Annotated in this window: 47 protein-coding genes and 4 pseudogenes; 28 read left to right on the top strand and 23 right to left on the bottom strand. The window is 58.8% G+C overall.

What is annotated here, in order from left to right:
- Positions 1 to 272: pseudogene (locus KGA89_RS18350) on the top strand (hypothetical protein); the annotation flags it as partial.
- Between the two features lie 141 nt (positions 273 to 413).
- Positions 414 to 902 (top strand): hypothetical protein, encoded by a 489-nt coding sequence (locus tag KGA89_RS18345; protein ID WP_223472218.1) that lies wholly within the window; start codon positions 414 to 416, stop codon positions 900 to 902.
- Positions 903 to 977: 75 nt separating this feature from the next.
- On the opposite strand, the gene KGA89_RS18340 is transcribed toward KGA89_RS18345, so the two are convergent.
- Together KGA89_RS18340 and KGA89_RS18335 are read right to left on the bottom strand one after the other, a co-directional pair.
- The gene (locus tag KGA89_RS18340) at positions 978 to 3,122 is read right to left on the bottom strand and encodes an AAA family ATPase (protein ID WP_223472217.1); all 2,145 of its coding nucleotides are present in this window, start codon (positions 3,120 to 3,122) and stop codon (positions 978 to 980) included.
- A 91-nt stretch (positions 3,123 to 3,213) separates the two neighbouring features.
- A complete protein-coding gene (locus KGA89_RS18335) occupies positions 3,214 to 3,633 on the bottom strand; it encodes a phage major tail tube protein (protein WP_317846364.1) in 420 nt (139 codons plus the stop codon).
- Between the two features lie 116 nt (positions 3,634 to 3,749).
- On the opposite strand from KGA89_RS18335, the pseudogene KGA89_RS18330 reads away from it, so the two are divergent.
- Positions 3,750 to 3,917, top strand: a pseudogene (locus KGA89_RS18330) (lysis protein); the annotation flags it as partial.
- A 111-nt stretch (positions 3,918 to 4,028) separates the two neighbouring features.
- Here KGA89_RS18330 and KGA89_RS18325 read toward each other — a convergent pair.
- From KGA89_RS18325 to KGA89_RS18315, 3 genes and pseudogenes are all read right to left on the bottom strand, one after another.
- Positions 4,029 to 5,072, bottom strand: coding sequence for a P63C domain-containing protein (locus KGA89_RS18325; RefSeq protein WP_223472216.1), 1,044 nt, complete (start codon positions 5,070 to 5,072; stop codon positions 4,029 to 4,031).
- 324 nt (positions 5,073 to 5,396) lie between these two features.
- Positions 5,397 to 5,604, bottom strand: a pseudogene (locus KGA89_RS18320) (hypothetical protein).
- Between the two features lie 276 nt (positions 5,605 to 5,880).
- The gene (locus KGA89_RS18315; protein ID WP_223472215.1) at positions 5,881 to 6,126 is read right to left on the bottom strand and encodes a hypothetical protein; all 246 of its coding nucleotides are present in this window, start codon (positions 6,124 to 6,126) and stop codon (positions 5,881 to 5,883) included.
- 320 nt (positions 6,127 to 6,446) lie between these two features.
- Between KGA89_RS18315 and KGA89_RS18310 the strand changes: the two genes are divergently transcribed.
- A protein-coding gene (locus KGA89_RS18310) for an IS5 family transposase (RefSeq protein WP_223472214.1) occupies positions 6,447 to 7,300 on the top strand; the annotation gives its coding sequence in 2 pieces (ribosomal slippage) (positions 6,447 to 6,788 and positions 6,791 to 7,300; 852 coding nt in all).
- A gap of 165 nt (positions 7,301 to 7,465) precedes the next feature.
- On the opposite strand, the gene KGA89_RS18305 is transcribed toward KGA89_RS18310, so the two are convergent.
- Entirely contained in the window at positions 7,466 to 8,158 is a 693-nt protein-coding gene (locus KGA89_RS18305; protein WP_053162973.1) for a response regulator, read from the bottom strand.
- Complete coding sequence (locus KGA89_RS18300; RefSeq protein ID WP_223472213.1) at positions 8,133 to 11,528, bottom strand: ATP-binding protein; 3,396 nt, start codon at positions 11,526 to 11,528, stop codon at positions 8,133 to 8,135. The genes KGA89_RS18305 and KGA89_RS18300 overlap by 26 nt, the downstream gene beginning before the upstream one ends.
- A 319-nt stretch (positions 11,529 to 11,847) precedes the next feature.
- Between KGA89_RS18300 and urtA the strand changes: the two genes are divergently transcribed.
- The 9 genes from urtA to KGA89_RS18255 all read left to right on the top strand — a co-directional run bounded on the left by urtA (position 11,848) and on the right by KGA89_RS18255 (position 20,646).
- Positions 11,848 to 13,092: an urea ABC transporter substrate-binding protein gene (urtA, locus tag KGA89_RS18295; RefSeq protein ID WP_223472212.1), complete on the top strand. Its 1,245-nt coding sequence runs from the start codon at positions 11,848 to 11,850 to the stop codon at positions 13,090 to 13,092.
- 111 nt (positions 13,093 to 13,203) lie between these two features.
- Positions 13,204 to 14,121, top strand: a complete 918-nt coding sequence (urtB, locus tag KGA89_RS18290; protein ID WP_057448796.1) for an urea ABC transporter permease subunit UrtB — start codon at positions 13,204 to 13,206, stop codon at positions 14,119 to 14,121.
- 10 nt (positions 14,122 to 14,131) lie between these two features.
- Positions 14,132 to 15,319, top strand: a complete 1,188-nt coding sequence (urtC, locus tag KGA89_RS18285) for an urea ABC transporter permease subunit UrtC (protein WP_003203584.1) — start codon at positions 14,132 to 14,134, stop codon at positions 15,317 to 15,319.
- Entirely contained in the window at positions 15,316 to 16,074 is a 759-nt protein-coding gene (urtD, locus tag KGA89_RS18280) for an urea ABC transporter ATP-binding protein UrtD (protein ID WP_003203582.1), read from the top strand. Before urtC ends, urtD begins: the two co-directional genes overlap by 4 nt.
- A 10-nt stretch (positions 16,075 to 16,084) precedes the next feature.
- On the top strand, positions 16,085 to 16,774 hold the full coding sequence (urtE, locus tag KGA89_RS18275) for an urea ABC transporter ATP-binding subunit UrtE (RefSeq protein WP_013693772.1): 690 nt from the start codon (positions 16,085 to 16,087) through the stop codon (positions 16,772 to 16,774).
- Positions 16,775 to 16,927: 153 nt separating this feature from the next.
- A complete protein-coding gene (gene fmdA / locus KGA89_RS18270) occupies positions 16,928 to 18,157 on the top strand; it encodes a formamidase (RefSeq protein WP_223472211.1) in 1,230 nt (409 codons plus the stop codon).
- A 36-nt stretch (positions 18,158 to 18,193) separates the two neighbouring features.
- Positions 18,194 to 18,541, top strand: a complete 348-nt coding sequence (locus KGA89_RS18265; protein WP_003203576.1) for an FmdB family zinc ribbon protein — start codon at positions 18,194 to 18,196, stop codon at positions 18,539 to 18,541.
- Between the two features lie 14 nt (positions 18,542 to 18,555).
- On the top strand, positions 18,556 to 19,599 hold the full coding sequence (locus tag KGA89_RS18260) for an aliphatic amidase (protein WP_003203574.1): 1,044 nt from the start codon (positions 18,556 to 18,558) through the stop codon (positions 19,597 to 19,599).
- 3 nt (positions 19,600 to 19,602) lie between these two features.
- Positions 19,603 to 20,646, top strand: a complete 1,044-nt coding sequence (locus tag KGA89_RS18255) for an AAA family ATPase (protein ID WP_223472210.1) — start codon at positions 19,603 to 19,605, stop codon at positions 20,644 to 20,646.
- Positions 20,647 to 20,740: 94 nt separating this feature from the next.
- On the opposite strand, the gene KGA89_RS18250 is transcribed toward KGA89_RS18255, so the two are convergent.
- The 3 genes from KGA89_RS18250 to KGA89_RS18240 all read right to left on the bottom strand — a co-directional run bounded on the left by KGA89_RS18250 (position 20,741) and on the right by KGA89_RS18240 (position 24,898).
- Positions 20,741 to 22,072 carry an OprD family porin gene (locus KGA89_RS18250; protein WP_043042298.1) on the bottom strand — a complete coding sequence of 444 codons (1,332 nt, stop codon included), beginning with the start codon at positions 22,070 to 22,072 and terminating at the stop codon, positions 20,741 to 20,743.
- A gap of 63 nt (positions 22,073 to 22,135) precedes the next feature.
- Positions 22,136 to 23,680: an MFS transporter gene (locus tag KGA89_RS18245; RefSeq protein ID WP_223472209.1), complete on the bottom strand. Its 1,545-nt coding sequence runs from the start codon at positions 23,678 to 23,680 to the stop codon at positions 22,136 to 22,138.
- A 9-nt stretch (positions 23,681 to 23,689) separates the two neighbouring features.
- Positions 23,690 to 24,898 (bottom strand): aspartate transaminase, encoded by a 1,209-nt coding sequence (locus KGA89_RS18240; protein ID WP_223472208.1) that lies wholly within the window; start codon positions 24,896 to 24,898, stop codon positions 23,690 to 23,692.
- Positions 24,899 to 25,209: 311 nt separating this feature from the next.
- Here KGA89_RS18240 and nac point away from each other — a divergent pair, with 311 nt between their 5' ends.
- From nac to KGA89_RS18180, 12 genes are all read left to right on the top strand, one after another.
- A complete protein-coding gene (gene nac / locus KGA89_RS18235) occupies positions 25,210 to 26,115 on the top strand; it encodes a nitrogen assimilation transcriptional regulator NAC (RefSeq protein ID WP_018609099.1) in 906 nt (301 codons plus the stop codon).
- A 115-nt stretch (positions 26,116 to 26,230) separates the two neighbouring features.
- Positions 26,231 to 26,659 (top strand): acetyl-CoA carboxylase biotin carboxyl carrier protein, encoded by a 429-nt coding sequence (locus KGA89_RS18230; RefSeq protein WP_223472207.1) that lies wholly within the window; start codon positions 26,231 to 26,233, stop codon positions 26,657 to 26,659.
- A gap of 31 nt (positions 26,660 to 26,690) precedes the next feature.
- Complete coding sequence (gene accC, locus KGA89_RS18225; protein ID WP_223472206.1) at positions 26,691 to 28,043, top strand: acetyl-CoA carboxylase biotin carboxylase subunit; 1,353 nt, start codon at positions 26,691 to 26,693, stop codon at positions 28,041 to 28,043.
- Entirely contained in the window at positions 28,040 to 28,711 is a 672-nt protein-coding gene (pxpB, locus tag KGA89_RS18220) for a 5-oxoprolinase subunit PxpB (protein WP_223472205.1), read from the top strand. Before accC ends, pxpB begins: the two co-directional genes overlap by 4 nt.
- Positions 28,708 to 29,679, top strand: a complete 972-nt coding sequence (locus tag KGA89_RS18215) for a biotin-dependent carboxyltransferase family protein (protein WP_214510663.1) — start codon at positions 28,708 to 28,710, stop codon at positions 29,677 to 29,679. Before pxpB ends, KGA89_RS18215 begins: the two co-directional genes overlap by 4 nt.
- Positions 29,680 to 29,691: 12 nt before the next feature.
- Positions 29,692 to 30,096 carry a biotin/lipoyl-containing protein gene (locus KGA89_RS18210; protein ID WP_223472204.1) on the top strand — a complete coding sequence of 135 codons (405 nt, stop codon included), beginning with the start codon at positions 29,692 to 29,694 and terminating at the stop codon, positions 30,094 to 30,096.
- Positions 30,097 to 30,112: 16 nt separating this feature from the next.
- The gene (locus KGA89_RS18205) at positions 30,113 to 30,880 is read left to right on the top strand and encodes a LamB/YcsF family protein (RefSeq protein ID WP_223472203.1); all 768 of its coding nucleotides are present in this window, start codon (positions 30,113 to 30,115) and stop codon (positions 30,878 to 30,880) included.
- A 131-nt stretch (positions 30,881 to 31,011) separates the two neighbouring features.
- A complete protein-coding gene (locus KGA89_RS18200; protein ID WP_018609113.1) occupies positions 31,012 to 31,764 on the top strand; it encodes an SDR family oxidoreductase in 753 nt (250 codons plus the stop codon).
- 119 nt (positions 31,765 to 31,883) lie between these two features.
- Positions 31,884 to 32,585, top strand: a complete 702-nt coding sequence (locus tag KGA89_RS18195) for an amino acid ABC transporter permease (RefSeq protein ID WP_223472202.1) — start codon at positions 31,884 to 31,886, stop codon at positions 32,583 to 32,585.
- Positions 32,586 to 32,591: 6 nt separating this feature from the next.
- The gene (locus KGA89_RS18190) at positions 32,592 to 33,335 is read left to right on the top strand and encodes an amino acid ABC transporter permease (RefSeq protein WP_043042323.1); all 744 of its coding nucleotides are present in this window, start codon (positions 32,592 to 32,594) and stop codon (positions 33,333 to 33,335) included.
- Between the two features lie 23 nt (positions 33,336 to 33,358).
- Positions 33,359 to 34,087: an amino acid ABC transporter ATP-binding protein gene (locus tag KGA89_RS18185; protein ID WP_172831559.1), complete on the top strand. Its 729-nt coding sequence runs from the start codon at positions 33,359 to 33,361 to the stop codon at positions 34,085 to 34,087.
- 56 nt (positions 34,088 to 34,143) lie between these two features.
- The gene (locus tag KGA89_RS18180; RefSeq protein ID WP_223472201.1) at positions 34,144 to 34,977 is read left to right on the top strand and encodes an ABC transporter substrate-binding protein; all 834 of its coding nucleotides are present in this window, start codon (positions 34,144 to 34,146) and stop codon (positions 34,975 to 34,977) included.
- Between the two features lie 107 nt (positions 34,978 to 35,084).
- Here the strand turns inward: KGA89_RS18180 and KGA89_RS18175 are convergent.
- Positions 35,085 to 35,435 (bottom strand): annotated as a pseudogene (locus KGA89_RS18175) (helix-turn-helix domain-containing protein); the annotation flags it as partial.
- Positions 35,436 to 35,442: 7 nt separating this feature from the next.
- On the opposite strand from KGA89_RS18175, the gene KGA89_RS18170 reads away from it, so the two are divergent.
- On the top strand, positions 35,443 to 35,631 hold the full coding sequence (locus KGA89_RS18170) for a YceK/YidQ family lipoprotein (protein WP_223472200.1): 189 nt from the start codon (positions 35,443 to 35,445) through the stop codon (positions 35,629 to 35,631).
- Between the two features lie 118 nt (positions 35,632 to 35,749).
- Positions 35,750 to 36,790: a zinc-dependent alcohol dehydrogenase family protein gene (locus KGA89_RS18165; RefSeq protein ID WP_223472199.1), complete on the top strand. Its 1,041-nt coding sequence runs from the start codon at positions 35,750 to 35,752 to the stop codon at positions 36,788 to 36,790.
- On the opposite strand, the gene KGA89_RS18160 is transcribed toward KGA89_RS18165, so the two are convergent.
- From KGA89_RS18160 to KGA89_RS18105, 12 genes are all read right to left on the bottom strand, one after another.
- Positions 36,787 to 38,811: a DKNYY domain-containing protein gene (locus KGA89_RS18160; protein ID WP_223472198.1), complete on the bottom strand. Its 2,025-nt coding sequence runs from the start codon at positions 38,809 to 38,811 to the stop codon at positions 36,787 to 36,789. The genes KGA89_RS18165 and KGA89_RS18160 overlap by 4 nt on opposite strands.
- Positions 38,812 to 39,040: 229 nt before the next feature.
- Positions 39,041 to 39,304, bottom strand: a complete 264-nt coding sequence (locus KGA89_RS18155) for a hypothetical protein (RefSeq protein WP_223472197.1) — start codon at positions 39,302 to 39,304, stop codon at positions 39,041 to 39,043.
- Between the two features lie 60 nt (positions 39,305 to 39,364).
- On the bottom strand, positions 39,365 to 40,471 hold the full coding sequence (locus KGA89_RS18150; RefSeq protein WP_223472196.1) for a glycosyl transferase: 1,107 nt from the start codon (positions 40,469 to 40,471) through the stop codon (positions 39,365 to 39,367).
- On the bottom strand, positions 40,462 to 41,571 hold the full coding sequence (wecB, locus tag KGA89_RS18145; protein WP_003203533.1) for a non-hydrolyzing UDP-N-acetylglucosamine 2-epimerase: 1,110 nt from the start codon (positions 41,569 to 41,571) through the stop codon (positions 40,462 to 40,464). The genes KGA89_RS18150 and wecB overlap by 10 nt, the downstream gene beginning before the upstream one ends.
- Positions 41,568 to 43,154 carry an FAD-dependent oxidoreductase gene (locus KGA89_RS18140; RefSeq protein ID WP_223472195.1) on the bottom strand — a complete coding sequence of 529 codons (1,587 nt, stop codon included), beginning with the start codon at positions 43,152 to 43,154 and terminating at the stop codon, positions 41,568 to 41,570. Before KGA89_RS18140 ends, wecB begins: the two co-directional genes overlap by 4 nt.
- A complete protein-coding gene (locus KGA89_RS18135) occupies positions 43,144 to 44,427 on the bottom strand; it encodes an NAD-dependent epimerase/dehydratase family protein (protein ID WP_223472194.1) in 1,284 nt (427 codons plus the stop codon). The genes KGA89_RS18140 and KGA89_RS18135 overlap by 11 nt, the downstream gene beginning before the upstream one ends.
- Before the next feature lie 2 nt (positions 44,428 to 44,429).
- Positions 44,430 to 44,837: a GtrA family protein gene (locus KGA89_RS18130; protein ID WP_223472193.1), complete on the bottom strand. Its 408-nt coding sequence runs from the start codon at positions 44,835 to 44,837 to the stop codon at positions 44,430 to 44,432.
- Positions 44,834 to 45,502: a class I SAM-dependent methyltransferase gene (locus KGA89_RS18125; protein WP_223472192.1), complete on the bottom strand. Its 669-nt coding sequence runs from the start codon at positions 45,500 to 45,502 to the stop codon at positions 44,834 to 44,836. The genes KGA89_RS18130 and KGA89_RS18125 overlap by 4 nt, the downstream gene beginning before the upstream one ends.
- 110 nt (positions 45,503 to 45,612) lie before the next feature.
- Positions 45,613 to 46,635: a glycosyltransferase family 2 protein gene (locus tag KGA89_RS18120; protein WP_003203521.1), complete on the bottom strand. Its 1,023-nt coding sequence runs from the start codon at positions 46,633 to 46,635 to the stop codon at positions 45,613 to 45,615.
- A 12-nt stretch (positions 46,636 to 46,647) separates the two neighbouring features.
- Positions 46,648 to 49,056: a phospholipid carrier-dependent glycosyltransferase gene (locus KGA89_RS18115; RefSeq protein ID WP_223472191.1), complete on the bottom strand. Its 2,409-nt coding sequence runs from the start codon at positions 49,054 to 49,056 to the stop codon at positions 46,648 to 46,650.
- A 47-nt stretch (positions 49,057 to 49,103) separates the two neighbouring features.
- The gene (locus tag KGA89_RS18110; protein WP_223472190.1) at positions 49,104 to 51,398 is read right to left on the bottom strand and encodes a glycosyltransferase; all 2,295 of its coding nucleotides are present in this window, start codon (positions 51,396 to 51,398) and stop codon (positions 49,104 to 49,106) included.
- 303 nt (positions 51,399 to 51,701) lie between these two features.
- Positions 51,702 to 52,520, bottom strand: coding sequence for an ABC transporter permease (locus KGA89_RS18105; RefSeq protein WP_223472189.1), 819 nt, complete (start codon positions 52,518 to 52,520; stop codon positions 51,702 to 51,704).
- Between the two features lie 183 nt (positions 52,521 to 52,703).
- On the opposite strand from KGA89_RS18105, the gene KGA89_RS18100 reads away from it, so the two are divergent.
- A partial coding sequence (locus KGA89_RS18100) for an ABC transporter ATP-binding protein (RefSeq protein WP_223472188.1) occupies positions 52,704 to 53,491 on the top strand: 788 nt, incomplete at its 3' end.

Here is a 53,491-nt window from a genome sequence, read left to right as displayed (position 1 = left end):
GCTCAGGGGGGAGCGGCAATCTCAATAGTTTTATTCGCTTTCTGAAAACGAGCTGTGGCAACCGCACCCTGAAAGCTTACAACTACGACGAAACCGAGATGAATACGCAGCAAGGCGCCCATCATCCTCTGTATTACCTACGCTTAGCTAGCCAAGCTGATTGGTTGGACAAGCTATTCAGTGGGGTAGACCCTGATAATTGGCTGGCCGGATATTCGAATCTGTGGAGGGGCATGAATGAATTGTCGTTTGGCAATGGCGAGGCTGAGTGAGGTCAGGTGGTAGCAACCCAATCTGACGTATCGCCTTGGCACTGCATACGCGATCGCCCTTAATGTGTTGTCCCGCGGGCGCAAACCCTGAGACACCCTGCTGACCATCAAAGAGGCTCAGATTTGGCTAGGCTCCCACATGTGATTGATATCCAAGCCAGTGTCGATTCTATCAATGCTGAGATATTTGAAGTTTTACGTGATGCGAAGGTGCTCGCCCGGCGTTACTACCGGTTAACGGGCAAGCCGTTGGGCATCACTGGTGAGGTGGCTGAATTCGAAGCGGCGACAAAGCTTGGCTTGGATCTGCATTGCGCCAGAAAGGCTGGCTACGACGCTACCGAAATCAGAAATGGCTGCCCTGTGCATATCCAGATCAAAGGTCGGTGCGTGGTGAACCCGGCCAGGATAGTCGGCCGATTGGGCTCTATTGATTTGGGGCAACCCTTCGACGCTGTGCTGTTAGTGTTGCTTGACTCTGATTTCAATGCTTTTGCTATGTACGAGGTCAGTCGTGATGCGGTGGTTACTGCCCTGACTAAGCCGGGGTCAAGAGCTCGCAATGAACGGGGTTCGTTAGGGATTCGACAGTTTATCGCAATAAGCTCGCAGCGTTGGCTGCGTCAATAGACGCATCCTACGAAAGGAGTTGTTGTAGGCACCACATGGCGCAATATGATGATGCTTCTATAAGATTGGTGACTTTTAGCTCATCATTTTTTCGTAGTGCCCTCCAAAGCCGGTCTTTACAAAAACCTGCTTGAAGCGCGCTATATAATTCTCTGGAGATACTTCCCCGAAATCAGTTAGGTTGATTGCGTCGGAGTGAGACTCTCTATTTACGTATCGATAGAGGGCACGAAATTCAGTGTCTTCTTCCTCCAGTGCCAGCAAGGTTTGTTGCAACTCATCTTGCCGATGAACAAAGGCAAAGTAATACTCAAGAATGTTACGCATCATGTTTGGGATCACGTTTACGGATGTACGCCCTTCCTGTGCATCCTTGATGGTCTGCCAGAAGGATTGATAGTCATTCTGTATTTCATTGGACTTCATTGGTGTGATGGTGCTATAGACCGCTTTAGTGATCCGGAATAGCGAAAATTCGTCCGACCTTTTCAAATGCTTCAGCATTTCGTGAAAAAAAAACAGATTGTGCGTAAGGATGAATATCTGTTTAAAGCGGTCTTTGGGGCTGAGCACGCGACGATAAATTAGTGACGCTATATCATAGATATAATTGTGCGAAAGGCTCGATATAGGGTCGTCAATGACGATGGCGCGATTGCTTTTTAGCTTGCCGCCTTTGCTGTCCAGCTCTCCATTGCAGACTTCCAAAAAATATAAAAAGGAAATCAGAGTTTTCTCGCCCTCACTGAGGGTCTTGAAGACACCTGTCGCTTGATTGGGGCGTTGAAGCTTGTACTGGGGAAGCTCGCCATCCTCTCTGACGACGGTAAAACCCTTGAGCCCTAGCATATTGAGTGAGACGTTGATGCTGTCGATGGACTGGTCAATATTCGTAATTTTTGCTTTGCTTGCGATAATGACGTCCCGGTGAACTTGTGCTTTTTGGCGGATATCTTCGATCACCTTACGTTTTTCATTGCTTTTCTTTTCGTGCTCCTCGTAAGCCTTTTTTGCAGAGGCTATCAGGGGGTCGCAGTTGATTCTAAAACAGTTCCAGAACTGTACCTTTATTTTCTCTAAGTGATTTTTTTTGTCTTTCACTTTCAGATTGAATGCATCAATCTTAGCTTGTTCTGCCGCGACCAAGGTATTGAGCTTAGCTAGGATATTGCCTGTAGGATGAAGGGTAATAGATACGGAGGGACTCGCTAATTTGGCTGAGAGGCTTTGGATATTTTTTTGCAGATTAACTTCCAGCTCCGCGATGGGGGCTTGAAAAATAGGTAGCTGATATTCCGTTCGACGATATTGAAGTTGGAGGCGTCCAGCCCCTGTTTCATATCGGGCCTTCAATGCAGTCAGTAGTTTTATTCTCTCATCATAGGTCTTATCAAATACCTTGCTGATCTCATTGTAAAATCCCTCCGGAAGCGTCTGCTGACAAAATGGGCAGCGTTGGTCTTCCTTGTTCACGAGCCCTAACGCTTGCTTGACCCAATCTGAATTACCCAATTCGCGAATCAGCGCTGAAAGATAAGAGTCGCCGGAGCCGGTAATGACTTCCTGTAGCACCGCATCTTGCTCAATGTCGCCCTCCGGAAATCGGAAAACCGAGATGCCCGGCAATTCAATGTCACTCGCAGATTGCAGCTGCGCAGCCTCAGCCATCAGAGTTTCAACTGTGTTGGATGCCGGTAAGAGCTTCAGCTGGAGGACTTTTTCGGCCAGCTTTTCTTTGGTATGGAAAGAGGTAAAACAATACTTCAATGCGGAGTTGTCGAACGGTTTCTTAAGGGCCCAAAGCTGCTCTCGCAATTTTTCCTCATTCGCTTTGTGAGCCGCTGCGAGTGCAAGTCCCGTGTTCACTTCGATCTGTCGTTCTTCTGCGAGCTTCTTGAGCGCAGCCTCCGCAGCCTCCAGTGCTTTCTCAGCCTCAATGTTGCCTTCGTTCAGCGTGAACACGCCAGGTTGGGAGCTCGCGTGAAAATTTTTCTCCGTGAAGGTGTGGTTGTACACCAGGACTTCACGTTCTGCGTCAGCAGGCTGAGTGCTGCATTGGTAATAGATCACATCCGCCGGATCCTGCAAAAAATTACCAATCGTGGTCTTCCCGGTTCCGTTGTGCCCGTAGAATACGTTCACCTTGGTAAGCGGCCCAATCGTTGAGCTCTTGTCGGGGGAGTAGCTGGAAACACCGCGCAGAATGATATTTTTTATCACGAGGCTATCCTTGGCAAATGGAGCGAGGAAGGAGGTGAGCGTTATGCTGTGCCTCAAGCATAGAGCTGAATAGCCATCATCGTTGGGGCCATCAAGAAATCCCAAGATTTTTGTTATATCTCCCCAACTGATCCTCCCCACCTACCCGAAAAATATTCGCCAGATAATCCAGCAACACCACCTCATCCCCATTGATCATCTGCCGCGCATAGGCCGCCGAAAACGGTGTGTCGTACTTGGTCGGGTCACGCGGTTTATGCGTCCCCAACTGATACTTCTTGCCGGTAATGGTCATGGTCGTGACCAGCGGTATCTCGTTCACCAGCCCCCCATTGTTGAACACCTGAACGTTGGAGCGGCATTGCAACTGCACACTCTTGAACGGCGTGACCAGCTTCTTGGCCGCCTCAAAGTACAGGCTGTTCCATGTGATTTTGCCTTCCGGCTTATCGATGCCATCCGGCAGCTCGATCAGCCCAACCATGCCCAGCCCCTGAAAGTCACTCGTCACGGTTTTGATGGTGCCCAGATCTATCTCTTCGCATTTGCCGAAAAGTTGGTGCCATCGAGGTAGACGTTGGCATTGGAAATACGGTGTGCGCTAAAGCCTGCCATTTATGCAACTCCGCAGCGCCTGCCACCATCGGAACCGTCGGAATGGTTCATGGAAGAACAAGAGCCCAACTTGACCCAGCGCATGCTCAACGAATTGTCGCCATCACCGACGCCGGCGACCGGGGGCTGATCGCGCTGAAGGCGTGTCAGGCATATGTCAGCGAAGTGAATCAGCGATAGGCTTGATCAGGTCGGGCCCGGATTCTGCACAATAAAAAGCCCGGAGCTGGGCCGGGCCTAGATTTGTGATGCATGACGGATAGTGGAGAGCAGAGCCATTATTTCACAACTTTATTTATCTCCCTCCTCAAGATCCAGAGGGATCGTATTCCCGTAACGCGGGTGGATCAGATTCAGTTTGTCGATAAAGTCTTCATAATCTTTGCTTAGCTTCATGATGGTCACCGCTGAGGCCAGATGCTCTCTCAGTTTTGGGTGCCCAGTGTCAACCGTGAGCCGTCTGTGGAGATGCCCTTTTTTTGCATTTTTGCTGCTCTCCTTTTTCAACTCAGCCAGCAGCCCGGGGGCGAGACGCTTATAAACTATATCGTTTGTAAGAACGCCAAAATATTGCGGCCTATAATTTGCATTTTTTGGTGGGTAATCAAGCCCGCGAAGCTTGAAAATATACTCATAGAATTCTGAAGGAAAGGTCTTTACATACGGCTGGAGTTCCTTCGCAACAAACGCTTCCAGGATCTGTGCCAAGGCATCCTTGGCACGATCTTTCTGATATCCAGTGGCTTCGTCGACGAGGGCAATAATGCCGACGCGAGCGAATCCACGAACCAGTACTTCACACTGCTGAGCAATGTGCGTTTGTTGATAGTTTAGTGTTGCTGCTTTTCTCGCTGACAGCACCGCCTCGCAGATATCTGCCAAGACAGTTGCGGGATAACCAAAAGTTACAACGCTCCCGTTAGTTCCTGATAGGAAGCGAATAGGGGTTGTGATCGCCGCCAGTAACCCCTCAGAAACAAAGGGGTTTACGCCTTTTGACTCAAGAAAAGAGAGCATTCGGTCACCACCACTCCCCGTCCTACTTCCTCGGCTCATTCCGAGGCCTGTAAAGAGACCTCGCTGGGATAAAACTCGGGTGCCGTCCTCTAGGACATAGCAGGGGATTTCTGTGTCGCCGATCTTGAGCGGATGCTCCGTTGAGCCATGTGTTGCCTTTGGGAGATTTCTGATCTCTGCCTTCGCCTTGGCGGCATTCTTGGCTATCTCAGTTCTACGTTCTGGGGTTAGCGAGGCCGCTCTCGCTTTCCCGCCCACAGCTTTCCCAGTCGGTTTTTCAGCGATTTTCTTCTCTTCCTTATCAATTTTCTTTGGCATAGCGGAAACTCCTAGTTGGCGATCTAGGATGAATTTAAACTTGCATGACATTATTATGCAAGCAAAAAGTATATTTTGCTTGCAGGAGGCGAGGTGTGACTGTCGTGATCAAGGTAGGAGTATTAGCTAACCTAAGTCGCTTCGCCTACCAGAACACATGGCTTCAGAATGGAGGCTACTCAGCTTCCCCCACAATCCTCCTGCCGTCACCTCATCCGCATAACCTGTCAGCCGCCTCTCATTCTCGTGAAGGATGGCGGGCCGTCCAGCAATCAATGCTGTATGCGTTCGGACGATGCTGGGGTCGACGAGCTGCCCATGTCACTAAGGCGTCATCATGACCGCGAGCGTCATCTTGATGAACTTCTCGTTCCTGTCGATCGTGTCCAAGGCTCCGCTGCCGTTGGCGTCAATCTCGGTTGATCCATGCTCCTTAACCTAGTTCGAAAGCTCCTTGATAGCTGCTTCAAGGGTGAGCTGGTTTTCGTACATCTTGGAGAGCAGAGAGGAGAGGCAGGTCAGAATTTGGCATGGACGATTCCCCAAACGATGGAATCAGCGTAGCAGGTAGGGGAAGGGTATCGGTCGGCAGGACGCCGGAGATGGGTACTATTGTAAGAATATACAACGCTAAGTTATTGACTCTTATAGCTCGTATTGCTGGTTTTGGATGTCTATCAAAATACTTTATTTCGTTATAAAACAAGTGGTACGCTCGTTCCATAGTCACCCCTGATATGGTGGGAGTCTTGCGTGCCAGCTGAAAGGGGGAAATGCTTATATGCTCAGCACGCAAGAGCAAGGGTTGCTATGAGCCTTCCCAGTGTTCATCGACGATCACCTTACCGTTGATATCGGTCTGGCGGACCGTCTGTGTTCTTCTGAAGCCTTTCACCGCCGTGTGATCGGTGTGTATCACCTTTCCAACAACCTGCCCGTCAGCGTTTACGACGGAGTATTCATTTATATCCTCTTCCGCCATGAAACCCTTTGAACGAGAGCTCTCGAATTTCAGCTCTTCGCCTGGGTTGAGCTTCACCTTGTCATTCAGCATGGTTCGATCCTTGATTGGGATTTGTGTGGGGCGCAAACATACCATACCGCCGAATAAATCAGGGGAGGTCAGGTTCTTCCATCCAGCCTTGGGCAAAACTTACGCTGCAGGCCACGAGTTTACGTTTGCATAATCACAAAAAAACTTGATGTTTTGTGGGATGGTAATTTAGCTATATTCATTTAAAAACAACGGCTTAAATCTCTATGGTCCCCGGCATGGGGTGCTAGGTTCTGTACGAAATCCTTTGAAACCGCCGTCACCGCACTTGAACACTGATATTCGGTAAAGTTCGCGCCCATCGAAGGCAGGAGGCCACGATGGTGAAACGGTACGAAATTCCCGATGCAGCCTGGGAGCTGGTTGCTGACCTCTTTGAACAACCCCGGCGCAATGGTCGGCCGAGAGCCGATGATCGTTTGATGCTCAATGGCGTGCTCTGGGTGCTTTGCTCAGGCACCGCATGGCGCGACATGCCCGAGCGCTTCGGGCCCTGGCCAACGGTCTACCAACGGTTTCGGGATTGGCGTCACCAAGGAACGTTCGACCTGATGCTCAGGCGGCTGCACATTAAGCTGAACGAGCAAGGATTGATCGACCTGGAAACATGGATGATCGATTCCACAGCTGTACGCGCAACCCGAGCTTCATCAGGCGCCGGAAAAAAAGGGGGCCTGATGAACCTGCAGACCATGCGCTAGGCCGCAGTCGCGCAGGCCTGACGACCAAGATTCATATGCTTTGCGACGCCAACGGCATACCGCTGCGTTTTCTACTTTCGGGCGGACAGGCCAGTGATATCTCGTATGCCCAGCCACTGCTCGATGAAGCCTATATCCCCAGTTTGCGCGGTCGTCCTCGCAAACGATGTCGCTGGCTTTTGGCCGACAAAGGCTACGATGCTGAGGCTCTGCGTCGCTACTGTGACCGTTACCGAATGCAGCCGGTAATCCCTCTGCGATCCATGAAACGCAAACCCAAGCCCGGTTTGCCTCGCTTGTTTGATCGGCCAGAATACCGGCAGCGCAACATCATCGAGCGCATGTTCGGCTGGCTGAAAGAAAACCGCCGCATCGTCACACGCTTCGACAAGCTCGCGAAAAGTTATGCTGCGATGGTCTCGTTAGCTTGTGCTGTGCGGTGTTTGCGACATTATTTTTCGTACGGTGCCTAACATCCGGTGCCCGCACAATCCGGGTGATGTCAGCGACGTCAACAATGCCTGGGTGGCTGAGCTGAAAATCCAAAGCCGTTTCCAACATTCCTGCCTCATCCACAGCTTCTGTCATGGACGAAACGGCCCTAGTGCTCATCCAACAATACATCTGTTTATCGCGGCTTACCTTGAAGCACTGTTGCGAGAATCGGTCATGGCCGACAACGCCACGGAGGTCGCTGCTGTGCGCGTCTCTACACCTAACTTCACATACACATGTTCCAGATGTTTGTTCACGGTGCGTGGGCTCAGATCGAGAATGGTGCCAATGTCGCGGTTGGTCTTGCCGCAGGCCACCCAGCGCAGAACCTCGACTTCCCGACCAGTGAGCTGAAAGCGTGCCGACAGCACCCTGTGCGCCGGCTCGTCGTCCAGGCTCGGCGCGGCTGGCTGTGACGCCGCTCGGGCCGACAGCAGGATGCGCGAGGTGCGCAGGTGCGCGGCGACCCTGGCCAGCACTTCGTCGGTCTGGATCGGCTTGGTCACGTAGTCGCTGCCACCCACTTCAAAGCCCTGGACCACATGCCTGCTTTCCGTCAGTGCGGTCATGAACAGCACCGGAATATCGGCGTTGGCCGGTTGCTCCTTGATCCGCCGGCAGGTCTCGAAGCCGTCCAGGCCCGGCATCATCGCATCCAGCAGGATCAGGTCCGGACGCCGACGTTCGATGCGGTTCAGGGCGCTGAGCCCGTCGAGGGCCACCAGCACCATGTAGCCGGCATCGTTGAGGGCGTCGGAGAGCATGGCGAGGTTGTCCGGGGTGTCGTCCACAATCAGCACGACACCGGGTTCAGCGACTGTGGTCAGTGCATTCATCTTCTGCCTCCTTGAGGGCGCGGTTGATTTCGTCCAGGCGAAAGTTTTTCAGCAGCTTGCGTAGCGAACTGATGAAAGGGGCGGTGGCTGGCGTCTCGGCCTGGATGGCGTCGAGTTTTTCGTGCAGACCGCGTACGTAGCCGATGGCGCTGAGTTCGCCGAGGGCGATGAGGTCAGGCTGTGAGGGCAATATCCCCGGTTCGGGGAATGTCGCAGGGGCTGGTTTTTCGCGGCGCAGCCAGTGCAGATCCAGCTGCTTCTGGATCCGTTCGAGCAGCTCCGGGGTGTGTACCGGCTTGGCAAGGTAGTCGTTGCAGGCACTGGCCAGGCTGCGCTCGCGCTCGTCGTTAAAGGCATTGGCCGATATCACGATGATCGGTGCCGTGGACAACGCATTGCGGCGGATCAGCCGGCTGGTTTCCCAACCATCCATCGTCGGCATCGACAGGTCCATGAGGATCAGGTCCGGCCCCAGCAGGGCGACCTGGCGAATCGCTTCCTGGCCGTTGCTGGCCTGGACCACTTCAAAGCCCAGGGGCGTGAGCATGCCGCTGAGGACCTTGCGATGGTCCACATGGTCGTCCACTACCAGCACCAGACGCCGCGGCCCCCGGTAGCCGATGATGTCGTGTTCGACATGGATCACCGCCTGCGGCACCCGTACTTGCGAGAGAAACAGGCGCACCTGGAAACAGGTGCCCTTGTCCTGCTGACTCTTGACCTGTAACTCGCCGCCCATCAACGAGGTGAGCATGCGAGTAATGGTCAGGCCCAGGCCAACGCCCTTGTCCTGGCGCATCAGATCACCGCGTTCGAAAGGCTGGAAGATTCGCTCGATGTGCTCGGGGTCGATGCCGATACCCGTGTCGATGATGTCGAAGGTTGCCGTCTCGCGCATGTAACTGACCCGCAGGCAGACCTCGCCGCTGTCGGTGAAGTTGACCGCATTGCCCAACAGGTTGATGAGGATCTGCCGGACGCGCTTTTCGTCGCCTCGCACCACCGCCGGCATCTTGCCGATCAGCTCCAGGCGAAAGCGCAACCCTTTGTCCCGGGCTTGTGGGGTAAACATCAGCTCCAGATCGTGGATCAGTTCCGGGAAGGGGATTTCCGTCGCTTCCAGGCGCAGTTTGCCGGCCTCGATCTTGGCCACATCGAGCAGGCCGTCGATCAGTGACAGCAAGTGCGAGCCGCTGCGCAGGATGGTCGCCAGGGCATCCTGATGCTGCTCCGGCATGGCCGCGTCGCGCTGCAGGATCTGGGTAAAACCGAGGATGCTGTTCAGCGGCGTACGCAGTTCGTGGGACAGTCCGGTGACGTAGCGACTCTTGGCCGCGTTGGCCGCCTCGGAAGCCTCCTTGGCATCTTGCAGGGCCTGGTCGGTCAAGCGGTGGGCTTCGATTTCCTGCATCAGCAGCTGGGTCTGGCGGTCCGATTCTTCCTGGGCCACGTGGCGGCTTTCCCGCGTCAGAACCACCCACCAGGCGAGGATGGCCGCCAGTACCGAGAGCGTCAGGAAGGCCTTGAAAAATGCCTGGTACAGCGTCGCCTGGGCTTGCGGCGAGTGGGGCAGTCCCTGGGAGGCCTGGCCATAGATCAGCGCCAGAGCGCCGCTGAGCATCAGGATCAGCGCGAGCAGCAGGCCCAAGTAATGCACTAGCCGGGTGTGCAGGCGTGGCACCGTTGCATTGGGCAGCAACCAATGCAACAGCGCTTCGAACTGCGCCGACAGACGCCCGTGGGGTTTGCAGCGATCGCCGCAACGCGCGTCCAGCGAACAGCAAAGTGAGCAGATGGGCGTGCTGTAGGCCGGACAGAAAGCCATGTCGGCGGTTTCGAACGGGTTGCTGCACAGGCCGCAGGTGATCTGCGTGCTCGGTGCCACCGGTTGCAGCAGTAGCGGATCGCTGGTGCGGGCGATGTAATAGCGGCTGCGGGTGGCCCAGGCCAGCAGCGGGGTCATGACCAGCGAGGTGCCGAGGGCGACGAAGGGCGGGGCGGCCTGGGCCAGCGCACCAAATAGACCGAAGTGGGCGAGGACCGACAGCAGCGAGGCAATCAGCATGGAGCCGACGCCCACCGGGTTGATGTCGTAGAGGTGAGCGCGCTTGAACTCGATGTGTTTCGGTGACAACCCCAAGGGTTTGTTGATCACCAGGTCGGCGACCACCGAGCCGATCCAGGCGATGGCGATGTTGGCGTAGAGACCGAGCACCTGGTCGATGACGTCGAATACCCCCAGTTCCATCAGCATCAGGGCAATCGCCACATTGAACACCAGCCAAACTACGCGGCCGGGGTGACTGTGGGTGACCCGGGCGAAAAAGTTCGACCAGGCCAGGGAGCCGGCGTAGGCGTTGGTCAGGTTGATCTTCATCTGCGAGACGAAGACGAACAGCACCATGGCCGCCAGGGCCCATTCCGGTGAGGCGAACACATAACCGAAGGCCACCAGGTACATCTGGGTCGGTTCTGTAGCGCGTTCGATGGGGATCTCGTGTTGCAGGGCGAGAAACGCCAGGAAGGCGCCAGCGAACATTTTCAGGGCGCCGGGCAGGATCCAGCCGGGGCCGGCGCAGAGTAGGGCGGCCCACCAGCGCCTGCGGTTGGCCGCGGTTTTTTCCGGCAGGAAGCGCAGGTAGTCGACCTGTTCGCCGATCTGCGTCACCAGGGACAGGGCCACGGTACAGGCCGCGCAAAACGCCAGTAGATTGAAATCGCCGCCGCCGGTATCACGGCCCTGAAAACTGGTCCAGTCGCTGAAGGCCTCGGGGTTTTTCAGCAGTACAAACAGGTAGGGCAGCACCAGCAGCGCCAGCCACAACGGTTGGGTCCAGAGTTGCAGGCGGCTGATCAGGGTCACCCCATAGGCCACCAGGGGGATCACCAGCACAGAGCAGATCACATAGGCAAAGGCCAATGGGATATGGAAGTACAGCTCCAAGGCCAGGGCCATGATCGCTGCTTCCAGGGCGAAGAACAGAAAGGTGAAGCTGGCGTAGATCAGCGAGGTGATGGTCGAGCCGATGTAGCCGAAGCCGGCACCGCGGGTCAACAGATCCATATCGACGCCGTAGCGGGCTGCGTAGTAGCTGACGGGCAGGCCGGTGAGGAAGATGATCAGGCTCACGGCGAGGATCGCCCAGAAGGTGTTGGTGAAGCCGTAGCTCAGGGCCAGCACCCCGCCAATCGCCTCCAGGGCCAGGAACGACACCGCACCCAGGGCGGTGTTGGCGATGCGCAGTTCCGACCACTTGCGAAAGGACTTTGGTGTGTAACGCAGGGCGTAGTCTTCCATGGTTTCGTCGGCGACCCAGCTGTTGTAGTCGCGACGGATCTTGGCGATGCGCTGGGTGCCAGGTGGAAGCACGGTGAAAGACTCCTGGGGTCAAGGCGCTCCGTGCCTGGCGGGTGTGCCCGTGGCGGATAGCCGAGCAATTTTCATGCCCTGCACCACGCCGTCTTGCCGCGCCAGCTGGTGCCTGCGCGCGCGTCCGCGCAGTGCCGGTCGGTCGGGACCTGGAGCAATAGCCTGCGCCGCCTTGGTGCATTTTTCCCTACGTCAAATGACGTATGCGCTTACGTCAGGCTGCGTATACCCGTCGTCGAGACGCCCCTCCATGCTGAACCACCACCGTTGCTGGCCGCCATAGGGCGTACCACCAGCGTCACCGCAGAGGAGTAGCAGCATGCAACCACCATTGATCCGGACTAAAGGCCTGTTGCCGCGCCGCTTGGCGCTAGGGGCGGCGGCCCTGTCGTTACTGGCTGCCAGTGTGTTCAGCCAGGGTGTATGGGCGGACGAGGCCAACAGCACCGGCCTGGCGGTGACCGCCACTGAAGTCACGGTCGGCCAGTTGCACTCGGCCACCGGCACCATGGCGATTTCCGAGACCGGTTCGATCCAGGCCGAACGCTTGGCCATCGAGCAGATCAACGCTTCAGGCGGCATCCTCGGTCGGCAGATCAAGGTGATCCAGGAAGACGGCGCCTCCGACTGGCCGACCTTCGCCGAGAAGGCCAAGAAGCTCCTGCTCAACGACAAGGTGGCCACGGTGTTCGGCTGCTGGACCTCGGCCTCGCGCAAGGCTGTGCTGCCGATCTTCGAGAAGGAAAACGGTCTGCTGTACTACCCGACTTTCTACGAGGGGCTGGAGCAGTCGAAGAACGTGATCTACACGGGCCAGGAAGCCACCCAGCAGATCCTCGCCAGCCTCGACTGGATCGCCAAGACCAAAGGCGCCAAAACCTTCTACCTGGTGGGGTCGGACTATATCTGGCCACGCACCTCGATGAAGATCGCCCGCAAGCACATTGAAAACGTGCTGCACGGTACCGTGGTCGGCGAAGACTACTACCCCTTGGGCAACACCCAGTTCGGTTCGCTGATCAACAAGGTCAAGCTGAAGAAACCCGACGTCGTGTTCGCCGCAGTGGTGGGTGGCTCCAACGTGGCCTTTTACAAACAACTCAATGCGGCGGGCGTCAATTCGGCCAAGCAGACTTTGCTCACGCTCTCGGTCACCGAAGATGAATTGCTGGGCATCGGCGGCGAGAACATGGCCGGTTTCTATGCCTCGATGAAGTACTTCCAGAGCCTGGACAACCCCAACAACAAGGCCTTCGTCGACGCCTTCAAGGCCAAGTACGGCAAAGATTCGGTGATCGGCGACGTGACTCAGGCCGCGTATCTGGGCCCATGGTTGTGGAAGGCTGCGGTGGAAAAAGCCGGCAGTTTCGATGTCGACAAAGTGGTTGCAGCCTCGCCGGGCATCGAGCTGAAAACCGCGCCTGAAGGCTACGTCAAAGTGCATGAAAACCATCACCTGTGGAGCAAGACCCGCATCGGTGAAGTACAGCCCGATGGTCAGTTCAAGGTGGTTTACGAGTCTGATCTGATCGAACCGAATCCTTTCCCTAAAGGCTACCAGTAAGGGCTGGGCCATCGCGGCAAGCCGACTCCAACACTCTGTAGGAGCTGGCTTGCTGGCGATGGGGGGCCCAACGGTTTTCCACATCCTCCCTCCAAGCAGGAGTCCATCATCATGGAATGGCTATCGGAATTTGGTGCCATCGCGGCGATGCAGGGGTTCAACGGCTTGTCCGTGTTCTGCGTGCTGCTGTTGATGGCATTGGGGCTGGCGATCATTTTCGGCCAGATGGGGGTCATCAACATGGCCCACGGCGAGTTCCTCACGATCGGCGCCTACACCACCTATGTCTGTTCGAGCCTGACCAGTCATTTCGCCCCATGGTTTCAACCCTATTATTTTTTCATCGCCATCGCCCTGTCGTTTCTGGTGGCTGGGGCCATTGGCTGGCTGGTGGAGTGGGCGATGATCAGTCGGCTCTACAAACGTCCGCTGGACACGCTGCTGGCGACGTGGGGGCTGTCCCTGGTGATGCAACAGACCTTCCGTTCGGTGTTCGGCGCCCGTGAAGTCAGCGCCACGCCGCCGGAGTGGCTGATGGGCTCGTTCAACTTCACCGAGTCCATCGAGATTCCGCGCAACGGTTTGTTCATGATGGCCCTGACCCTGCTGCTCACCGGGGCCATTTTTCTCTTGCTCTACCGCTCACGCTGGGGCCTGCAAGTGCGGGCCACGGTGCAAAACCGGCTGATGAGCCGTGCCGTGGGCATCAATACGCGCAAGGTCGACCGCATGACCTTTGCCCTCGGTTGCGGTGTCGCGGGGGTGGCCGGCGCGGCCTTTACCACCATTGGCTCCACCGGGCCCACCGCGGGCTCGCAGTACATAGTCGACACCTTCCTGGTGGTGGTCTTCGGCGGCGCACAAAGCCTGTTCGGCACTATTGCGTCGGCGTTCGTCATTGCCCAGACCCAATCGATCTCGGAGTTTTTCCTCAGTGGTTCGATGGCCAAGGTACTGACCCTGTCCGGGGTGATCCTGATCCTGATGTTGCGCCCTCAAGGGTTGTTCTCCATCAAAGTGCGCAAGTAGAGGCGAGCCAATGAAGCTTTTAGACAAGATGCTGGCGGGCAAGCAGAACCTGTTGGGCGTGGGCCTGTTGGCGCTGCTGATCTTCGTGGTCTTCCCGCTGACCCTGGATGCCTTTCGCCTGAACATGGTGGGCAAGTACCTGACCTATGCCTTCGTCGCTGTCGGCCTAGTGTTGTGTTGGGGCTATGGCGGCATTCTCAGCCTCGGGCAGGGGGTGTTCTTCGGCGTCGGCGGCTACTGCATGGCGATGTTCCTCAAGCTCGAAGCCTCCGACCCGCAGAGCACCAAAATCCAGTCGACGCCGGGCATTCCGGATTTCATGGATTGGAACCAGATCACCGAACTGCCGTGGCTCTGGGTGCCGTTCCACAGCTTCAGCTTCACCCTGTTGGCGGTGATCCTGGTGCCGGTAGTGCTGGCCTTCATCATTGGCATGGCGCTGTTCAAGCGGCGGGTGGGGGATGTTTATTTCTCCATCGTCAGCCAAGCCATCGCGCTGATTCTCACGGTGCTGATCGTCGGCCAGCAGGGCCTGACTGGCGGGGTCAACGGCATCACCGATCTCAAGACGCTGCTCGGCTGGGACCTGCGCAGCGACAGCGCCAAGTTGCTTTTGTACTTCATTAACGCGGCTTTGCTGTTCGGCTGCATTTTCATCGGCCGTTTCGTCCTCGCGTCGAAGCTCGGGCGGCTGCTGATGGCGATGCGCGACAAAGAGGAGCGGGTGCGCTTCTCCGGTTATGACGTGGCCAGTTTCAAGATTTTCGTGTTCTGCATCGCCGCTGCCTTCTCGGCCATTGGCGGCGCCATGTTCGCCTTGCAGGTGGGCTTCATGTCGCCTTCGTTCGTCGGCATCGTGCCGTCCATCGAGATGGTGATCTTTGCCGCCGTCGGCGGGCGCATGTCGCTGCTCGGCGCGGTGTATGGGGCCTTGTTGGTGAACTACGGCAAGACCTATTTCTCCGAGTCCTTCCCCGAGCTATGGCTGTACCTGATGGGCGGGCTGTTCATTGCCGTGGTCATGTACTTTCCCAATGGCTTGGCCGGACTCTGGGACAGCCATGGCCGCCAGACCCTTGGCCGTTTATTACGGCGTACCCCGCAGCAAGCCGCCGTTGCCGCGCCCCTGCCGGAGACGTCGCGCACTGCGCCGCCGACCCCGGCTCCTGAACGTCCTTCGCTGGAGACGCAGCCATGACCGCCGTGGGTTTTCAAATGAACAAGCCGGTGCTGGTTATCGAGGGGCTGACGGTGTCCTTCGACGGTTTCAAGGCCGTGGACAACCTCAACCTGTACATCGACCGCAATGAAGTGCGGGTGGTGATCGGGCCCAACGGCGCAGGCAAGACCACGGTACTCGACCTGATCTGTGGCAAGACCCGCGCCACCAGCGGCAGCATCCAGTTCGATGGAAAGGAACTGACCAAGATGCGCGAGTACAACATCGTCCGTGCCGGCGTCGGGCGCAAATTCCAGAACCCGTCGATCTACGAAAACCTCACGGTGTTCGAGAACCTGGAGATGTCCTACCCGGCGGGGCGCAAGGTGTTTGGCGCGTTGTTCTTCAAACGCAGTGCCGCAGTGATTGCCCGGGTTGAAGAGGTGGCGCGGGAGATCTTTCTCGGCGAGCTGTTGCAGCAACAGGCCGACCTGCTGTCCCACGGCCAGAAGCAGTGGCTGGAGATCGGCATGCTGCTGATGCAGAACCCTGACCTGTTGATGCTCGATGAACCGGTCGCAGGGATGAGCGTCAACGAGCGCGTACAGACTGCGGAACTGCTCAAGCGCATCAGCCAGGGACGCTCGGTGCTGGTGATCGAACACGACATGGAATTCGTCAAGAGCATCGCCCATAAGGTCACGGTGCTGCACCAGGGCAAGGTCCTGGCCGAGGGCAGCATGGAGTCGGTGCAGAACAACCCGAAAGTCATCGAAGTCTATTTAGGCCATTGAGGAAGCAGGCATGTTCAACGTAGACAAGCTGTCCTGTGGTTACGGCCAGAGCCAGATCCTCCACGACCTCGACCTGGCCGTGGCCAAACGCGAAATCGTCGCCGTGATGGGACGCAACGGTATGGGCAAGACCACGCTGTTCAAGAGCTTGATGGGCATCCTTCCGCAGTGGCGGGGGCAGGTCAGCGTCGATGGCCAGGAAGTCTCGAACCTGGAAACCCACGAGCGGGTGGAGCACGGCATCGCCTATGTGCCTCAAGGGCGGATGATTTTTCCCAGCATGACAGTGTTGGAAAACATTCAGACCGGCCTGCCGGCATCGGCCCGGGGCCAGGTGCCCGAAGACCTTTATGCGTTGTTTCCGGTACTCCACGACATGCGCTCGCGCAAGGGTGGCAACCTTTCAGGCGGGCAACAGCAGCAACTGGCCATTGCCCGGGCGCTGGCGACCAATCCCAAGGTGTTGTTGCTCGATGAACCCACTGAGGGCATCCAGCCGTCGATCATCAAGGACATCGCCCGCACTTTGAAAGAGATCCGCCACCTGCGCGACCTGACCATTGTGGTCTCCGAGCAGGTGCTGTCATTCACCCTGGAAATCGCCGACCGCTTCCTGGTGATCGAGAAGGGTCGCTTCGTGATTGAGGAGACCCGCGACAAGGTCGACGAAGCCACCATCAGTCGCTACCTCTCCGTGTAGGCGCGATCGGGCGGCGCGATGGTTTATAGGCCCCTTTTGTAGCAGCTGGAAAGCCAGCTCAAAGGGGTACGTCATCCAACGTATTGGCCGATTCGTGCCGCCATTCGAGACTGGTTCCAACGCGGTACATCCCTAATGTTCAGGAGCTTCGCCATGACCGATACCTTGATCAAAGTCGACCTCAACCAGCCCGCCACCGAGAACGAACAGATCCACAACCGCTGGCATCCGGACATTCCCATGGCCTGCTGGGTCAAGCCGGGGGATGATTTTATTCTCGAGACCTATGACTGGACCGCCGGCGCGATCAAGAACAACGACGACGCCTCGGATGTGCGTGACGTCGACCTGTCCACCGTGCACTACCTGTCCGGTCCGGTGGGCGTGCGTGGCGCCGAGCCGGGGGATCTGCTGGTGGTCGACCTGCTGGACATCGGCGCCAAGGCCGAATCGATGTGGGGTTTCAACGGTTTCTTCTCGCGGCAGAACGGTGGCGGATTCCTCACGGATCACTTTCCCAGCGCACAGAAAGCCATCTGGGATTTCAAAGGCATGTTCACCAGCTCGCGGCACATTCCCGGGGTCAACTTTGCCGGCCTGATCCACCCCGGATTGATCGGTTGCCTGCCCGACCCGGTAATGCTCGGCGACTGGAACCGCCGCGAGCAGGAGCTGATCGACACCCACCCGACTCGCGTGCCGCCCTTGGCCAACGCGCCGCTGGCCGCCACCGCGCACATGGGCAAGCTCAAGGGCCAGGCCCGGGATGATGCTGCGGCCACCGGCGCACGCACCGTGCCACCGCGCGAACATGGCGGTAACTGCGATATCAAGGACCTGTCCCGGGGCTCGAAGATTTTCTTCCCGGTGTACGTCAAAGGCGCCGGGTTGTCGGTGGGGGATCTGCACTTCAGTCAGGGCGACGGCGAGATCACCTTTTGCGGTGCTATCGAGATGGCCGGCTGGGTGCATATGAAAGTCGAGCTGATCAAGGGCGGCATGGCCAAGTACGGGATCAAGAACCCGGTGTTCAAACCCAGCCCGATTATCCCGACCTACCAGAACTACCTGATCTTTGAAGGTATCTCGGTGGATGAAGCCGGAAAACAGCACTACCTGGACGTCAATATCGCGTATCGCCAGGCCTGTCTGAATGCGATCAACTACTTGACCAAGTTTGGTTATTCGCCCGCCCAAGGCTATGCACTGTTGGGCTCTGCGCCGGTGCAAGGGCATATCAGCGGCGTGGTCGACATCCCCAACGCCTGCGCGACCCTCTGGTTACCCACCGAAATCTTCGAGTTCGACATCAACCCCAACGCCAACGGCCCCATCAAACACCTCGACGGCAGTATCGATCTGCCGATTGCCCCGGACCTGTGAGACACGCCCGAGCTCGATCAATGTCTGGAGAGTGCCATGCCGACTTATGAGTACGAATGCCAAACCTGTGGCTCTTTCACAATGTTGCGGCCCATGGCCCAACGGCACGAGTCGTGCCAGTGCCCGTCTTGTGCGGGCCCAGGAGGGCGGTTGCTGTTGTCTGCGCCGGCACTGACGACGTTGTCGAGCAGTCAACGCCAGGCCATGGCGACCAACGAGCGAAGTGCCCACGTGCCGCAGACGCTTGGCGAGTACCAGCAGAACCGTCGTCATCCCAGTGGGTGCAGTTGTTGCGCACCGAGCAAACCGCTGGCCCCGACCAAAGAGAATCCACAGGGGCTCAAGAGTAAAACCGGCTCCAGACCTTGGATGATCAGCCATTAACAGAGGTAAATTTCATGCGTCATGGTGATATTTCCAGCAGCCCGGACACCGTGGGTGTCGCGGTCGTCAATTACAAAATGCCGCGGCTGCATACAAAAGCCGAGGTCATTGAAAACGCCCGCAAGATTGCCGACATCATCACCGGTATGAAAAGCGGTCTCCCCGGCATGGACCTGGTGGTGTTTCCTGAATACAGCACCATGGGCATCATGTACGACCACGATGAGATGATGGCGACTGCCGCCAGCATTCCAGGCGAAGAGACGGCGATCTTTTCCGCCGCGTGCCGTGCGGCTGACACGTGGGGGGTGTTTTCACTGACCGGTGAGCGGCACGAGGAACATCCCCACAAAGCCCCGTACAACACGTTGGTGTTGATCAATAACCAGGGCGAAATCGTCCAGAAGTACCGCAAGTGCATTCCCTGGTGCCCCATTGAAGGCTGGTATCCGGGTGACCGGACCTATGTCTGCGAGGGTCCCAAGGGCCTGCAAATCAGCTTGATCATTTGTGATGACGGCAACTACCCGGAGATCTGGCGCGACTGTGCAATGAAAGGAGCGGAGTTGATCGTCCGTTGCCAGGGCTATATGTACCCGGCCAAAGAGCAGCAGGTGATGATGTCCAAAAGCATGGCCTGGGCCAATAATTGCTATGTGGCAGTGGCTAATGCGGCAGGCTTCGATGGGGTTTATTCCTACTTTGGTCACTCGGCGATCATTGGCTTCGACGGTCGCACCCTGGGCGAATGCGGTGAAGAGGAAATGGGCATTCAGTACGCACAATTATCCGTTTCGCAAATCCGCGATGCGCGAGCGAACGACCAATCACAGAATCATTTGTTCAAGCTGCTGCATCGCGGTTACACCGGGGTCTACAACTCCGGGGATGGCGACAAGGGAGTGGCTGACTGCCCGTTCGACTTTTACCGCACCTGGGTACTGGACGCGCAGAAAGCCCGGGAAAACGTCGAAAAACTGACCCGTAGCACCGTCGGCGTGGCTCATTGCCCGGTGGGAGAGATTCCCCACGACGGTAAAGAAAAACACGCAGGCTAAACCATGCCTTTCGTGAATGATCGCATCGACCCAAACCACCCACAGCCGAGCCTGACCAGCGCATCACCGGCAGCAGATTTGTTGACCTCACGCTTCGTCTTCAATCCCTCCCAAGTCATGGCGTTGTTGCGCAGTCGAATTGTCGGCCAAGAACAAGCCATGAGCGCGGTCGAGGCGTTGCTGAACGTGGTTAAGGTCGATATTGGTGAGCGTGAGAGACCGTTGACGGTGAGCCTGTTCATGGGGCCGACCGGTGTCGGCAAGACCGAAATCGTCCGTCTGCTGGCACTGGCCATACACGGTCGCGCCGATGCTTTTTGTCGCATCGACATGCACACCTTGGCCCAGGAGCATTACTCGGCGGCGCTCACCGGAGCGCCACCTGGTTATGTGGGGAGTAAAGAGGGCGTCAGTCTGTTCAATAGCGAATTGATTCAAGGTACCTTCAGTCGCCCAGGCATCGTGCTGTTCGATGAATTGGAAAAGGCCAGCAAGGAAGTGGTGCGCAGCTTGTTGGGCATTCTTGAGAACGGCCAACTGACCTTGGCTGGCGGTAGCCGAACGCTGGATTTTCGCAATAGCCTGATCTTCATGACCAGCAACGTTGGAGCCCGGCAAGCGACCACCTACAGGGAACGTTTTTCACGCGGTTGGCGGCGCTGGCTCGGCATCGCCCCGCAAGGTGAGCAGGCTATGTTGGAGCTAGCATTGCATGCCTGGTTCGAACCGGAATTTCTAAACCGTATTGATCGCATCCTGGTTTTCCAACGCATCGAAAGCCAATGGCTGGAAGCGTTGTTGCAGATCGAACTGAACAAACTCAACCAACGGCTCGGTCAGCATCGCCGTACGCTGGTCCTGGACGTTGCGGCAAGCGACTGGTTGTGCCGAAAGCATGACCCACGCTTTGGTGCTCGGGCCCTCACAAGGCGAGTGCGGGTCGAGCTGGAGCCTGCCATCGCTGAGTGTTTGCTGGCTTATCCGCAGGCAATGCAGATGACTGCGACGGTCGAATCAAACAGGCTCACGGTTGTTCCATTGTCGTAAGAGACGGCACCGGATTGCGGTCTGATGCTATAGCCTCGGGAATCGCTGTCGCACTACGCTGGGTGACGATGCGCATCACCCAGCGTGTTGGCTTTTACAGAATGTTCATCGGGTAGCTGATGATCACCCGATGCTCGTCGCTGTCACGCTGGGTGGACACTTCGGTGCGCAGTGAGGCGTGGCGCAAGGCAATACTCAGATCCTTGAGCGGTCCTTGCTGGATCACATAACTCACCGTCAGGTTGCGCTCCCACTCGTTCTTGTCGCCGGTGGGGGTACGGATGTTCGAGCCGCTTTCGTACATGCCCAGGAAACTCAAGCCAGGAACCCCAACCTTGGCGAAATCATAGCCGTAGCGAACCTGCCAGGTAGTTTCTCCGGCGCGCTGGAACTTACCGATCATCGACTCCGTCATGAAGTAGGCGGTAGAACCGTCACCCTGGTTCAACCAGACTGCATCACTGTCGCCGCTGACTTGCTGCAGGCCGGCAGCGAAGGTATGACCGTTCACCAGGTAGGTGAATTGCGCGCTGCTCAGGCGACTGTCGACCTTGCCTTTGGTGACCCCGTCGCCGTAGTAGCCGAAGGTGTAGAAGTCAGGGTCATGACCGTTGGCGCCATCGGAGCGGTTGTCGAAGTGGCGCAGGTCGGTACGCAGGGTGCCGGGGCCGACCTGCCAGTCGTATTTGAGGCCCAGAAAGTTCTGTTTGTAGAAGTCCTGCAGGTTGCCGTAGTAGTACTGCAAGGTCAGGTCTTTGGTTGGCTTGTAGTCCACACCGCCGTAATAGAACTTGTTGACGAACTCGCCCGTCTGCGCGTTGTTTGCACCGGGGATGGACATGCCCATCTGGTTGCTTGAACCGCGACCTTTCACATGCTCCAACTGGCCGAGGATGAAGGTGAAGTTCTCCAGGTCTTTGGACTGGATCTGCCCGCCGTTGAAGGTTTGTTGCAGCATGCGGTCGGTGGACATCACCACCGGCAACATCGGGACCAGGGTGCCGTATTTCAGTTCGGTGTTGGAGAACTTGGCTTTGGCTGTCAGGCCCAGGCTGCCGAACTCATCGACCGCACGGCCATCGCTGTCGGTCGGGAAGATGTTGCCGTTGAAGGCGCTGCTTTCAGGGTTGTAGTGCCGGCCTTTACCGGAGTCGAGGCGGACCCCGAACATGCCAATGGCATCTACGCCGAAGCCGACCGAGCCTTGGGTGTAGCCGGACTGAAAGTTGGCGATGAAACCCTGGCCCCATTCCTGGGTGTAGTTGGGGTCGGCGGCGCCGCTGCGGTTGTCGGCATTACTGAAAAAGTTGCGGGCCAGCACGCTCAGCTTGCTGTCTTCTATCAGGCCTGCGGCAAAACCCTGTTGAGCGATGATCAGGCCACAAATGCCGGCCACTACTTTAGGTGCGCGATTGAAAAGCTCCATCGGAGTCATCCCCATGAGTTGTCGAATGTTGTGAGAGGCAGTCAAAGGCGGCAGTAAAGGTTTTTATTGTTTTTCAGGAGCGACGGTGGCCGGCAAGACGTTCAGCCTCACGGGCGGCAAGCGGTACAGAATGAACAGCGCCAGCACGCCGATGCCGGCGCACAGCAGCAGGCCGACGCCTACCGACTGGGCCAGGGCATCACGGGCCAGGTTCAGCCATTGCGGATGTTCGAGCAGGGCGGCATTGGGGCGTAAAAGGACCTGCGGGTCGGCATACAACGCCAGCCCGTCAGCGTGCCCTTGGGCGATAAAAAGTCGTTGCAGGTTGGTGCTGTAAAGCAGGTTGACCAGCTCGCCCATCGAGGCGGTTCCGAGCAGTCCACCCACCAGTCGCAAGGATTGCGTCAGCGCCGTGGCGATCCCCAGAAACTGCCGCTCGGCGAGGGTCTGGGTGAAGACGGTCAGGTTAAGCAGAATGAAACCCAAGCCAAGACCTGCCAGCAGGATCAAACCGAGCAACAGGTTGAAAGATGCGTCGCGTCCGGCAATGGCAAGGCTGAGGCAAGCCAGCAACAGCGCGACGAACCCTCCCAGCGGCAACCAGTTTGGATTGTGCAGGCGAGTGACGATGCGACTGTTGACGATCGCCCCCAGCGTGATACTCAGTGCCAGTGGGGTGATCAACAGCCCTGCATCCTGCGGCGAGTAGCCATAGCTGCCTTGCAGTAACAACGGCAGATAGAACAGCAGCGAAAACATGATCGCCCCGGCCGCCACCGACAGCAGAAACAGCAGGCGCATGCTCGGTAGTCTGAGCAATGCCGAGGGCAGCAGTGCGTGCTGGCAGCGTCGCTCCCAAAACCACAATGCACCGATTGCAGCCAAGCAGGACAAGCCCAGCGCCACACTCAACATCAGGCTGGAATGCCCCAGCCATTCGACGAACAGTTGCAGGCTTCCCAGCGCCAGGGCAATCAGCAATGCTCCGGGCCAGTCGAGGCTGATTTTTGTCGGTTGTTGAGGGCGGTAGTAAGGCAGGTAGCGCCAGGCGAAGAACAGCGCCAGACAACCCAGCGGCAGATTGAGGTAGAACACCGAGCGCCAGCCAAACGCTCCGGTGAGATAGCCACCCAATCCCGGGCCAATAGCGTTGACCACACTGAACAGGGCACTCAGCAACATTTGCCAGCGCAGGCGTTGTCGGGTGTCGGGAAACAGTTCCGGGATGCAGGCGAACGCCGTGCCGATCAGCATGCCACCCCCGACACCCTGCAAGGCGCGGCCGATCACCAGCAACAGCATGCCACTGGCCAACGCGCAGGCCAGTGACGCCAGGGTGAAGATCAGCGTGGCGGCGATCACGAAGGGCTTGCGCCCGTAGTAATCCCCTAATCGACCGAAGATCGGGATAGTGACGATTGATGCCAGCATGTAGCCCGTGGCAACCCAGGCGTAGAGCTCGAAGCCCTTGAGCTCGGCGACGATGCTTGGCAAGGCGTTGCCGATCACCGTCTGGTCGAGCGCCGAGAGCATCAGCACCAACGAGATGCCGAGCATCGCCAGCAGGGCCTGTTTGAAGCTCAGGGGAGGGTGGGTCGCCACGGCCATCGTCGGTCCTCAGCTCAACGCTGCAACGGCAGCAGCAATGCGCGAGCAACCTTCGTCGAGGGTCTTGATGTCGGTGGCAATCGACATCCGGAAGAACGGTGCCAGGCCATACGCGGTACCAGCCACCACCGCCACACCTTGGCTTTCCAGCAGGTACATGACCACGTCGTAATCGGTGTCCAGGCGCTTGCCTTGAGGGGTTGATTTGCCCAGCAACCCGGAGCAGTTCACATAGAGATAGAACGCGCCATCGGGTTTGCGGCAACTCAGGCCATCGATGGCGTTGAGCAGGTCCAGGCAGCGATCCCGACGTTGCTGGTAAACCGCCACGCTGTACTTGACGAAAGTCTGGTCGCCATTGAGCGCTTCGACCGCGGCGGCCTGGCTGACCGAGCAAGCGTTGCTGGTCGATTGCGATTGCAGGGTCGCCATGGCGCCGATCAGGTCGGCCGGGCCAGCCGCGTAGCCGATTCGCCAACCGGTCATGGCATAGGTCTTGGACACACCGTTGACCACCAGGGTGCGCTCGATCAACGCCGGCTCGACGGCAAGGATGTGCGGATTGGCCAGGCCTTCGTAGCGGATGTGTTCGTAGATGTCGTCGGTCATCAGCAACACTTGCGGATAGTCGAGCAGCACATCGGCCAGGGCGCGCAGTTCGGCAGCGCTGTAGCTGGCGCCGGTCGGGTTGCTCGGTGAATTGAGCAGCAGCCAGCGAGTACGCTCGGTGATCGCGCCGCGCAGTTGCTCCGGGGTCAGCTTGAAAGCGTGCTCTTCCGGGCAGGCGAGGGTGACCGGTTCACCTTCGCAGGCCAGCACCATATCCGGGTACGACACCCAGTACGGTGCCGGAATCAGCACTTCATCGCCCGCGCCAAGGGTGGCGGCGAAGGCATTGAAGATCGCACTCTTCGCGCCGCTGGTGACCAGGATTTGATTCGCCGCGTAAGTCAGGCCGTTTTCCCGTGCCAGCTTGCCGACGATGGCCTGCCGCAGTTCCGGGGTTCCGGCATTTTGCGTGTAACGGGTTTCGCCACGTTCGATGGCGGCGTTGGCCGCTTGCCGAATGTTCGCCGGAGTATCGAAATCCGGCTCGCCGACCACCAGATTGATGATGGATTTGCCCTGCCGGCGAAGTTCGTTTGCACGGTCGGAAGCGGCGCTGCTTGGGGACGGCTTGATGCGTAGCACACGGGCGGCGATGCGGGAGGCGGTCACGTGTCGTTCCTCGTTGATGACGTTGACGAGGCCCTACAGTACGAGTCGCTACACGGGCAGCCATAAGATGAGATCGTTCTGGTCGGATAGGCATCGCTTATGGTTGGAACTGAACAGCCGTTGCACCAAGGCGGTGCGATCAAGCCTGGCTGCCCGTGGCGGGTGTCATTCACGGCCACTACGATCCAGCCATAGCAAAGGCTTATGGTTCGGGTCTTGCCGTTAACCCCGCGCGCGACGTGTCGGGGCTGGCCTGGCTCTTGCTAAAGCCTATGGGCTGTCTTCCTTTTTCGAGCAAGAGCACCGCCACCGTGAACCTGCGCCGTTTGAAGTATTTCGTGAAACTCGTCGATATCGGCAGCATGACCCAGGCCGCTGACGTGCTGCATGTCGCGCAACCGGCACTCAGTCAGCAACTGGCCACGCTGGAAGCGGAGCTGCAGCAACAATTGCTGATTCGGACCAAGCGCGGCGTTACCCCGACTGAAGCAGGCAAGGTGCTCTATGGGCATGCCCAGATCATTCTGCGTCAATGCGAACAGGCGCAGAGTGACATCAATGCCACGGGGCAGGCGTTGTCCGGGCAGGTCTCGGTCGGCCTGGCGCCAGGCACTGCGGCATCGACGCTGTCACTGCCGCTGCTGCGCAGGGTGCGCGAACGCCATCCGGGCATTCTGCTGTACCTCAACGAAAACTTCGGCACCACCTTGAGCGAGTTGATCATGAACGGCCGGATGGACATGGCCGTGCTCTATGGCGGGCGCGAAGTCCATGGCTTGAGCTTCGTCTCGCTGCTGCGCGAGCACCTCTATCTGGTGAGTGCCGATCCTTCGATCAGCTCTCTCGAAGAGATCCCACTGGCCGAACTGGCGGACATGGACATGCTCCTGCCGCGTCCCTACAACGTCATGCGGCGACTGGCGGATGAAGCTTTCCAGCGCATTGGCCTGAGCGCGCGGGTGGTGGCGGAAATCGAATCATCGATCACGTTGACCGCCGCCGTCGCCGAGCACTTTGGCTCGACCATCCTGCCCGAATCCTCGGCGCGGGTGATGGTCGCGGCCACGTCGGTGCACATGTGCCGAATTGTCGAGCCTGAAATCGAGGCGCCCCTGGCGCTGTGTCTGTCCGGGCATCTGCCGCTGTCGGTGCCGGCTCAAGCGGTCAAGGCAATCCTGCTGGAACTGGTCGCGGAGATGCGCGGCAGCTTGATCTGAACGGTCATAAGGACGGCTTATCACCCCAAAGCCAAAGCGTCTTGGTCGCCGCTGGAAGGGCTCGCTACATTGACCCCATCCACTTAAGACATGCTCGACAGGCAGGGGCTCACGCATGGATTCAGAACGCATCAAGGGGTTGATCGATTTGCTCGCCGAATCCGATCTGCTCGAACTGAGTCTGACTGAAGGCGACAGTACGATTCGCCTTTTCAAACAGGCAGGGAAGGTCGTGACGACCGAGTCGACGGCAGAGCCTTGGCCGACACCGACCGCGGATTTGCCCAAACCAGGCACCCTGGCGATGGCCGCCACCGAGATCAGGGCCAGCCTGTATGGCGTCCTGCACCTGACGCCCGCAGCAGGAGAGGCACCGTTTGTCGCGGTCGGCGATCAGGTCGAACCAGGGCAAACCCTGGCGGTCCTCGAAGCGATGAAAATGTTCCATCCGGTCAAGGCAAAAATCGGCGGTCGGGTCACCGCGATCCTTGCCCACAGTGGCGACGAAGTCGAAGCCGGACAGTCGCTGTTCCGTCTCGACTGATCCCAAGCCCATCCTCTTTCAGGTGAATTCAATGTTCGACAAAGTGCTGATCGCCAACCGTGGCGAAATCGCCCTGCGCATTCAGCGAGCCTGCCATGGCCTGGGGATACAAACCGTGGTCGTGCACTCTGAGGCTGATCGTCACGCCCAGTATGTGCAAAGCGCTGACCAGGCCCTGTGCATCGGACCGGCGTCACCGAGCCAGAGTTATCTGAACCAGACGGCGCTGCTGTTCGCGGCCAAGGTCAGCGGCGCTCAGGCGATTCATCCGGGTTACGGTTTTCTGTCAGAGAACGCCGGGTTCGCCGAGCGTATAGAAAACGCAGGACTGACTTTCATCGGCCCTGGCGCGGCGTGCATTCGCACGATGGGCGACAAGGTCGCGGCCAAACGGGCGATGCGTGAAGCCGGTGTTCCCTGCGTCCCCGGACCGGATTCAGTGATGCCCACCGACGATGCGAGCATCCTCGCCATCGCTCGGGAAATCGGTTACCCGGTTATCGTCAAGGCGGCCGGCGGTGGCGGTGGTCGCGGCATGCGCGTGGTGAAAGAAGAGGGCGAACTGCTCGATGCCATCGCCCTGACCCGCGAAGAAGCACGGCTGGCCTTCGGCAATCCGGAACTCTACATCGAGAAGTTCCTTGGCCATCCACGGCACGTGGAAATCCAGGTGTTGTGCGATGCCCATGGGCATGCGATCTGGCTGGGTTGCCGCGATTGTTCGTTGCAGCGCCGGCACCAGAAAGTCCTGGAAGAAGCGCCGGCCCCCGGGATCGATCCGGAACTGATCGCCAGGGTCGGTGAACGTTGTGCCGCCGCGTGCCGACAGATCGGCTATCGCGGCGTCGGCACCTTCGAATTTTTGTACGAGGACGGCGCGTTCTTCTTCATCGAGATGAACACCCGGCTGCAAGTCGAACACCCGGTGACGGAGATGACCACTGGCATCGATATTGTCCAACAGCAATTGCGCATGGCCCGTGGCGAAGTGCTGGAGCTGCGCCAGCAAGACGTCCAGCTCAATGGCCACTCACTGGAATGCCGGATCAACGCTGAAGACCCGATCACCTTTATGCCCACGCCGGGGTTGATCCAGCGCTGGGAAGTTCCCGGTGGCTTCGGTGTGCGGGTCGACTCCCACGTCACCACCGGGTATCGGGTGCCACCGTATTACGACTCGATGGTGGCCAAGGTCATTACCCACGGCGCGACGCGCGATGAGGCCATGGCCCGCATGCGCCTGGCCTTGAGTGAGCTGGTGGTGGAGGGCATCTCGACCAATGTTCCCTTGCACCGGGACATTCTTGACGACCCGGCCTTCTGTGCTGGCGGCGTGGACATTCATCACCTGGAGCGCTGGTTGCAACAACGGAGTACGACATGAACACAGCATCTGTATCGCCGCGTCCGCACATCAGCCTGCTGGGGTCCACGGCCTTGCTATTCGAGGCGCCGGGCGAACTCGATCTAGCGCCGCAACAACGCATTTGGAGCTTGGCTTTGCAGGCCGGGGAGTGGGCCGAGATCCATGAAGCGGTTCCGGGCATGAACAACCTGATGCTGACTTTCATCAAGCCGCCACGCGACATCAATGGGTTGTGCGAGCGATTGCAGGAGGCGTGGGAGGCCAGTCGGCCATTGCCACTGGAAGGTCGAATCGTTGAATTGCCGGTGGTCTACGGTGGCGAGTTCGGCCCGCACATCAATGATGTGGTGGCGCACACCGGGCTGGACATCGAGACCATCGCCAATCTGCATTGCGAGCCGTTGTACCCGGTATATGCCTTGGGCAGCCATCCCGGTTACTGCTACCTCGGCGGCATGGATTCGCGCCTGGCCACGCCACGACGCCAAGTGCCGGTGATCAGCATAGCCGCCGGCTCGGTATCGATTGGCGGGGTGCAGACCGGCGTCTCCGCCTCCGCCGGCCCCAGTGGCTGGAACACCATCGGCCGCACCGAGATGGTGTTTTTTGACCCGACTCAAAACCCTCCGGCGATGCTCAGGCCGGGCGACATGTTGCGCTTGCGCATCGAGAGGATCATTCGATGATCGAGATTTTATCGGCCACCGCCCTGGCCACGGTGCAGGACTTCGGCCGCTTTGGCAGCCTCGGTTACGGGGTGGGAACCTCCGGTGCGATGGACCATTTGGCGCTGGCGTTGGGCAATCTGCTGCTGGGCAATCCCGAGGGCGCAGCGGCCATCGAAATCCCGCTGTTCCCATTCGATGTGCGGTTTGTTCAAGACTGCGCCTTTGCGGTGACCGGCGCGGCTTGCGAGGCCTCCCTCGACGGCCAGCCATTGCCGCCATCCTGGGTGACGCAGGCGCGGGAAGGCCAGGTGTTGAACCTCGGCTTTCCGACCTCCGGCAGCCGCGCTTATCTATGCCTGGCTGGCGGTGTCGACGTGCCGCAGGTGCTGGGTTCGCGCAGCACTCAATTACGCGGTGAATTCGGAGGCCTACAGGGGCGAGCCTTGCAGCAGGGCGACCGGGTTGCAGCGCTGCGTCCAGGCCTGAGTGCACTGCCTACGGATTTCGGCGTCGTGTCCCCGAATCAGGCGCTGGCGTTGCAACTCGATGGATTACCGGCCATGCGCGTCCTGCCTGCGGCCGAATACGAGTGTTTTCTGGACGAATCCCGTGTGGCGTTCTGGGCGGGCGAGTGGAAGGTCACGACCCAGAGCAACCGCTACGGCTACCGGCTCGAAGGCGCGCCGATCTTGCCCAAGGTGCCGATGGAAGTCCGTTCCCACGGCATCGTCCCCGGCGTGATTCAGGTGCCCCACGGTGGCCAGCCGATCATTCAGATGCGTGACGCGCAACCGAGCGGCGGTTACCCGAAATTCGGCACGGTGATCGAGGCCGATCTGTGGCGCTTGGGTCAGGCGCCGATTGGCAGCAAGGTGCGGTTTATCGAGTGCAGCTATGCCGAAGCCGTTGCGGCCTTGGAAGATAATTCGCGCTATCTCGCGGAGGTCAGCCGCTTGGTCGATCTTCACGGGATGGCCTCGCGTTAAGGACATTCGACCATGACAAATCAGGAAATCCGCCAGTTGGCGGTGTGGCTCAAGGAGACCCACCTGGCCGGCGCAGAAATCCGCCGTCCGGGGCTGCGTCTACTGCTCAAGCGCTGCGTCGACGAGGTGGTAGCGCCCATTCAAATCGCAACACCCATGGCGCCAAAGGTTACAGATGAATTGTTGTTGAAGAGCCCCGGCCTGGGCCAGTTGTTGCTAACGCATCCGCAACAGAACGAGGTGCTGGTATCGGTCGGCAGTCGAGTGGAGCAAGGGCAACTGGTGGCGTTGTTGCAAGTCGGCGATCTGCTGTTGCCGGTCCGCAGCCAGAAGACCGGACGGCTGGCTGCGGTGTTGACGGCGTGTGGCACGACCGTCGGTTATGGAGAGGCTTTCATGCGCCTGGATGCGGCATGACGAGCGAGGGCAAGTGATGAAAATCGATTTGAACGCTGACCTGGGCGAGGGTTTCGGTCCGTGGCGCATGGGGGAAGATGAAGCGTTGATGAGCCTGATCTCATCGGCCAACGTGGCGTGTGGTTTCCATGCCGGCGACCCGCTGATCATGGACAACACCGTGCGTCTGGCGAAGGCCGGGGGCATCGATCTGGGGGCTCATGTGGGCTTCCCCGATTTGATGGGCTTCGGCCGGCGGCAGATGAACATCGAGCTCAAGGAGCTGGCGACCTATGTGGTTTATCAGCTTGGCGCGCTGGCCGGGATGGCGGCGGTCAATGGCCATCGTATGACCCACATGAGCTTTCACGGCGCGCTGGGCAATATGGTCGCAGCCGACGCGGCACTGGCTGAGCCCCTGGTCCGTGCGGTGGAGGCGTTCGATCCGACGCTGATTATCAGCTCATCGAGCAGTCGGGCCATCGAAAACGCTGCTGACAAATGTGGGTTGCGGGTCGCCACCACGTTTCTGGCCGACCGCGCCTATGACGATGACTGCCTGCTGGTGCCGCGCAAGGTGCCGGGCTCGGTGATCAAGGAACCGGCAGACGTGCTGCAGCGGGTTCGACAGTTGCTGGAGGAGGGTACCGTGACCACACTCAACGGCAAGCACATCGCGGTGACGGCGCATTCGATCCTGTTGCACGGCGATACGCCTGGCGCCGTCGAACTGGCCCGCACCATCCGTCGAGAAATCGAGCTGGCGGGTGGTTGCATCACACCCATTTCGCAGCTGTTGGCGTAACGGTTGCACGGTCATAAGCAGGGCTTATTGCCACACAGTCATTCCGTCTTGGTCCACGGCTTCAGGGCTGGATAGAGTCGAAGTCATCGCGATCACCGAGTGATCCGCACACGTAATACGAGGACAACTTCATGCCATTTTCAGATTACAAAACCGCGCTGGTGACCGGTGCTTCTTCCGGGATCGGCGCCGCCGTCGTCGAACGCCTGTGTCAGGAAGGCGTGCAGGTACACGCATTGGCCCGCAGCGCCGACAAGCTGCAAGAACTGGCGGCCAAGACCGGCTGTATCGCGCACGCCATCGATGTCACTGACCTGGCCGGGCTGACCCGTTTGTTCGAAACCCAGCAGTTCGACATTCTGGTGAACAACGCCGGTGTCGATAAACCGGGCTCGATTCTCAAGGCGGACGCCGAAGGCATCGACTTGCTGATCGACGTCAACCTGCGGGCGGTCCTGCACCTGGCACGCCTGGCGCTGCCGGGGATGGTCGAGCGTGATTGCGGCCATATCATCAACATCAGTTCGATTGCCGGCGCATACAACTTCGGCGGCAACTCCACGTACCACGCGACGAAAGCCGCCGTGAGCATGCTCTCGCGGCAACTGCGTATCGACGCCTTCGGCAAGCGGGTGCGGGTCACCGAGATCTGCCCGGGCCGCGTGGCCACCGACATTTTTGCCCATGTCCATGGCGACTCCGAAGAGACCTACAAGCGCTTCGTCGAAGGCTTCGAGCTGCCCCAGGCCAAGGACATCGCCGATGCCATCGCGTTTGCCATCGCCGCCCCGGTTGCGGTGAACGTCGGGCACATGGAAATCACCCCGACCCTGCAAGTGCCCGGCGGTCTGTCCACGGCTCGCCCACAGGATTACCAGGGCTGAGATTTCCTGGCAACGGACGCCCCCCAGAAGAACGGATCAATCCGTCACGCGGTACTCACGTCATGGCTCGCCAGACGCTTATCAATTCTGCCCTAGCCCAATGCCCGTAGGGATTGATCATGAAGCATGACTTCGATTTGGCCGCGGTTCTGCAAGGCGAATATGCCGAGCTGATCGTCAAGGGCATCGAAACGACTCTACAACTGGCGCTGTTCGCCTGGCTGCTGGCAATGGCCCTGGCGCTGTTGCTGGTGACCGTTCGCCTGACCGGCGACAAGCTCGCTGATCGTCTGGTGGCCGGTTACGTGTCTTATCACCGCAACGTGCCGACGCTGGTGCAATTGATGCTGTGGTACTTCGGTGTGCCGACGCTGCTGAGCGAATCCACTCAGTTGTGGCTGGCCAACTACAGCACTGAATACCTGTTCTCGGTGATTGCCTTGGGGTTGTGTCAGGCCGCGTATTTTTGTGAAGACATCCGCAGTGGCTTGCGTGCCATTCCGGCGGGGCAGACCGAAGCATCCCGAGCACTGGGGCTGGGTTATGTGCGTTCGATGCGCTACGTGATCCTGCCGCAGAGCGTGCGTAATTGCCTGCCCTCGCTGATCAACCACACCGTGCTGTTGTTCAAGAACACCAGCCTGGCCATGGCCATCGGCGTGGTCGAACTGACCTACGCCACCCGCGAAGTCGAGAATTACACCTTCCGCACGTTCGAGTCCTACCTGGTTGCCACGGTGTTCTACCTGGTCTTTTCACTGCTGTTGATGGGGCTCGGCGCATTGTTGGCGCGGCGCTTCAACAAAGCGCTGGCGAGGTAGATGAGCATGTTCGATCTTTTCTCGATTGTGCAAAACAACTGGACGCTGTTCCTGATCGGCCAATACCCGCATGGCCCCTTGGGCGGTTTGGCCAGCACCTTGATCCTGGCGGCGCTGGCACTGTTGTTGGCATTCCCGTTCGGTTTGCTGCTGGCGCTGGCACGGGTTTCGCCGTGGAAGGGCCTGCGTTGGACGGCCACGGTGTGGGTCTATGTACTACGCGGTATTCCGCTGCTGATGGTGATTTTCTGGACCTACTTCCTGGTGCCGTTGTTGATCGGCCACAACATCACCGGGTTCGTGACCATGCTCTGCACGTTGGTGATTTACCAGAGCGCCTACCTGTGCGAAATCATTCGTGGCGGCATTCAGGCGCTGCCGGCGGGTCAGTACGAAGCGTCCCGGGCACTGGGTCTTGGTTACCTGCGTACGACGATCTGGGTGATCCTGCCGCAAGCCCTCTACAACGCGCTGCCGAGCCTGATCAGCCAATTCATCTCGATCATCAAGGAAACCTCGCTGGGCTACGTGATCAACGTCCAGGAAGTGACCTTCGCTGCCAACCAGGTCAATAACCAGCTACTGACCAAGCCGTTCCAGGTGTTTTTTATCCTGGCGATCATCTACTACCTGCTCTGTTTTGGCCTGACCCATCTGGCCGGCTGGGTGGAGCGCCGTATCGCTCGCAAGCGTCTGGGCAACGGTGGTCCGGCCGTGGCTGCCGACCCCTTGCTGGCCATCGATAATTGAAGAGGGTTGCGTCCATGCATCCAATGATCATGTTTTCGAACATCAACAAATGGTACGGCGAGTACCACGCACTGACCGACATCACCGCCGAGGTGAAACCCGGCGAGGTGGTGGTGTTGTGTGGTCCGTCAGGGTCCGGCAAGTCGACGCTGATCCGCACGGTCAACCGCCTGGAAGACATTCAGAAGGGCCAGATCCTGTTCGACGGTCAGGACGTGCATGGCACTGACGCGCACATCAACCGGCTGCGCAGTCGGGTGGGTTTCGTGTTCCAGAGTTTCAACCTTTTTCCGCACCTGTCGGTGTTGGAAAACATCACTTTGGCGCCGAGCAAAATTCGCGGTCTGAAAGGCTCGGCCGCGAAGCAGCAGGCCATGACATTGCTTGAACGGGTAGGGCTGGCGCACAAGGCTGGCGCCTATCCGGCGCAGTTGTCCGGCGGTCAACAGCAACGGGTGGCGATTGCTCGGGCACTGGCGATGGAGCCGCCGGTAATGCTGTTCGATGAACCCACCAGTGCACTCGACCCGGAAATGGTCGGGGAGGTGCTGAACGTCATGAAGAGTTTGGCCAAGGATGGAATGACCATGATGTGCGTGACTCACGAGATGAATTTTGCCCGTGAAGTGGCTGACACCATCTGGTTCATGGACGCGGGTCAGATTCTGGAGAAGAGCACGCCCGAGAGCTTCTTCAACCAACCCTCGCACCCCCGAGCGCAACGATTTATCGCCGATCTGCGCGCCCATTGAGCCACAGCGGTTTTGTTACCTCTGCCATCAGACTTTTCAATCCCAGGAGTTTTTCCATGCGTATGAAGCATCTGTTTGTCACGCTGGCGTTAGGTCCTTTGGCTGTTGCGGTTGCCCAGGCCGATCAATTGAGCGACATCATGGCCAAGAAGTCCATGAGCTGCGGTGTGTATGCTGACGTGCCGCCTTTTTCCGCACCCGATCCGAAAACCCGCGAACTGGTGGGGATGGACGTCGATTTGTGCAAGGCCCTGGCCAAGACAATGGGGGTGGAACTGGAGCTCAAACCGCTGTCTGTTGAAGCACGGATTCCTGAAGTGAAGATGGGCCGCGTCGATGTGATCTTCGCCAACCTGGCCTACACCAAGACCCGCGCCGAACAGATCCAGTTCAGCGATCCGTACTACATCGCCAAGGAAACCCTGGTGGTGCGCGCGGTCAACGCCGGTCAACCGAAAAGCTTCTTCAAGGACAAGCGCATCAGCTCCACCAAAGGCTCGACGTCCGAGCAGTCGATCCGTATCGCCGGGGCCACGCCGGTAACATTCCAGGACACCGGCTCGGCCTATATGGCCTTGCAGCAAAACAAGGTCGTGGGCCTGGTGACCAACACCATGACCGCTTTGAAACTGGTCAATCAAGCCAAGGCCAGTGGCGTGGAACTGGCGCTTGCCAAGGAGCCGATGGCGCTCGAACCGATTGGCGCGGGCATGCGCAGGGATGAGCCAGCATTCCTCGCCAAGGTCAACGAGTCATTGGCGGCAATGGAAACAGCCGGGGAGATCGACGCGATCTGGGATCGCTGGATCGGCCCGAACACCGAGTACAAAATGGTTCGCGAGGATAAAGTGCAGAGCCTCAGCGGCTTGAAGTTCGATCCTTTGCCTTAAACCCGATACACCGTCATTGCCGAGCAATGACGAAAAAGCCCGGCGAGCGTTCTGCGTCGGGCTTTTTCATGTCTGCGGTTTTCGCTTTTGAGAGTTAAAACTGGATCTTACTGGCGCAGTTGTCTTGGGGATGCGTTCAACAGGCGGCGCATAAGTCGCCGCAGGGCCGTGGCATCCTGGTATCCCACCTGCTCGGCGATGGATTCAACGGAGTGTCTGCTGGTTTCCAGTAGCACGCGGGCCCTGTTCAGCTGCACACGCTGGATCAAATATTGGGTTGAAAGGCCGGTTGCTTTTCGAAGGTGCCGGGACAGCGTTCGCTCAGACATGCCCACGTACGCCGCAAGGCTCGGAACGCTGGGAGGATGGGGCAGACAGGCTTCTATATAGGCGGTGAGGTTGGCGACCAGTGTATTACCCCGGGCCATGATCGCTGGGTTGATGAATGGGGATTGCAACGGCTGCATGGCCACCGCGATGCGGGTGGATTACGACAAGCACCGATGCCCCTACATTGGCCTGCGGTTTGACTGGTGGCTGGTGGGCACGTCCAAGGGAAAGCTGATCCCATTCTTGCTTATCGACGCGCCGTTTTCATTAGTGGTCGATACCGTATTCTTCCCCTTCGAATACCGGTACAGCTGCAACCTCTAAGCGACAGAGATTTTTACGTATCGGGGGATTTGTGGTTACTGTTGGCGTTGGTTCGCGGCCAGGCCCGTCCGCGAACCCGGATTCAGGCATAGCGCTTTTCTAAAGTAGAGGGAACCTCATGAAAGCCGTAGTTTACGAAGCCTTTTCCCAACCCCCACGTTTGATGACGGTCGAAGACCCAACGCCTGAGCCTCATGGTGTCGTGGTTCAAGTGCTGGGCACGGGCGTATGCCGAAGCGACTGGCATGGCTGGAAAGGTCATGATCCTGACATCCGGCTGCCCCACGTGCCCGGTCACGAATTGGCAGGGATCGTGGCGGAGGTGGGGCGGGATGTCACTCGGTGGAAGGTGGGCGATCGCGTCACCGTGCCTTTTGTCGGTGGCTGTGGGGGGTGCCCGGAATGCAATAGCGGCAACCAGCAGGTGTGCCACAGCCAGTTTCAGCCGGGCTTCACCCATTGGGGCTCTTTCGCTGAGTATGTGGGGATTCACAAGGCGGATTTGAACCTGGTCGCGCTGTCTGAAAACATGGATTTCGCCACGGCGGCGAGCCTGGGCTGTCGGTTCGTCACCTCGTTCCGCGCGGTTGTCGATCAAGGCAAGGTTTCGGCGGGCCAGTGGGTGGCGGTTCATGGCTGTGGCGGGGTGGGGTTGTCCGCGGTGATGATCGCCAACGCTATCGGGGCGAACGTTATCGCCATCGATATCTCCGACGATAAGCTCAAGCTTGCCCAGTCGCTCGGTGCTGTCGCGACAGTCAACGCACGCCGAGTGGCGGATGTCACCGGGGCAGTGCTCGAGATTACGAAGGGCGGCGCTCACGTTTCGCTGGATGCCCTGGGCCATCCAACGACCTGCTTCAACTCCATCAATAATCTGAGACGGCGCGGCAGGCATGTGCAGGTCGGTTTGATGCTGGCCGACCACAGCACGCCGGCAATCCCCATGAGCAAGGTCATAGCCTACGAGCTGGAGATCTGTGGCAGCCATGGCATGCAGGCCCACCGTTACGGCGCGATGATGGAGATGATCACGTCCGGCAAACTGGCGCCTGAAAAACTGGTCGGCAAGACCATCAGCCTCGAACAATCCATTGATGCGCTCATGAACATGGATCGGTTTGACACGGCAGGGGTGACGGTCGTGACGCAGTTCTAGGCGTTCGCCGTCGGCTGGCCGAGCGATTCCCGATAATGCGCTTCGTCGACCTCGGTCAGGGTTGCATAACCGTCGTAGTGATAGATGCGATGTTGGTCACGGGCGTAGCGCTCATTCAGGAATTGGAGGGTCGTCAGGTCGATCCGCTTGGCGCTCAGCGGGCGTCGGTGGCAGAACAACTTGCGCGTGCCCAGTTGCAGGAAGTCGGGATGGGGCACGCGGACTTCATCGGGGGTGAACGCCACATCCAGCGGCTTGCCTTCCGAGAAGATCAGGGTAGGGCTGATGGCATAAGTGCCGAGAATGCGGGTATCCGAGGGATGTAGCCGCTTTTTCGCCTCGCCGTAGTAATACACCGAATCCCGATCCTTGGCCCAACCATGACCGCAGGACTCGAACGTGGCCGCTTGCGCCTTACGAATCGGCTCCGGGGGATGGTAAAAAATCCGGTGACAGAACACCGTCTTACCGTCAGTCAGGTAGGGCGCACCCAGTGAGCGGAAATGCTCCGCGGGCTCCTGGGAAAACCGTTCAGGCACCTCGGATTCGGCGTTATGAAACGGGATCAGATACAAGCCCTGGGCATCGCCGCACAAGTGCGTGTCCAGCAGTTTGAAACTCGCCGCGTCCAGTCCGTTGATCACGCGTCCATGGAAATACACTTGGCGGCCCAGCTCGAAACCCTGCCCGATGGCACGCAAGGGCAGGGTTTCTGCAGGCGTTTGCGATGCTTCAGGCAAGGCCGCCTGTAGACGGTGCCACCAATATCCCTCCAACTGCGGATGGGCCTTGAAGTAAGGAGCCCACGCTCCTTGCATGGCCGCATCAATGATCCCGCCTGAGCCCAGCGGGCCGTGCTTGTCACCGACCAGCACGGGCGAGTAATCCTGGTCATTGCGATAGAGCTGGGTTACTACGAAGCTTTCCACGTCGACATCAAGGCGTTTCTGGCGCCTGTAGACGTGCTGATGATCACGGTAATAGTCGAACCCCAAGTGGCGAAAGCTCGGACCGTGGGCATCACGCAAGCGGGTTCCGGCGGCGTAGACGAATGTGTCGTCCACGGCAAAATAATCATGCTCGCGTTCGCTGGCGCTGACCACGCGGCCGCACTCATCAAACACTGGCTGCCAGCATTTGAGCAGGTGGAAATCGCCAACGTAGCGAATGCTCTTGCCGGTCAGGTAATAGGCGCGGTGTCGGTCTTTGGCGTAGCGCTCGTTAAGCACGCTGAAGGTCGCCAGGTCGGCATTGTCGATGCGGTAGAAGTATTCATATGAAATGCTCGAACCTTGCTGCGCTTGCACGATGATCGACTGCCCATCGGTGCCCCAGCGATGGGCGAGCATCTGGAAGGCGTCCGGGTTTGCGATCGGCAGCGGCGTGCCGTCCTTCTGGTGCAGGGGCTTGAAGCCCTTGTAGACCTGATCGTTGATCACTCGATAGGACGAGTGGTTGCAATACCGCACTCGCGCCGTGGCATTGGCGATAAATAGCCCTTGCAGGAAGAGATGCACACCATCGCTGAACAGGGCAGACGCTGACTTCACCGAGGCTGGCGACGCCGGCAACAGGGCCAGGCTGTCGGGGCGTGCCTCGGGGATTTGGGTGATCGCGTAGTCGCCTAACCAATAGGCGCCGGTTGCGTCACGCCAGTACTGGTGGCCGAGGCTTTCCAGGCCCTTGTCGAAACGAAACGGCAGGGCCTGCAGCACGTGATAGCCATGGCGCTCCCGGTAGACTGGAAGCAGGTAGTAATCGCGCAGCGTGTCGCGCAAGATCCAAGGGTTGCGTCGATGTCGCCAAACCGGCTGATCCGCCAGCAAGGGCGAGGGCGGATAGTGCCCGGCGCTGGCAGATTGTGCTAACTCGTCGGGTCGTGCGCCTTGAGGGTTGAGCATGATGTACACATCAGGCACTTGCCCGTCGCCCAGCAGCACACCGTCGACGAAGGCGAAACCTTGATGCCATTCAAGCTGCAGCAGCTCCCAGTCAGCCTTATCCGTCCCTGTGATTGTCATGTTATTGCGATCTGCTCTCCAGGGAGGTGGAACACCAAGCCAATGGTCGCCGCCGCCACGCTCAGAAAATGAACTTGAACAGCGCAATCACCACGATCAAGCCAATCAGGAAAATGATGCCTACGGTACCGCCAAGGAATTTCAACATAAGAACGCTCTCATCGGATGGGATTAATCGTCTAGACCGCTACCGATAACGCTCGTTTCGTTGAATATTCATTCGTGGTGATCAATGAACTGCAAAGGACCTTGGCACCGGCACATGCTCGAATTTTGAAATGGTCTTGATCCAGTAACGGCGATAGTCCGTCTGGTCCGGCGCCAGCGGTTTGTGGCTCGACCATGGATGCTCCGCCTTCAGGCTGGCGCGGTACGCTTCCCATTCTTTCTGCTCAGCCACTTCCCGGGCTTTGCTCCGGTCGTCAAACCAGCCCAGGACATAAGCTTCGCCCTGATCCGTGCCGTGCGCTATTAGCAAATAAATCTCTGTCATGACTGGCCTACCGTTTTGTCCTGTGCCCCAGTCGCGGGGTCTTATCCTGGGTATCGGCCGCTATTTGCCGTTTTTGAGATTGATTGCAGAAAAACGCTGAGCCCAAAGGTGCGCCTGACGAAATTGATGAACAGTCGAGCGGTCGCTTTGGCTGGCGAGCGCTTGCACGACGGTTTTACGCAGATCAGTGCCTTCATCCACGATCCAGACGCCCGTTTCCCGGTCGCGCAGGGCCATTTCACCGAAGCGACTGGAAATGACGGGCAGGCCGAGGGCGCGGTATTCGTAGTATTTGATCGGATCGACCGAGGCGGTCAGGCGGTTGAGCTTGAACGGGATCAAGCCCACCGAAAACGTTGCCATGGCTGCGATTGCACTGGCGTGGGAGCATTCGGCGAGCAGCTCGATATTGGCGGGCAATATGCTGGGCGACGGTGTGAAGAGGGGACCGATCAGCCGGATGCGGTTTCCAGGATTGGCCTGCGCCAGCGCGATGACCAGATCCCAATCGAACCAACGCCCCAGCGTGCCAACGTAGCCAAGTACCTGTTGTTTGGCACCGAGGTCCAGGCTTTCGACCGGCGCCAGTGCGTGCATGTCACAGGCGTTGAGGGCCAGCGCTACCTGGTCGGTCATGCCCAGGAGTTTGTCGCGAAGCGGGTTGGAGGATGCCAGTACTGTGTCCACCCGTCGAATGAGCTGCGCCTGGCGACGCTCCATGGATCTGCGTGACAGGCCCTGATAAAAGGCCGGGAAATCATCCATGGCATCGTAGACAGCATGGCTTCCAGGGATGAGGGTGAGCAGCTGCAGGGCCAGTGCGGAAGGTTTTCCGACACAGATCATGCATGGGCCTTCTGCGGAAAATGCCGCGGCCTCTTTGAACAGGTTGCGCCACAGTCGCTTGAGGAGCATGGCCGAGCCTGGAAGGGGTTCGATGGGTAAGCTCCGGGGTTTGCAGACCTGCAACCAGGGTGGAACGGCGACGCTTTGCTGGTCGGCAACAGGCGGCTGGCACCTGAAATCGTTCAGCGTGGGTAAACGCGTCGGGTAAGGATCGATCCAGAGGACCGGCGCCCCGGTCTGGTTGTGGAACCAATTGACGAAGTGATGGGGGCGTTGGCTGAAGCTGGCCCATGGCAGCGGGGACAGGTAGATCATGCGCATGGCTGCAAGTGCTGCCTTAACACGTCGACGATGCGCGCGGCGGCCTTGCCGTCGCCATAGGGGGAAACCCCACGTGCCATGGCCTGATAGGCCTGTGGATCATCGAGCAGCCGCTGTGCTGCTTCGACGATGGTGTCCCGGTTGGTGCCGACCAGCTTGACCACGCCGAGGTCGACCGCCTCCGGGCGTTCAGTTTCCTCTCGAAGGACCAGCACCGGTTTGCCCAGGGCCGGGGCCTCTTCCTGCACGCCCCCGGAGTCACTGATGATCAGGTACGAGCGCTTCATTGCCGCGATAAACGGCGCGTAATCCAGCGGTGCGCAGAGGATGATGTTCGGGGTCCGCCCGAGCAGTTGGTGCGCGACATCCTTGACGTTCGGGTTGGGATGGACGGGATAGAGGATCTGGATGTCCGGATTCCGTTCGGCCAGGTGCTTGAGTGCCTGGCAGATATTCTGGAACGGTTCGCCGAAGTTTTCCCGGCGATGGGCGGTCACCAGCACCAGGCGTTTGCTGGCATCCAGTGGGATAGCCAAAGTGGAGTCTTGTGCGGCCGTCATCAGCAAGGCATCGATTACGGTATTGCCGGTCAGGGTGATATCGCTGGTGGCGACACCCTCACGCAGCAAGTTGTCCACGGCCTGCTGGGTGGGCGCGAAATGCCAGCGGGTCAGCTTGCCGGCGATCACCCGGTTGGCTTCTTCGGGGAACGGATTGCCGAGGTCCCCGGTACGCAGGCCCGCTTCGACATGGCCAAAGGGAATCCGCAGGTAGAAACACGCCAGTGCAGCACTCATGACCGTGGTCGTGTCGCCTTGAGCCAGCACGACATCCGGTTTCTCGGCTTGCAGTACGCCGTCGAGTCCAAGCAGCAAGCGTGAGGTCAGCGCCGCCAATGACTGGTTGGGGCGCATGATGTCCAGGTCCAGGTCGGCGGTGATTGCGAAGCCCTCAAGCACCTGGTCCAGCAGGTCTCGGTGCTGGGCAGTGGCGAGTACCCGACAAACGATATTGTCTTGGGCCTGGAGCGCCTTGATCACCGGTGCCATTTTGATGGCCTCCGGACGCGTACCGACGATGCAGAGTACCTTGCGGGTCATGCCTTTTGATTTCCTATCATTGTTACGAGTGAGCGTGCTATCCGGTCCGCGTTGGCCATGAGGGTCAGCGTGTGGGATTTCTCGGTAAGGCTGGGCAAGCAGGCGCCGTCGACGATATGCACACCGCCAAGGCCCGCGACTTCGCCAAGGCAATCGGTCTGCCCGATCCTGGGCGTCGAGTGCATGGGCAGGGTTCCCGCATAATGGATATCCGCCCCCGGCTTGCCGACGGTGAAGCTCATGGGCATCAACAGCGCGCCCATTTTCCAGTAGATCCGGCGCAGCGTTGCCTCGGCAGTTTTCATGAGCCCGGGAAGCTCGGAATGCACTTGGCCGTCGATGCGCAACGTACCGTCGGGGCGCAAGACCGCGGTGTTGTTGGACAGGTGCCCGGGAAGGAAGATGTTCCCGACGAGGCAAGCGCTGAGCAGGTTTTTCAGCAGTTCGATGCTGTAGCGTTTGCTCATGGGGATCCGGCTGACAAACTCGGTCATCGGCAAACCTGTGGTGCTGAACGTCGAACCGAAAGCCGTGGTACCGGCCGTCAGCGCCAAGGCGAACGATAGCTGGCCCAGGCCGAATGTCGACCCCCTTGGGGTTCCGAGCATTTTTGGCAGCCACAGCAGGAAGGCGGCCGTCGGTGATGACAGCAGCGGTATCGGGGCCGAATGGTTCAAGCCCTTGAGGGCGAGCCGGGTCGTGGCCAGGGTCCCCGCCGCCAGCAGCAGGCGCGTACCGCAGAAGCGCCGGGCGGAGCGATGGTCGGTGATCGCCCATGCACCGTCCAGTTTCTGCAGATCCTCCACGAGGAAGTCCTGGACGTGCTGGAACCCGGGGTATTGCTTGAGTTTTTGCAGTTCTTGCGAGGCGCTGTACAAGGCCAGGTTCTGACAGCCCCACAAGCAGTTTCCAGACAGGTCGCAGGCCTTGCGTTCGTCCAGTGGCTGGCTCAAGACGGCGACCCTGGAGCGGCCAAGGCGAAACCCCAGTTCGGGAAACACCGATCGGTGCCGGGTGTACTGATCGAGCAGGCGCTGGTGCAGTGTGTCCAATGGCAGGGGCGGTTGCGACCATTCATCGAGGCCGAAGTAGCTTGAGAGATCGTCGTCGATCCGGCCACTGATACCGATTCGGCGAGTTACCGTTTCATAGGACGCCTGCATCTCGGAACAATCGATGGGCAGCCCGGCAAAGTCGCCGGCCCCGAGCGTTGCCACGCCGCAACCCCAGGCATTGGACAGGCCTCCGGTGGCCAGTGAACCGATGCCGATAAAGTTGTCGGTCTCGATGCGATTGCGGGCGCTGAACCCTTCGAAGACATGGGCGTGGGTCGGCGTCTTCAGCTTGGGCGATACCGCATCCAGTTGGTTCAAGGCGTGGAAGTGTTCGCCGATCATCCATTTCCACTGATGCTCATCGTTTGCCCTGGCGCTGAGAAATGGACGCGTCGGCGGCGTCGCTGAGCCTGTATCGGCCTGGGCATCGACCATCAGGACGTTCAGGCCCGCCTTGACCAGCGGATAGGCCGCCGAAGTCCCGGCCGGGCCGCTGCCGACAATGATCACATCAAATTCAGGCTTCACGGTGGGCTTCACTTCCAAGCAACAACTGGCGGGCAAAGGGGCGGCCCAACAGCGCCGCTATCTTCCACGCCAGCGCTTTGACCGAGGTGAGTCCCAGCGCAACCAGCGTGGCGATCAGGCTGCGCGGCTGTTGGGTGCCGAGAAACACCTGCGCCCCCTGGGGGCTGGCTTCGGCAATACCGAGTGCAATCTGCAGGCGCCAGGCCAGTTCCTGGCCGTCGGGCTTGTACAGGACACCGGGATTGTCCAGGAGCGCCAGGAATATCGGCCAGCGCATCAGCAAGCGTGAATGAATGATGGATCGGGTTTTGCCCGCACGTTCCAACGCCCTGGCGTAGCGACTGACCAGGCTTTTTTGCGGCGGGCGTTTGAGCAGGTAGTGCAAGAGCACCGTGGCTTCTTGCAGAAGCCCACGACGTTGCCCATGGCCGGAGCGATGCATGCCGTGGGCAAGGGGGCGCAACTGGATGCCGAGTTTCTGCAAGGAACGTTCGCTGTCCATGGGCGGCAGGTGGATGAGGGAAAAAATCCGTTCAAGGCCCAGTTTGGCGCTCAAGGATTGTCCGAGTGACAGGCGTAATAGCCTGAGCAATGCCACCGGCAGAGGGACAGGCAGGCGAGCGGCGCGCACCCGGTGCGCGGCAATCGACATCAGGAAGCGGCCAAAGGCAATCGGCTGCACGGCGCCCAGATTGAGGATTTCGGCGTGAAGGTCATCCCGCTCGACGACCGCCAGTATCGAGGCTGCCAGGTCGTCGACATGAATAGGTTGTACGCCAGGCGCCGGCATCAGGATCGGAATAAACGGGCTTCGGCGCACCAGCCCTGACAACAGGCCAAAGAGCCCGCGTTCGGGGCCACCATACACTTGGCCGGGACGGATCACGCTGCCCCCGGCGGCCAGCACGTGTTGTTCGATACGCCATTTTGTCCGGCCATAAATGCCAGGGGCCGTGGCCTCGGCGGTTTGACTGGAGATGAAGATGAACCTGGCCGAGCCTTGTTGGGCGCAACGGATCAGTGCCTGGGCCGCCTTTATTTCGTCGTCCGCGTCGGCGTCGGCGCTTGTCGATGTGTCGGCCGCCAAATGGATCAACACCTGGGTGCCCGCCGGAAACTCGGGCGCCGGACCCCGCAGGTCATAAGGGAGCCAAGTATAGGTGGCGGGGCACGGCTGGCGCGTGGCGCACACGACCTCGTGTCCGCTTGCCGCCGCGAGGGCAGACAAGCGTTGTCCGATGTAGCCTGTCGCGCCGGTAATCAGTAGCTTCATCGTCATGCGCCTTCGCCGCGGTCAGCGGGAACAGGCGGGCGCGCAGCGGAATGGAACACGAACAGTTTGCTGATCCAGTAGGTCAGGGCCACACAGACCACGTCGGAGACGAATTTCACCGGGGCAGGGCTATTGACGAAATACAGCCCCACGCTGAACAGCGCCGAAGCGAGCGGAATATTGATGGCAAGCAATGAGAAATAGCGCACCGCTTGAACCTTGCTGCTGCCCCCGGTCGACTGGAACGTGAAGTGCCTATGCAAAAAGAACGCGAACACACCGGCGACGCCTTTACCGGCGATGGTGGCCAGGACGGGTTGATCGTTGAACAAGGCCATCAACAGCAAAAAGGTTCCCATGTCCAACGCATAAGCCACGAGTTGGATGGCGCCGTACCGGATAAAGGTCAAGACTTCCTCCGGATGACCACGATGTGGTGCAGCGCCAATACCCGTCTCAACGGATACAGCAGTTTTTCAACGACCTTGAGCACAGGGATCAGCGCGTCGGGCAGCAACTGGCGAAAGTTCAAGCCACCGGAAATCAGGTAGCGCAGATAATTGCCGCAGATTTCCTGGTGGACGATTTCCAGGCCCGGGTGCTTGCGCTCGAACGCCTGCCTGTCGCGAACGAAGACGATGTAGCTGAGGGCCTGGTTGGCGCCGTTCATGGGCCCGGTCGACGGGGTTTCCCAAGACGGGAAGTGCATATCGAAGCCTTCGGACTTGAACAGGCGCTTATAGAGAAAAGCGGCAAAGGGGCCGTGGAAGGGTTCGATCAATATGGCGCCGCCGCCGACCTTGAGGGTTCTTTCCAGCTCCGTGAAGAAACGATCGGGATGAGGGAAGTGGTGAAAACAGTTCTGGCCGTAAAATACTCTGGCCGAATGATCGTCCAGGCTCATTGCCTCGGCATTGAGCGCCATGTCCAGTTGCTCGGTGGCGACAATGTCCGTCGCCAATACTTCAGGGTACGAATTGCGCATGGGCGCGATGCCTGCCCCCAACTCCACCTCAAGACCTTCGACCTTGAAATAGCGGTCTGCCAGGCGATGAAACGCGTGGTGGAACTCCACGAATACTTCCCGAAGCATTCGCTTGCGTTCAAGCACTTTGCCGTGAAGTTCCAGGCGTTCGCTGCCATCGACATCCAATGTCTTGAGCGACGGGTCCGATAAAATCTCTCTCAGCGCTTTAATGAGTTTTCTTCCCGCAATGAGGTAGCTCTACCACGCCTGGATTGCCGTGGCCTGCTGGGTACGGAGGCGATGTCATAACCGAGGAACGCCATGATCAGTTGCAACCCCATGAGCATGGGCAGTGCGCTGAGCATCACGGTTCCGGCCGGCGTCGCGATGCCATTCTGCGCCGATTCATACCAGTGATAACTGCCGAAAAAGATGCCGAACAGGAACATGAGAATCCCGATCGGCAGTTCGATCGAAGCCAGGGACATGTCGCGCAGATAATAGTTGTAGAGCACGCGCTTGGTGAAATTGCGCAGGTGTTTGAACAGGAATTCACCGACGATTTTCGAGATCTTGAGGTGACTGACCTCGTCGCCGTACCGGGCTTCCATTGGAATATCCACCACGACGGCGCGCACGGTGTTCAGGCGGAACAGAATGTCGGTCTCGAAAAAGTAGCGTTGGCTGACCTTGTCCAGGGGTAACAGCCTGGCGACGTCACGGTGAATCGCCGTGTAGCCGTTGGTGGGGTCGAACAGATCCCAGTAACCCGTCGACAGTTTGGCCATCAGCGACAACACGGCGTTGCCGAAAAGGCGAATGCGCGGCATCGATTGGACTTCTTCCAGATCGAAAAACCGATTGCCCTTGGTGTAGTCGGCTTCTCCCGCCAGGATCGGCTCGATGAACAGCGGGATCAGGGTCGGGTCCATCTGACCGTCCCCGTCGACTTTGACGATGATACTCGCGCCGTCGTCGAGGGCGGCTCTATAACCGGTCATGACCGCACCGCCCACGCCTTTGTTGACGTCATGGGGCAGCACCTTGACCCGAGGGTCGTTACAGGAGGCCAGGACATGCCCGCCTGAACCGTCCGGGCAGGCATCGTCGATCACGTAGATGCGCCAGACCTCCGGCCCTATGGCCGCTATGACGGCGCCTATATGAGCGGTGACCCGATAGCTGGGGATGACGACGGCGACGCGTTGCTCGTCCGTGAAAAGCGCTGTTTTTGAGTTCATCGATATCGCCAACTATTGCCTGAATGAAAGTGACTTGAACTCCAGGGGAGTGTCGGTATGCCCGGATGCGTAAATGATCACGGATGTGGCATTGGCAGGGGCAACGACGTTCATCTCATGGGTCTCCCATTGCGTGGTGCAGTCAAACGTCTCGATGCTGGTGGTAATGAAGTCGCCTTGTTCGTCCATCCAATTGGCCTGGATTCTTCCGGCCGTGGCTGTCGTTGCGCAGCGTGCCGACACGCTGTTGATGTACGTCAGCCCCGGCGTCACGTCGACACGCTGGGTTGCCGGTGTCTTGACACTGACGGTCAGGATCTTGCGCGCGGCGTCGTAGGTCGAGGGTGACGTCAGGCTCCAGCCCTCAAGGCTGGACAGCTCTGGGTTGAGCAGGTGCTCGTAGTGCGTGTCATTGAGCTTGCGCAGTTCCATGTCACCCAGTCTGGCATACGACGTGGACACCGTGAGCAGCCGATCGAGTGGTGCCTGGGGAAGGGACTTGAGGTCGATCACCAGCCAGCTCACCTGGCGCCGGCGCAAGCGCTGGGCAAGTTCTGATGGCGAGGCCGCCGCGTCGAACTCGCTTTTCCATTTCAGGTTGTACCACGACGCGTAAAGGGCATCGCCATGCAAACCCGCCATCAAGGGCGACGCAAAGACCGCTACGGGCTGATGCCCGGTATTCAAGGCATTGACGGTGTCGACCATTTTTCGGATGGGCAGGCGTTCCAATAGATAGGCGTCCCGACCTGCCATGCTCAACAGTGCAGAAGGTTTGATTTCGCCATAGTAAGTCGCGGCCTGGATGAAACGGGTATTGGTCAGGACCAACACGGCACCGGCCACGATGGCCAGGCTGCGCGGGAAGATCCTGGCGTCGGAAAAGGGCAGGGCCAGGATCACTGAGAACAGCGCGAAGGAGGGGAACACATAACGCAGGTAGGCTGTTGAGTGGAACGTCATGAACATCGCGCCGGCGCCGACCAGGAGGATGCACAGGGCTTTCTTGTTGCCGCTCAACAGCACGGCGACGGCCGCCGTGGGCAGCAGCAGCCATTGAAAGCCCGCCGCGCCAACCCGCCCCTCGATGAACTGAGGCGACTTGAAGATCATTCGATAGAGGGTGTCCCAGGTCACCCCGGTACCGAAAATGGCCGGTGGTTCGAAGTTGATGTCCGGCCAGAGCGGTGAATGGAAAATGGCATTGAAAAACGGGAACACGGGGTTGCCGGTCAAGTATCCGGCAGAGACGTAAGGGGTAGCACCGGCCAGTATCAGGCCGGCACTGCCCAACAGGAGTGTCTTGACGATTCCTGGGACAACCCAGGCCTTGTAGTGCAGCAAGAGGATTACCAGCAGGACCGGCAGGACGCTCAAGGTCACGGCCTTGGTCGCCATGGCGAAGCCCAGCAGGAGGCCCGCCAGGAGCAATTGCGACAGGCGCTCCCTGGGCTCCGGTGTGAAGCTTGAGACCTTCAGGATCGCCAGCGTCCCGGCCATCATGAAGGCGGTCCACGCCGATTCGATGTGCAGGCTGCTGCTTTCAGCGAAGGCGAGGGGCGTTGACAGAAAGATCAGGCTGGCCCAGCGGGCGCTTGTGGCGGAGCCACCGGCCCAGAGGGTCATGTTGCGGATTTGCCAGGCCAGCAGCAGGGTGAACGCGCTGTTGCTCAGGCGCGAGGCTGTTTCACCGGCCAGCATATAGACAATGCTGTAGATCCAGTCGGCCAGCATGGGCATGACCGCCCACACGTAGGTGTTTGCATCGAACTTCCATTGATGCTGTTGGGCCAGGTGTGACGGGACAAAGAGGTGCACGGCCAACGCGTCATGCCCGACCTCCGGCATGAAGGCGACCAACACGTAGAGGCAGGCGAAGCTGCAGATCAGTACGTCGAGCCCCGTCTGGAGGGGGGTTTGTGCTGAGCGGCTGGCCCGGATTTGCCGCAACAGTTCACGACCTATCGATGTGACGTGCCTGTGACCCAATACAAGCGGCAACAACAGCAGCGCGCCATACAGCCAGGGGTAGTTGATCGGCAAGTAGGCCGCCAGGCCTGTCAGTGTGCCGAACGTACCGGCTCCCACCAGCAGGTGGACGCTCCAGTCGTCCAAGGCGTCCTGCCTGAGCAGCCACCTGCCGAGCACGGTCGAAGACAGTGCGAACACCGCGACGACCATCACCGGCCAAATCTGTGCGCAGACAATGGACAGGCACGCCAGCAGACCCAGGCAAAGAATGATCGGTGGCTTGCGAGTGAAGACGGTGAGGGCGGCCAGGCCTGCCAGTGACAGCAATATCGTTCGGGTGCCGCTGTTCATGGACGCCAGTTCAAGCGTCGAAAAACCGTATACGCCGACCACCGCACTCGCCAGTAAAACCAACAACACCACTGCGTATTTCAGACTGGATCTGGGCAAAATATCGTCTCGGCTGTTCAGCACCTCGGTGCCATGCAAAAGGGTGCTTATACGTCTCGGTAGGTGTGCGGGACCCAGGATCCCCACTTGCTTTCGTAGATCGCCCGGTTCTTTTCGAAAAGTGCCTGTTTTTTCTTGGCACCCAAGGTGTCGAACGAGGCGGACAGGTGGTGGTGAACGAAGACGTCCTCGGCACAGGCCGCGCGCATGCCACGCCGCTGCACGCGACGGCAGTAATCGTCATCCTCGAAGAACCCCAGGCCATACTCTTCGCACAGGCCACCGATCTGCTCGTAGGTCGAACGCGGGAACATCACGCAGAAAAAGGCCAGGGTGTTGATCTCGAACCACTCACCCATGCGCGCGCGGGTCATTTGCGCGGCTTCGGCGGGCATGTCTTCTAACCGGTCATAGCCGGTGCTGACTTTGGCCTCATTGCCGATGTTGTTGGTGATCGGGCCGATGATGCCGATTTCCTTGTTGTCCTGCAGGTGGCGGATCAAGCCTTTGATCCAGCCGGCGGTGACGACCGTGTCGTTGTTCAGGACAACCAGATAGTCGCCACTGGCTGCCGCGAGGCCCAGGTTGTTACCGGCGGCGAATCCCTTGTTGTCCGGGTTGAGGATGACGATCCGGTCTGGATGTCCCTTGGCCCAGGCGGTGAGGTAGGCCGGGGTCTGGTCGCTGGAGTGGTTATCGACAACGATGATTTCAAGGTTCGGGTATTGGCTCTGGGTCAATAGGCTGTCGAGGCAGGCCTTGGTCAGTTCGAGGTTGTTGTAGGTCAACACCACGACGCTGACTTTGGGCAGGGACAACGTCGCGATGGCCTTGCGCAGGCTGACGGCCCGATGCTGCCAGGTCTGGCCCCGGGCGAACGATTGACGTGCCTTCGACGCAGTGCTGGCCTCTGGCAACGCGTCCAGCACATCGCGTATGGCCGAGATGAATCCAGTCGGCTCTTCAACCGCCCAGACCAGTTCGCCGAACTGGCTCAACTCTGGCAGTTTCACCGACACCACCGGTTTGCCCGCGCTCAGGTATTCATAGACCTTGACCGGATTGGTGGCGAGGGTCAACGGCATGACCTTGAACGGCAGCAGGCAAACGTCCATGGCGTGGAGATAGTAGGGCAGGGTGGCATACGGGACTTCGCCTTCCAGGACCACATTCGGGCAGGACTTGAAGTGTTTTTTCGCCTGGACGGTATCGCTGCCGATCAACAGGATCAGGTGTTGCGGGAACGACTGGGCGACTTGCTTGACCAGGTCCAGGTCGAACCATTCGGCAATGACGCCGTAGTAGCCGATGATTTTTCTGTTGGCGGGGTCCCGATAGATTTTGTCGGGACGTTGGCTGAAGAAGCTGAACTCGCAGGCGTTGCGGATCACCTCGACGTTGCGGTTTTCTCGCTTGCCGTGTTGTTCGATCCAGTCGGATGTCGCTACCAGCAGATCGGCCCTGCGCATCAGGGCTATCTCGAGGTCAAGCAGTTCCTGGGCAACGTTGCCAAAGCCTTCATGGTGATCCATGCAGTCATAGACCAATGTGGAGTTGGGGATGCGCCTTGCCAGCGGGAACCAGTAGGCATGCTGGACGATGCAATCCGCGGCACCGACGTTCGCCCATTGCAGAAGCATGGCCAGGCCTTGGCACAACTGGCGGATCGCGGCCGCTGACGGTGGAGCTTGATAAATGGCCGGTGCGTCGAGCACCTTGAACCGGATCTGGAACAGCCGGTTGGAGCCTTGCAAGGGTTCCACTTCGAAGCCGGGGGCCTCATCGTCGATAAAATGGTTCGAGATATAAAATGTCGTTTGTCCCGCCCGGGCCAACTCCTTGGCCAGGTTCTGCGGGCGCTGGATGCGGAAGTGCCAGTCAATCACGCCGAACATCAGGATCATGGGTTGCCCGGGGCAAGACGGTACTTCAAGGTTTACGGGCGGTGGCAGGTGTTGCAACGGGGTGAGGCTTGCTGGCGCCGCTGATTCGCCCGGCGTTGCCTTGCGGCGCTTCAACCAGCTTCGAATCCGGTGCGCCAGCTTGCTTTTCTGCTGGGCGGTGAGTGGCAGCCAGGCGTAGACCCGGCGCGATAGCTTGTACAACTGCTTGCGTATCGAATAACGCAGCGGAGCGCGTTCGATGGCGTTGCCCCAGTCCGAAAGCTTGAACAGCTCAGCCTGCTTTGCCGCCAGTTGGGCGCGCAAATCCACCGCCCAATCGGACAGCGCGACAGCTTCGCTTTCTTTTGTCTGGAGTAGTGTCTCGACCTCTTTGAGGCGCTTTTCAGCAGCCCGCAGTTGCTCGCGCAGTCGCCCGGTCTCACCTTCTTGAAGTGACACGCGGGTGCGAAGCGCTTTTGAATCAAGGTTCAGTTGTTTGATAAGCCGATCTCGATTCTCGATTTCCTTGACCAGTTGCAAGGCTTCAATGGATCTGGATTGTGTTGAGCGAGTCAATTTTTCAATGCAATCAACAAGACGGTTGATCTGGTCCATGCGGTTTTCTGATCCTTTGTTCAATACGGCAATGCATACTCGGTCTTGCAGGATCGACGTTGGTTTCAATCACCAGGCTGGCCCAGGCTCCAGCCGTGCCATCAATCATCATAGCGGCTGCTGGACGGGGCGCCACGTATACAAACGTCATATGACGTCGGCAAAGCCTTTGCGTGTCCTCTGGAACCAGGCAAACCCTGAGCAGGCAACCAGCACGGAAATCGCCGAATAAGCGGCCAGGTGCTCCCATTGCGGCGCCTTGCCCCAGAACAGGACATCGCGAACCATTTCTACCGGCAGCGTCAGGGGGTTTGCCTGCAAGATGGCCTGGTAGCTTTGGGGCAGTGTCGAAAGTGGATAGAAAATCGGTGAGAGGAACAGCATCGCCGTGATGATAATGCCGATGAACTGGCCTATATCGCGCAGGTAGACGCTTATCGAGGCGAGAAACCAGGAGATTCCCAGCGTCAGCAACACCAATGGGAACAGCACCACCGGCAGCAGAAGAGCCGTTACCGGAGGGGTACCGAACAGGACGATATAGAAGACCAGCCAGGCGAGGACGCTGACACCCATGTGGAACAGCGCTGCGCCGAGCGCCACCAGGGGCAGGGTTTCCAGTGGGAACACAATTTTCTTGACGTAGTTGGTATTGGCCAGCACCAGGCCCGGCGCGCGGTTCACGCATTCGGAAAACAGGTTGAACACCAGCAGGCCGGCGAATAGCACCAGGGCGAATTCGCTCTTGGATTCACCGCCGCCAGACCAGCGGGCCTTGAACACGACGCTGAACACGAACGTGTAGACCACCAGCATGAAAACCGGCGTGAAGAACGACCACAAAATACCGAGCATCGAGCCTTTGTAGCGACCGATGACTTCTCTGCGGATCAACACGTAGATCAATATTCGATTGATCAGGACACTCTTGACCATGGCGGCAGGGGACGTGCTGAACGACTGCATCGGTGCTTGATCCTAAGACAATATCGGATGCTCCTTGAGTCGCATCCTCACGGAGGGTAGGCCTAGTGTAGATTCATTCGCAGTTTTTTATCCCATCTGTGCTTAACTCATCCGCAGCCCCCGGCGAAGGACTGACTCAGTAACACCGCAATAATGGCCGTGATTCATGAAAGGGTTTTACCGATGTCGTTTGAAGTGGCCATCTGCGCCGAAAACCTGAGCAAGTGTTATCAGATTTACGATGCCCCCAAGGACCGCCTGTTGCAGATGCTGGTACGCGGCAGGAAGCGTTTCTATCGCGAGTTCTGGGCCCTGGACGATGTTTCCCTGACCATCGCAAGGGGGGAGACCGTCGGTATCATCGGCCGTAATGGCAGTGGTAAATCCACCCTGTTGCAACTGATCTGCGGAACGTTGATGCCAACCCGGGGCAGTGTCCAGGGGCATGGCCGGATTGCCGCGTTGCTCGAGCTGGGGTCCGGTTTCAATCCGGAGTTCACCGGCCGGGAAAACGTCTATGTGAATGCGGCGGTGCTGGGCTTGAGTCGCGCGGAAATCGACGCCCGCTTCGAAGATATCCTCGCCTTTGCCAATATCGGCGACTTTATCGACCAGCCCACCAAAATCTATTCCAGCGGGATGCTGGTACGGCTGGCCTTCGCCGTTTCGGTCTGTGTCGAGCCCGAGATCCTGATCGTCGATGAAGCCCTGTCCGTCGGCGATGCCTCGTTTCAATTCAAATGCCTGAATCGGCTGGAAGAACTGGCGGCCAAAGGCACGACGCTGCTGTTCGTCTCCCATGACATGAGCATGGTCAAGCGCTTCTGCCACCGGGTCATCTACCTGCGCGCAGGCCGGGTCGTTGCCAGTGGTTCGCCCGATGAAATGGCCGAGCTGCATTTGCTCGACATGCGCGACGAGCAACGCCGCTGGGCCAGTGGCGGGGTCATACCTGTCTCTTATACACATCT

It is taken from the genome of Pseudomonas sp. A-RE-22, from assembly GCF_019956035.1.
GTDB lineage: Bacteria > Pseudomonadota > Gammaproteobacteria > Pseudomonadales > Pseudomonadaceae > Aquipseudomonas > Aquipseudomonas brassicacearum.
Note: the sequence above shows the minus strand (reverse complement) of the source record. Positions and strands in the feature narration are given on the sequence as shown.

What these genes read in the sequence shown, in the direction of transcription:
- KGA89_RS18325 (WP_223472216.1), bottom strand. Translation starts at nt 5,072, where the DNA reads ATGCCAAAGAAAATTGATAAGGAAGAGAAGAAAATCGCTGAAAAACCG.
- KGA89_RS18315 (WP_223472215.1), bottom strand. Translation starts at nt 6,126, where the DNA reads ATGCTGAATGACAAGGTGAAGCTCAACCCAGGCGAAGAGCTGAAATTC.
- KGA89_RS18305 (WP_053162973.1), bottom strand. Translation starts at nt 8,158, where the DNA reads ATGAATGCACTGACCACAGTCGCTGAACCCGGTGTCGTGCTGATTGTG.
- urtA (WP_223472212.1), top strand. Translation starts at nt 11,848, where the DNA reads ATGCAACCACCATTGATCCGGACTAAAGGCCTGTTGCCGCGCCGCTTG.
- urtB (WP_057448796.1), top strand. Translation starts at nt 13,204, where the DNA reads ATGGAATGGCTATCGGAATTTGGTGCCATCGCGGCGATGCAGGGGTTC.
- urtC (WP_003203584.1), top strand. Translation starts at nt 14,132, where the DNA reads ATGAAGCTTTTAGACAAGATGCTGGCGGGCAAGCAGAACCTGTTGGGC.
- urtD (WP_003203582.1), top strand. Translation starts at nt 15,316, where the DNA reads ATGACCGCCGTGGGTTTTCAAATGAACAAGCCGGTGCTGGTTATCGAG.
- urtE (WP_013693772.1), top strand. Translation starts at nt 16,085, where the DNA reads ATGTTCAACGTAGACAAGCTGTCCTGTGGTTACGGCCAGAGCCAGATC.
- fmdA (WP_223472211.1), top strand. Translation starts at nt 16,928, where the DNA reads ATGACCGATACCTTGATCAAAGTCGACCTCAACCAGCCCGCCACCGAG.
- KGA89_RS18265 (WP_003203576.1), top strand. Translation starts at nt 18,194, where the DNA reads ATGCCGACTTATGAGTACGAATGCCAAACCTGTGGCTCTTTCACAATG.
- KGA89_RS18260 (WP_003203574.1), top strand. Translation starts at nt 18,556, where the DNA reads ATGCGTCATGGTGATATTTCCAGCAGCCCGGACACCGTGGGTGTCGCG.
- KGA89_RS18255 (WP_223472210.1), top strand. Translation starts at nt 19,603, where the DNA reads ATGCCTTTCGTGAATGATCGCATCGACCCAAACCACCCACAGCCGAGC.
- KGA89_RS18250 (WP_043042298.1), bottom strand. Translation starts at nt 22,072, where the DNA reads ATGGAGCTTTTCAATCGCGCACCTAAAGTAGTGGCCGGCATTTGTGGC.
- KGA89_RS18245 (WP_223472209.1), bottom strand. Translation starts at nt 23,680, where the DNA reads ATGGCCGTGGCGACCCACCCTCCCCTGAGCTTCAAACAGGCCCTGCTG.
- KGA89_RS18230 (WP_223472207.1), top strand. Translation starts at nt 26,231, where the DNA reads ATGGATTCAGAACGCATCAAGGGGTTGATCGATTTGCTCGCCGAATCC.
- accC (WP_223472206.1), top strand. Translation starts at nt 26,691, where the DNA reads ATGTTCGACAAAGTGCTGATCGCCAACCGTGGCGAAATCGCCCTGCGC.
- pxpB (WP_223472205.1), top strand. Translation starts at nt 28,040, where the DNA reads ATGAACACAGCATCTGTATCGCCGCGTCCGCACATCAGCCTGCTGGGG.
- KGA89_RS18215 (WP_214510663.1), top strand. Translation starts at nt 28,708, where the DNA reads ATGATCGAGATTTTATCGGCCACCGCCCTGGCCACGGTGCAGGACTTC.
- KGA89_RS18210 (WP_223472204.1), top strand. Translation starts at nt 29,692, where the DNA reads ATGACAAATCAGGAAATCCGCCAGTTGGCGGTGTGGCTCAAGGAGACC.
- KGA89_RS18205 (WP_223472203.1), top strand. Translation starts at nt 30,113, where the DNA reads ATGAAAATCGATTTGAACGCTGACCTGGGCGAGGGTTTCGGTCCGTGG.
- KGA89_RS18200 (WP_018609113.1), top strand. Translation starts at nt 31,012, where the DNA reads ATGCCATTTTCAGATTACAAAACCGCGCTGGTGACCGGTGCTTCTTCC.
- KGA89_RS18195 (WP_223472202.1), top strand. Translation starts at nt 31,884, where the DNA reads ATGAAGCATGACTTCGATTTGGCCGCGGTTCTGCAAGGCGAATATGCC.
- KGA89_RS18190 (WP_043042323.1), top strand. Translation starts at nt 32,592, where the DNA reads ATGTTCGATCTTTTCTCGATTGTGCAAAACAACTGGACGCTGTTCCTG.
- KGA89_RS18185 (WP_172831559.1), top strand. Translation starts at nt 33,359, where the DNA reads ATGATCATGTTTTCGAACATCAACAAATGGTACGGCGAGTACCACGCA.
- KGA89_RS18180 (WP_223472201.1), top strand. Translation starts at nt 34,144, where the DNA reads ATGCGTATGAAGCATCTGTTTGTCACGCTGGCGTTAGGTCCTTTGGCT.
- KGA89_RS18170 (WP_223472200.1), top strand. Translation starts at nt 35,443, where the DNA reads ATGGCCACCGCGATGCGGGTGGATTACGACAAGCACCGATGCCCCTAC.
- KGA89_RS18165 (WP_223472199.1), top strand. Translation starts at nt 35,750, where the DNA reads ATGAAAGCCGTAGTTTACGAAGCCTTTTCCCAACCCCCACGTTTGATG.
- KGA89_RS18160 (WP_223472198.1), bottom strand. Translation starts at nt 38,811, where the DNA reads ATGACAATCACAGGGACGGATAAGGCTGACTGGGAGCTGCTGCAGCTT.
- KGA89_RS18155 (WP_223472197.1), bottom strand. Translation starts at nt 39,304, where the DNA reads ATGACAGAGATTTATTTGCTAATAGCGCACGGCACGGATCAGGGCGAA.
- KGA89_RS18150 (WP_223472196.1), bottom strand. Translation starts at nt 40,471, where the DNA reads ATGCGCATGATCTACCTGTCCCCGCTGCCATGGGCCAGCTTCAGCCAA.
- wecB (WP_003203533.1), bottom strand. Translation starts at nt 41,571, where the DNA reads ATGACCCGCAAGGTACTCTGCATCGTCGGTACGCGTCCGGAGGCCATC.
- KGA89_RS18135 (WP_223472194.1), bottom strand. Translation starts at nt 44,427, where the DNA reads ATGAAGCTACTGATTACCGGCGCGACAGGCTACATCGGACAACGCTTG.
- KGA89_RS18120 (WP_003203521.1), bottom strand. Translation starts at nt 46,635, where the DNA reads ATGAACTCAAAAACAGCGCTTTTCACGGACGAGCAACGCGTCGCCGTC.
- KGA89_RS18105 (WP_223472189.1), bottom strand. Translation starts at nt 52,520, where the DNA reads ATGCAGTCGTTCAGCACGTCCCCTGCCGCCATGGTCAAGAGTGTCCTG.